44 protein-coding genes (1 of these 44 running past the window's edge) are annotated in these 57,671 nt (G+C 72.3%); 21 read left to right on the top strand and 23 right to left on the bottom strand.

Annotated elements, in window-relative coordinates:
* The 3 genes in view from AB0L75_RS34485 to AB0L75_RS34475 are tightly spaced (at most 56 nt apart) and all read right to left on the bottom strand, a layout consistent with a single transcriptional unit that may run on beyond the window.
* Nucleotides 1–1,153, bottom strand: the 5' portion of a protein-coding gene (locus tag AB0L75_RS34485) for an MFS transporter (RefSeq protein WP_365189156.1). The gene continues 194 nt to the left of window position 1, outside the view; the window shows 1,153 of its 1,347 coding nt (coding positions 1–1,153); it begins with the start codon at nucleotides 1,151–1,153; its stop codon lies beyond the left edge, outside the window.
* Between the two features lie 56 nt (nucleotides 1,154–1,209).
* Nucleotides 1,210–1,986, bottom strand: a complete 777-nt coding sequence (locus tag AB0L75_RS34480; RefSeq protein ID WP_365189154.1) for a glycerophosphodiester phosphodiesterase — start codon at nucleotides 1,984–1,986, stop codon at nucleotides 1,210–1,212.
* A complete protein-coding gene (locus AB0L75_RS34475; protein WP_365189151.1) occupies nucleotides 1,983–2,651 on the bottom strand; it encodes a hypothetical protein in 669 nt (222 codons plus the stop codon). The genes AB0L75_RS34480 and AB0L75_RS34475 overlap by 4 nt, the downstream gene beginning before the upstream one ends.
* A 102-nt stretch (nucleotides 2,652–2,753) precedes the next feature.
* On the opposite strand from AB0L75_RS34475, the gene AB0L75_RS34470 reads away from it, so the two are divergent.
* On the top strand, nucleotides 2,754–4,262 hold the full coding sequence (locus AB0L75_RS34470; protein ID WP_365189149.1) for a PLP-dependent aminotransferase family protein: 1,509 nt from the start codon (nucleotides 2,754–2,756) through the stop codon (nucleotides 4,260–4,262).
* Nucleotides 4,263–4,282: 20 nt separating this feature from the next.
* Here the strand turns inward: AB0L75_RS34470 and AB0L75_RS34465 are convergent, their stop codons facing one another.
* Both AB0L75_RS34465 and AB0L75_RS34460 read right to left on the bottom strand, forming a co-directional pair.
* On the bottom strand, nucleotides 4,283–5,899 hold the full coding sequence (locus AB0L75_RS34465; RefSeq protein WP_365189146.1) for a hypothetical protein: 1,617 nt from the start codon (nucleotides 5,897–5,899) through the stop codon (nucleotides 4,283–4,285).
* Between the two features lie 31 nt (nucleotides 5,900–5,930).
* Nucleotides 5,931–6,125 carry a hypothetical protein gene (locus AB0L75_RS34460; RefSeq protein ID WP_020938770.1) on the bottom strand — a complete coding sequence of 65 codons (195 nt, stop codon included), beginning with the start codon at nucleotides 6,123–6,125 and terminating at the stop codon, nucleotides 5,931–5,933.
* Nucleotides 6,126–6,433: 308 nt separating this feature from the next.
* On the opposite strand from AB0L75_RS34460, the gene AB0L75_RS34455 reads away from it, so the two are divergent.
* From AB0L75_RS34455 to AB0L75_RS34415, 9 genes are all read left to right on the top strand, one after another.
* Nucleotides 6,434–6,826: an ankyrin repeat domain-containing protein gene (locus AB0L75_RS34455; RefSeq protein ID WP_365189144.1), complete on the top strand. Its 393-nt coding sequence runs from the start codon at nucleotides 6,434–6,436 to the stop codon at nucleotides 6,824–6,826.
* Nucleotides 6,827–7,126: 300 nt separating this feature from the next.
* The gene (locus AB0L75_RS34450) at nucleotides 7,127–8,545 is read left to right on the top strand and encodes a HEAT repeat domain-containing protein (protein ID WP_365189142.1); all 1,419 of its coding nucleotides are present in this window, start codon (nucleotides 7,127–7,129) and stop codon (nucleotides 8,543–8,545) included.
* 183 nt (nucleotides 8,546–8,728) lie between these two features.
* A complete protein-coding gene (locus tag AB0L75_RS34445) occupies nucleotides 8,729–9,856 on the top strand; it encodes a glycosyltransferase family 1 protein (protein WP_365189139.1) in 1,128 nt (375 codons plus the stop codon).
* Nucleotides 9,853–11,049 carry a glycosyltransferase gene (locus tag AB0L75_RS34440; RefSeq protein ID WP_365189136.1) on the top strand — a complete coding sequence of 399 codons (1,197 nt, stop codon included), beginning with the start codon at nucleotides 9,853–9,855 and terminating at the stop codon, nucleotides 11,047–11,049. Before AB0L75_RS34445 ends, AB0L75_RS34440 begins: the two co-directional genes overlap by 4 nt.
* Nucleotides 11,046–11,957: an SGNH/GDSL hydrolase family protein gene (locus tag AB0L75_RS34435; protein WP_365189133.1), complete on the top strand. Its 912-nt coding sequence runs from the start codon at nucleotides 11,046–11,048 to the stop codon at nucleotides 11,955–11,957. Before AB0L75_RS34440 ends, AB0L75_RS34435 begins: the two co-directional genes overlap by 4 nt.
* Before the next feature lie 65 nt (nucleotides 11,958–12,022).
* A complete protein-coding gene (locus AB0L75_RS34430; RefSeq protein ID WP_365189131.1) occupies nucleotides 12,023–12,730 on the top strand; it encodes a GntR family transcriptional regulator in 708 nt (235 codons plus the stop codon).
* Between the two features lie 135 nt (nucleotides 12,731–12,865).
* Nucleotides 12,866–14,395 (top strand): hypothetical protein, encoded by a 1,530-nt coding sequence (locus AB0L75_RS34425; protein WP_365189129.1) that lies wholly within the window; start codon nucleotides 12,866–12,868, stop codon nucleotides 14,393–14,395.
* Between the two features lie 31 nt (nucleotides 14,396–14,426).
* On the top strand, nucleotides 14,427–15,317 hold the full coding sequence (locus AB0L75_RS34420) for a hypothetical protein (protein WP_365189126.1): 891 nt from the start codon (nucleotides 14,427–14,429) through the stop codon (nucleotides 15,315–15,317).
* A 57-nt stretch (nucleotides 15,318–15,374) separates the two neighbouring features.
* Nucleotides 15,375–20,114: a hypothetical protein gene (locus AB0L75_RS34415; protein WP_365189123.1), complete on the top strand. Its 4,740-nt coding sequence runs from the start codon at nucleotides 15,375–15,377 to the stop codon at nucleotides 20,112–20,114.
* Nucleotides 20,115–20,117: 3 nt separating this feature from the next.
* Here the strand turns inward: AB0L75_RS34415 and AB0L75_RS34410 are convergent, their stop codons facing one another.
* The 8 genes from AB0L75_RS34410 to AB0L75_RS34375 form a co-directional block, all read right to left on the bottom strand.
* A complete protein-coding gene (locus tag AB0L75_RS34410; protein WP_365189120.1) occupies nucleotides 20,118–21,668 on the bottom strand; it encodes a GMC family oxidoreductase N-terminal domain-containing protein in 1,551 nt (516 codons plus the stop codon).
* Nucleotides 21,669–21,694: 26 nt separating this feature from the next.
* Nucleotides 21,695–23,263, bottom strand: a complete 1,569-nt coding sequence (locus AB0L75_RS34405) for an amino acid permease (protein WP_365189118.1) — start codon at nucleotides 23,261–23,263, stop codon at nucleotides 21,695–21,697.
* 19 nt (nucleotides 23,264–23,282) lie between these two features.
* Entirely contained in the window at nucleotides 23,283–24,749 is a 1,467-nt protein-coding gene (locus AB0L75_RS34400; protein ID WP_365189115.1) for an aldehyde dehydrogenase family protein, read from the bottom strand.
* On the bottom strand, nucleotides 24,742–25,872 hold the full coding sequence (locus tag AB0L75_RS34395; protein WP_365189114.1) for an aromatic ring-hydroxylating dioxygenase subunit alpha: 1,131 nt from the start codon (nucleotides 25,870–25,872) through the stop codon (nucleotides 24,742–24,744). Before AB0L75_RS34395 ends, AB0L75_RS34400 begins: the two co-directional genes overlap by 8 nt.
* Before the next feature lie 114 nt (nucleotides 25,873–25,986).
* Nucleotides 25,987–28,449, bottom strand: coding sequence for an FAD-dependent oxidoreductase (locus tag AB0L75_RS34390; protein WP_365189111.1), 2,463 nt, complete (start codon nucleotides 28,447–28,449; stop codon nucleotides 25,987–25,989).
* Nucleotides 28,450–28,493: 44 nt separating this feature from the next.
* Complete coding sequence (locus AB0L75_RS34385; RefSeq protein WP_365189108.1) at nucleotides 28,494–29,114, bottom strand: MBL fold metallo-hydrolase; 621 nt, start codon at nucleotides 29,112–29,114, stop codon at nucleotides 28,494–28,496.
* Entirely contained in the window at nucleotides 29,111–30,196 is a 1,086-nt protein-coding gene (locus tag AB0L75_RS34380) for an S-(hydroxymethyl)mycothiol dehydrogenase (RefSeq protein ID WP_365189106.1), read from the bottom strand. Before AB0L75_RS34380 ends, AB0L75_RS34385 begins: the two co-directional genes overlap by 4 nt.
* 237 nt (nucleotides 30,197–30,433) lie before the next feature.
* Nucleotides 30,434–31,273, bottom strand: coding sequence for an IclR family transcriptional regulator (locus AB0L75_RS34375; protein ID WP_365189103.1), 840 nt, complete (start codon nucleotides 31,271–31,273; stop codon nucleotides 30,434–30,436).
* 313 nt (nucleotides 31,274–31,586) lie between these two features.
* On the opposite strand from AB0L75_RS34375, the gene AB0L75_RS34370 reads away from it, so the two are divergent.
* Together AB0L75_RS34370 and AB0L75_RS34365 are read left to right on the top strand one after the other, a co-directional pair.
* The gene (locus AB0L75_RS34370; RefSeq protein ID WP_365189101.1) at nucleotides 31,587–31,910 is read left to right on the top strand and encodes a bifunctional 3-phenylpropionate/cinnamic acid dioxygenase ferredoxin subunit; all 324 of its coding nucleotides are present in this window, start codon (nucleotides 31,587–31,589) and stop codon (nucleotides 31,908–31,910) included.
* 211 nt (nucleotides 31,911–32,121) lie between these two features.
* Nucleotides 32,122–33,321 carry an FAD-dependent oxidoreductase gene (locus AB0L75_RS34365; RefSeq protein WP_365189099.1) on the top strand — a complete coding sequence of 400 codons (1,200 nt, stop codon included), beginning with the start codon at nucleotides 32,122–32,124 and terminating at the stop codon, nucleotides 33,319–33,321.
* Nucleotides 33,322–33,421: 100 nt separating this feature from the next.
* Here the strand turns inward: AB0L75_RS34365 and AB0L75_RS34360 are convergent, their stop codons facing one another.
* The gene (locus AB0L75_RS34360) at nucleotides 33,422–33,952 is read right to left on the bottom strand and encodes a hypothetical protein (protein ID WP_365189096.1); all 531 of its coding nucleotides are present in this window, start codon (nucleotides 33,950–33,952) and stop codon (nucleotides 33,422–33,424) included.
* Nucleotides 33,953–34,371: 419 nt separating this feature from the next.
* On the opposite strand from AB0L75_RS34360, the gene AB0L75_RS34355 reads away from it, so the two are divergent.
* From AB0L75_RS34355 to AB0L75_RS34340, 4 genes are all read left to right on the top strand, one after another.
* Nucleotides 34,372–37,401, top strand: a complete 3,030-nt coding sequence (locus tag AB0L75_RS34355; RefSeq protein WP_365189094.1) for a nitrate- and nitrite sensing domain-containing protein — start codon at nucleotides 34,372–34,374, stop codon at nucleotides 37,399–37,401.
* Nucleotides 37,398–37,832, top strand: coding sequence for a roadblock/LC7 domain-containing protein (locus AB0L75_RS34350; RefSeq protein ID WP_365189091.1), 435 nt, complete (start codon nucleotides 37,398–37,400; stop codon nucleotides 37,830–37,832). The genes AB0L75_RS34355 and AB0L75_RS34350 overlap by 4 nt, the downstream gene beginning before the upstream one ends.
* Before the next feature lie 9 nt (nucleotides 37,833–37,841).
* Nucleotides 37,842–38,237: a DUF742 domain-containing protein gene (locus tag AB0L75_RS34345; protein WP_365189088.1), complete on the top strand. Its 396-nt coding sequence runs from the start codon at nucleotides 37,842–37,844 to the stop codon at nucleotides 38,235–38,237.
* A 251-nt stretch (nucleotides 38,238–38,488) separates the two neighbouring features.
* Complete coding sequence (locus AB0L75_RS34340; protein WP_365189086.1) at nucleotides 38,489–39,094, top strand: ATP/GTP-binding protein; 606 nt, start codon at nucleotides 38,489–38,491, stop codon at nucleotides 39,092–39,094.
* A 111-nt stretch (nucleotides 39,095–39,205) separates the two neighbouring features.
* Here the strand turns inward: AB0L75_RS34340 and glpK are convergent, their stop codons facing one another.
* The 5 genes from glpK to AB0L75_RS34315 all read right to left on the bottom strand — a co-directional run bounded on the left by glpK (nucleotide 39,206) and on the right by AB0L75_RS34315 (nucleotide 45,342).
* Nucleotides 39,206–40,723, bottom strand: a complete 1,518-nt coding sequence (gene glpK / locus AB0L75_RS34335) for a glycerol kinase GlpK (protein WP_365189083.1) — start codon at nucleotides 40,721–40,723, stop codon at nucleotides 39,206–39,208.
* 94 nt (nucleotides 40,724–40,817) lie between these two features.
* The gene (locus AB0L75_RS34330) at nucleotides 40,818–41,567 is read right to left on the bottom strand and encodes an MIP/aquaporin family protein (protein ID WP_365189080.1); all 750 of its coding nucleotides are present in this window, start codon (nucleotides 41,565–41,567) and stop codon (nucleotides 40,818–40,820) included.
* 346 nt (nucleotides 41,568–41,913) lie between these two features.
* Nucleotides 41,914–43,563, bottom strand: coding sequence for a GGDEF domain-containing protein (locus AB0L75_RS34325; RefSeq protein ID WP_365189077.1), 1,650 nt, complete (start codon nucleotides 43,561–43,563; stop codon nucleotides 41,914–41,916).
* 145 nt (nucleotides 43,564–43,708) lie between these two features.
* Nucleotides 43,709–44,899 carry a lipid-transfer protein gene (locus tag AB0L75_RS34320; protein WP_365189074.1) on the bottom strand — a complete coding sequence of 397 codons (1,191 nt, stop codon included), beginning with the start codon at nucleotides 44,897–44,899 and terminating at the stop codon, nucleotides 43,709–43,711.
* Nucleotides 44,896–45,342, bottom strand: a complete 447-nt coding sequence (locus tag AB0L75_RS34315) for a zinc ribbon domain-containing protein (protein ID WP_365189072.1) — start codon at nucleotides 45,340–45,342, stop codon at nucleotides 44,896–44,898. Before AB0L75_RS34315 ends, AB0L75_RS34320 begins: the two co-directional genes overlap by 4 nt.
* Before the next feature lie 76 nt (nucleotides 45,343–45,418).
* Here AB0L75_RS34315 and AB0L75_RS34310 point away from each other — a divergent pair, with 76 nt between their 5' ends.
* Both AB0L75_RS34310 and AB0L75_RS34305 read left to right on the top strand, forming a co-directional pair.
* Entirely contained in the window at nucleotides 45,419–46,228 is an 810-nt protein-coding gene (locus AB0L75_RS34310) for a M15 family metallopeptidase (RefSeq protein WP_365189070.1), read from the top strand.
* A gap of 46 nt (nucleotides 46,229–46,274) precedes the next feature.
* Entirely contained in the window at nucleotides 46,275–46,811 is a 537-nt protein-coding gene (locus AB0L75_RS34305) for an NUDIX domain-containing protein (protein ID WP_365189068.1), read from the top strand.
* A gap of 9 nt (nucleotides 46,812–46,820) precedes the next feature.
* Here AB0L75_RS34305 and AB0L75_RS34300 read toward each other — a convergent pair whose 3' ends face one another.
* A complete protein-coding gene (locus AB0L75_RS34300; RefSeq protein ID WP_365189066.1) occupies nucleotides 46,821–49,181 on the bottom strand; it encodes a glycoside hydrolase family 31 protein in 2,361 nt (786 codons plus the stop codon).
* Nucleotides 49,182–49,396: 215 nt separating this feature from the next.
* Between AB0L75_RS34300 and AB0L75_RS34295 the strand changes: the two genes are divergently transcribed.
* A complete protein-coding gene (locus tag AB0L75_RS34295; RefSeq protein WP_365189064.1) occupies nucleotides 49,397–51,364 on the top strand; it encodes an acetoacetate--CoA ligase in 1,968 nt (655 codons plus the stop codon).
* Between the two features lie 11 nt (nucleotides 51,365–51,375).
* Here the strand turns inward: AB0L75_RS34295 and AB0L75_RS34290 are convergent, their stop codons facing one another.
* Nucleotides 51,376–52,695 (bottom strand): aminotransferase class I/II-fold pyridoxal phosphate-dependent enzyme, encoded by a 1,320-nt coding sequence (locus tag AB0L75_RS34290; protein WP_365189061.1) that lies wholly within the window; start codon nucleotides 52,693–52,695, stop codon nucleotides 51,376–51,378.
* A 122-nt stretch (nucleotides 52,696–52,817) separates the two neighbouring features.
* Here AB0L75_RS34290 and AB0L75_RS34285 point away from each other — a divergent pair, with 122 nt between their 5' ends.
* Together AB0L75_RS34285 and AB0L75_RS34280 are read left to right on the top strand one after the other, a co-directional pair.
* A complete protein-coding gene (locus AB0L75_RS34285) occupies nucleotides 52,818–54,026 on the top strand; it encodes an MFS transporter (RefSeq protein WP_365189059.1) in 1,209 nt (402 codons plus the stop codon).
* Nucleotides 54,027–54,050: 24 nt separating this feature from the next.
* On the top strand, nucleotides 54,051–54,944 hold the full coding sequence (locus AB0L75_RS34280; RefSeq protein ID WP_365189056.1) for a hypothetical protein: 894 nt from the start codon (nucleotides 54,051–54,053) through the stop codon (nucleotides 54,942–54,944).
* Nucleotides 54,945–55,058: 114 nt separating this feature from the next.
* Here the strand turns inward: AB0L75_RS34280 and ptsP are convergent, their stop codons facing one another.
* Both ptsP and AB0L75_RS34270 read right to left on the bottom strand, forming a co-directional pair.
* A complete protein-coding gene (ptsP, locus tag AB0L75_RS34275; RefSeq protein WP_365189053.1) occupies nucleotides 55,059–56,729 on the bottom strand; it encodes a phosphoenolpyruvate--protein phosphotransferase in 1,671 nt (556 codons plus the stop codon).
* A gap of 78 nt (nucleotides 56,730–56,807) precedes the next feature.
* On the bottom strand, nucleotides 56,808–57,257 hold the full coding sequence (locus AB0L75_RS34270; RefSeq protein WP_365189050.1) for a PTS glucose transporter subunit IIA: 450 nt from the start codon (nucleotides 57,255–57,257) through the stop codon (nucleotides 56,808–56,810).
* Nucleotides 57,258–57,671: the final 414 nt, after the last annotated feature.

Below are 57,671 nucleotides of genomic sequence, written 5' to 3'. Positions count from 1 at the left end.
ACGCCGAGAAGTACTCGGCCTCCTTGCCGGGCGGCACGAGATGCGAGAAGAGCGAGCGGGACAGCGCCTGGCTGCCGCCGAGGACCAGACCGATCCCCCCGGCCAGCACGAAGAAGAACACCGGCGCCTTCGCGGGCAGGAAGTAGCCGACCGCCAGGGTGACCGTCCAGGCCACCAGCGAGCCCAGGATCGTGCGCTGGGCGCCGTGCGTCCGGGCCAGCCGGCCCATCGCCAGCGCGCCGGCCACGGCCAGCACCTGCACCAGCAGCACGGCCACGATGAGCGTCGACTGGCTGAGCCCCAGCTCCTGCGAGCCGTAGACGGAGGCCTGGGTGATCACCGTCTGGATGCCGTCGTTGTAGATGAGGTACGCCAGCAGGAAGGCGAGCGTCAGCGGGTACCGACGCATGTCCCGGGCCGTCGCCGCGAGCTGCCTGAGCCCGGGCGCCGCGGCGCGCTCCACGCGCGCGTGCCGGTCGCGCAGCCTGCGCAGCGGCACGAGCGTGAACGCACCCCACCACAGGCCCGCCGAGGCCAGGCAGATACGGACCGCGGCCGTCTCGGTCAGGCCGAAGGAGGCGTGCGCCGAGTACAGGACCAGGTTGGCGACCAGGACCGTGGAGCCCGCCGCGTAGCCGAAGGCCCAGCCCCGCGAGGAGACCGCGTCGCGCTCCTCGGGCGGGGCGATCTGCGGCAGATAGGAGTTGTAGAGCATCATCCCGACGGACTGCGCGGCATTGGCCACCAGCAGCAGCGCCCCGCCGAGCAGATACCGGTCGCCGTCCAGGAAGAACATGCCCGTGGTCGCCGCGGCCCCGGTGTACGCCGCCGCCGCGAGCAGCGGCTTCTTGCGGCCCGTCCGATCGGCCGCGCTGCCCACGATCGGCATCACCACGACCGCCACGATCACGGACAGGGACACCGAGTAGGCGAAGAAGGAACCCGCCCGGACTGGGATGCCCAGCGGATGCACATAGCCGTCGGCGTCCGCGGCCCGCTTGGCGACCGCGGTGAGGTACGGCCCGAGGAAGACCGTCACCACGCTCGTCGAATAGACCGAGCAGGCCCAGTCGTAGAAGTACCAGCCGCGCTGCTCGCGCCGCAGACCGGCGGTCTCGTCCGCCGCCCCCGTCCGCACGGTGTCGGTTGTCACCCGTGCCCTCGCTTCCCCGTTCAACTGCGAAGGCGCGAGCCGTGGCGGCCGGGCTGTCAGACCCAGACGCCGCGGTCCTCCATGACCTTGCGCAACGTGTCGATGTGATCGGTCATGATGCCATCGACTCCGAGGTCCAGGAGCCGGTGCATGCGCTCCGGTTCGTTGACGGTCCACACGTGCACCTGCAGCCCGCGCGCATGGGCGGCGCGGACGAAGCGGTGGTCGACCACCGGGACGCCCGACTGGGCCTCGGGCACCTGGGCGGCGACGGCGGACCGGCGTACGGCGGCCGGCAGTCCCCACGAGCACAGGCGCAGACTCAGCACTCCGCGCGTGCCGAACGAGGTGGCCAGCCGCGGCCCGGCCAGCCGCTGGGCGCGCAGCACACGGGCCTCGGAGAACGAGCCGACGCAGACCCGGTCCCAGGCGCCCGTGCGCTCGATGAGGTCGAGCATGGGGCGCAGGGCGGGCTCGGCCTTGATGTCGACGTTCCAGCGGACTTCGGGGAAGGTCTCCAGCAACTCCTCGAACAGCGGCACCGGTTCACGGCCGCCCACGCGCGCCTGCCGTACGTCCTCCCACGGCAGGTCCGCGATCCGGCCCGCCCCGTCGGTGACCCGGTCCAGCGACGAGTCGTGGAAGGCGACGAGCCGGCCGTCCGCCGTGGTGTGCACGTCGGTCTCGATGTAGCGGTAGCCCATCTCCACCGCGCGCCGGAACTGCACCACGGTGTTCTCGATGCCGTCGGCGGCTCCGCCCCGGTGGGCGAAGGCTATGGGGCCCGGGTGGTCGAGGTAGGGGTGGCGTTTGCGCGGTGTCGTGAGGGTCACGCACGCAGTATCGCCCGTTCCAGTGTCGCTTCGGCAACGACCGTGCTTCGGGTCGATGCCGCCGGGACGGCGAACACCCGCAGGAAGAACTGGGCCAGCGGTCCGATGGATACGGCGTACAGCACGGTGCCGACGCCGCTGGTGCCGCCCAGCAGGAACCCGGTGACCACCACAGTCAGCTCGATCCCGGTCCGTATCAGCCGGATCGAGCGGCCGGTACGCCGGTGCAGTCCGGTCATCAGCCCGTCGCGCGGGCCGGGGCCGAAGCGCGCGGAGATGTACAGGCCGGTCGCCACGCCGTTCAGCACGATCCCCGCGAGCAGCAGCGGTACGCGTACGGCGAAGGTGTGCGCGTCCGGAACCAGCGCCAGCGTGCCGTCCATGGCAAGGCCGACGCAGAAGACGTTGGAGACCGTGCCGAGCCCCGGGCGCTGCCGCAGCGGGATCCACAGCAGCAGCACCGCCGCCCCCACGATGATCGACACGACCCCGATGGTCAGCCCGGTCAGCTTCGCGAGCCCCTGGTGCAGGACGCCCCAGGGCTCCAGGCCCAGCCCCGACCGCACGAGCAGCGCGGCACTCGCGCCGTAGAGGGCGAGCCCGGCATAGAGCTGGACCAACCGTCGTCCGAGTCGGCGTCCTTTGGAGCGGCCGGGTGTGGACATGAGATACCCCCCTGGGTGGTGGCGGTGGCCTGACGCATGTCACTCTGTGGCTCGGGATGAAACATCATCCATGGCCAATTCGGGGAAGGTGGACTGATCTTCATGGCGCAGTGGACCTCTGCGATGGGGGCCGCGCAGCTCGCCCGGCTTCTCAACTCCCAGCAGGAGCGCCCGGCCGGCCCCGGCAGCCGGCGCCCGCCCGCCTACCGCGCCCTCGCCGACGGCATCCGGCTGCTGGTGCTCGAAGGGCGCGTCCCGGTGGCCGCCCGGCTGCCCGCCGAACGCGAACTCGCCCTCGCCCTCTCAGTGAGCCGCACCACGGTCGCCGCCGCCTACGAGGCGCTGCGCACCGAGGGCTTCCTGGAGTCCCGGCGCGGAGCCGGCAGCTGGACCGCCGTCCCGGCCGGCAACCCCCTGCCCGCGCGCGGACTGGAGCCCCTGCCGCCCGAGGCACTGGGCTCGGTGATCGACCTGGGCTGTGCCTCGCTGCCGGCCCCCGAGCCGTGGCTCACCCGCGCCGTCCAGGGCGCCCTGGAGGAACTGCCTCCGTACGCCCACACGCACGGCGACTACCCGGCCGGACTGCCCGCCCTGCGCGCCATGATCGCCGAGCGCTACACCTCGTCCGGGATCCCCACCATGCCCGAGCAGATCATGGTGACGACCGGCGCGATGGGCGCCATCGACGCGATCTGCCATCTCTTCGCGGGCCGCGGCGAGCGGATCGCCGTGGAGTCCCCGTCCTACGCCAACATCCTGCAGCTGATGCGCGAGGCCGGCGCCCGTCTGGTCCCCGTCGCGATGGCCGAGGGGCTGTCCGGCTGGGACATGGACCGCTGGCGCCAGGTCCTGCGCGAGGCCGCGCCCCGGCTCGCCTATGTGGTCGCCGACTTCCACAACCCCACCGGCGCGCTCGCCGACGAGGACCAGCGGCGCCGGCTGGTGGACGCGGCACGCTCGGCCGGCACGGTGCTCGTCGCCGACGAGACGATGACCGAGCTGTGGCTGGACGAGAAGTGCGCGGGCGGCGGCATGCCGCGCCGGGTCTGCGCGTTCGACCCGGCCGGCTCGACCGTCATCACGGTCGGCTCGGCCAGCAAGGCGTTCTGGGCGGGCATGCGCATCGGCTGGGTCCGGGCGGCTCCGGACGTCATCCGCAGCCTGGTCGCCGCGCGGGCCTACGCCGATCTCGGTACGCCGGTACTGGAGCAGCTGGCCGTCAACTGGCTGTTCAGCACGGGGGGTTGGGAGCAGGCGGTGGAGCTGCGCCGGGCTCAGGCCCGGGAGAACCGGGACGCGCTGGTGGCGGCGATCCGGCGCACACTCCCGACCTGGGAGTTCGATCTCCCGCAGGGCGGTCTGACCCTGTGGGTCCGGGCCGGCGGCCTGTCCGGTTCCCGGCTCGCCGAAGCGGGGGAGCGGACCGGCGTCCGCGTTCCCTCCGGGCCTCGCTTCGGTGTGGACGGCGCCTTCGAGGGCTATGTCCGGCTGCCCTTCACCGTCGGGGGAGCGGTGGCGGAGGAGGCCGCGGTGAGACTCGCGGCGGCGGCCCGGCTGGTGGAGACGGGGGGCACGGGGGGAACGGAGGCGCCGCGTACGTTCGTGGCTTAGGCGCACGCCCGGCAGGAGCCTCACGGGCTCTCGGCGACCGCGGCCTCCGCAGGCACCGCCGGCTTCGTGAGATCCGTCGGATTGGCAGGGGCCGCATGCTCGGCCCCCACGGCAGTGGGCCGCGCGGGCAGCAGCTCCAGCACCGCCTGCCGGTCGGCATCGCTCGTCGCGTCGTCGTACGGATCCGGTGTGCGCGGCACCTGGAGCCGGTGCACCGGACCGGCCCCCAGCCGGGCGTACCCCCGCCCCGGTGGCACATGCCCCAGCGGAGTCGTGTGCGGCGGGGCGCCCAGCACCGCCTCCACCTGGCGGGGCGTCGCGGGCCCGAGTACGACACGCGCGCGTGTGTGCTGCCGTACCGCGTCGCCGAGCGCCTCCACGCCGTCGAACTGCTCGGCGACGACGACCGTCACGTTCGCCGCGCGGCCGTGCCGCAGCGGCACCTGGAGCAGCGCCTGCGGGTCCTTGCGGCCGTCCGCCGCGGCGAGGTGGGTGAACACGGATGGCCGGTCCACCAGGATCCACAGCGCGCGCCGGGCGTCGGCCGGCGGCGGATCGCCCGCCTGCCGGGCCAGGTTGATGGCGATGAGCCGCCGCTCGGTCTCCTGCGCGGCCCACTCCAGGCTCGCCATCGCCCCGGGCAGCGCGCACTCCACGGCCAGCACCCCGTCCCGGCCGGTCAGGCACGCGTACTCGCCGGTGCCGCCGCCGTCGACGATCAGCGCGTCGCCGTACTGGAGGGCCTGCAGGGCGATGGAGCGCAGCAGGGTCGACGTGCCGGTGCCGGGGTGGCCCATGGCCAGAAGATGCGGCTCGGTGGAACGCACGCCGGTGCGCCAGACGACCGGCGGTACGTCGATCCGTTCCTCTCCGTAGGAGAGGGGAAGCGTGCGCTGGACCTCGCTCGGGTCGGTGAAGCCGAGGACGGTCTCCCCCGGCGCGGTGACGAAGTGCTGGGCCGGGATGTCGGCGGGCAGCGGGGGCAGGACGCCCATGGTCAGCTGGTTGCCCTCCTCGTCCCATGCGAAGCGGTATTCGCGGCCCCGCCCGGACTTGGCGGTGAGCAGCTGCTCGATCCGCGCGCGGGCGTCGTGCTCGCCGTCCGGGAAGTAGGCGGGATAGCGGATCACGAGATGAGTGATGCGCCCGGCGTCGTCGAACTCGTGGGCGGGGACGGCCTTCTCCCACTCCCCGCCGTGCGCGTACAGCGGCGCCGGGTCCTCGGGGGTGGAGAAGTACGGCACCAGGGCCTCGTAGAGGGACTGGAGCCGTTCGGCCTGGGAGTCGTCGGGGCCTTCGGGAGCCGGTGGGGTGCGGTCCCGGCCGTGCCAGCCCGCCGCCGCCATCAGGGCGATGACGGCGAGCAGCGGCCCGTACGGCACCAGTGTCACGGCGAGGGCCACGGAAGCCACCAGGAACAGCAGCGGGCCGCGCCTGTCCTTGGGGGTGTCCGCCCATCTGCGCCGCCCGGCCGAGGCCAGCCGGCGCAGCCCGCGCGTGACGGTGATCAGCGGATGGAGCACGTCGGTGGCGCTGTCCGCCGCCGTCCGGGCCAGCTCCCGGCTCCGGGCGATCTGCGTCCGGGCGATCTGGGCGCTGTCCTTGCTCAGAATGCGGGGGAGAGGGCGCCGGGCCACTGCTGTCTCCTGGTGGTGCGTACGGGCGGGGTCAGAACTTGATGCCGCCGAGGAGGCTCGCCAGACTCTCGCCGCCGGCCTTGATGCTGGGCGCGATGCCCGTGCTGGCCAGGTAGAAGCCGAACAGGGCCGACGTGCACGCGTGCGAGCCCTTGAGGCCGTCCTTGCGGAAGAAGAGGAAGACGACGACGCCGAGCAGCATCACGCCTGAGATGGAGAGGATCATTTGGGGTCTCCTGGTGTTGAGAGGGGACAGTCACCATGAGTGCTTCCAGGATCACAGGATGTGTCTATACGATAAAAGGTGCAAACGGGTGAATTTCTGATCATTTCCCCCGTGTGGTGGAGCCGTCCATGGTCCGGTTGGGCAGGGCACTTGCGTCCCGCGGGCTCCGCAGTGATCTTTACCTCGGTCGCAACGGGTCATGTGCGGCGCGAGCCAGTACCCTGGCGATTCACTCGTACGGCCGTGTTCCGCTCGCTGCCGTACGCTCCCCGAAGTCCCCGAAGTTTTCAGGAGAGGCGGTCCGGCCGATGAGCGAAGCCCCCGACCCCGAGGTCGTGGAGCTGGCGACCAAGATCTTCGATCTGGCCCGGCAGGGGCAGACCGAGGCGCTGGTGGCGTACGTCGACGCCGGCGTTCCGGCCAACCTCACCAACGACCGCGGCGACTCCCTGGTGATGCTCGCCGCCTACCACGGCCACGCCGACGCGGTGCGCGCCCTGCTCACCCGGGGTGCGGAGGCGGACCGCATCAACGACCGAGGCCAGACGCCGCTCGCGGGGGCGGTCTTCAAGGGCGAGACGGAAGTGATCAAGGCTCTCCTGGAGGGCGGAGCCGACCCCGAGGCGGGCACGCCCTCGGCCGTCGACACCGCCCGCATGTTCGGCAAGACGGAACTCCTGGAGCTGTTCGGCGCGTACTGACGCGCATGTCCTGACCAGGTACGACAGAGAAAACGGGGGAGGCGGTAAAGGGCCGCCGGAAATACGGTCGCGGCAGCACACACCGCGGGCCATCATGACGTCGTGATTCACGGACGCGATGGCTGGGCAGGTGATGCCGCACCGCGCGGGCCGTGATGCGGTCCGCATGGGCCACAGACGAGAGGCAGAGAGAGATGGTCTACAGCAAGCAAGAGACGGCGGGCGCTCCGACGTTGTGTCACGCGGCCAGGTAGTGCGTGTTCCCCGGTTGCGTCGACGCTTGATGTGAGGCTGTTTCCCATGTTCGATCCGGTCATAGCGCCCAGCGGTACGCTGCTCGGCCTGCTCCAGCGGGGCCGCGGCGACGGCACGCTGCACGCGCTCACCGCCCCGCGCGCCGAAGCGCTCGCGGCCCTGAACCACTGTGTGCTGCGCGATCCCCGCCACGACTGGCAGGTGGAGAACCGCTCCCTCTACTACGCCCGGCTCTACCTCGACCTGAACGGCGAGCTGGACGCGATCGAGGCACACCTCTTCGACCCTGAGGACGTCCTCGACGACGACGAGTCCCGCACCGGCCTCGCCCTGGCCGTGCTCGGACACCTCGCCTCCTACGGCAGGCGGGACGCGCTCGAACTGCTGCGCAGGTACGCCGCCTACGGCTCCAACTGGGCCTGGGCCCTGGACGAGCTGGCCCTCAGGGACGACGACGCGGCGCTGCGCGCCCTCGCCGCGCCCGTCCTGGCCCGCTTCGCCACCGACCCCGAGGGCGAGGCCGAGCTGGCCGCCGCCGTACGCGACGCCTTCGAACCGAGGCCCTGGCGCCTGTGGGCCGAGGATCCGCGCGAATCGATCGCCACGCGTGTGCGTGCCGCGCAGGAGACCGGCTGCTTCGACCGCTGGCAGCGCCAGATGCGGCCCACCGGCCCACGGCCCGGCTGGAGCGTGCGCGCCGTCTTCGAATGGGCCCAGCAGGGCATGGAGCGCGGCGCCGCCCTCCATGTGCCGGCCGCCCGATGTCTGGTCGCCGTCGCCGGCCCCGAGGACCGGCCGGAGATCGTCCAGGCCGCCCGCAACGGCATCGACGGGGCGCGCTGCACCGCGCTGCGCTATCTCGCCGACAGCAACGACTCCCACGCGCTCGACCTGATCGAGGCCGCCGTCGCCGACGGCACGACCGTCGTCGTGGAGGCCGCCGTCGACGCCTTCGAACGGATGCGCAGCGTCGCCGCCGTCGACCGCGCGCGCCGCTGGGCCCAGCGCCCCGACGTGCTCGGGGCCGCCGCCGGTCGCATGCTCGCCTGCCGTGGCGGCGTCCAGGACCGCGACCTCGTCCTCGGCGCCCTGCGCGAGGCCGTACGCGGCGAAGGCCCCGACGCGCCCACGCTGTGGACCCTCGTCGACGGCACCGGACGCCTCGGTATCGCCTGCGCCGCCCCCGTTCTGCGCCATATCTACCGGGAGACGGCCTCCTCCCATCTGCGCGGCCGCGCCGCCCGCGCCCTGGCCGCCACCGACCCCTCCTTCGCCACCGGCTTCGCCGTCGAATGCCTGTGGGACTGCGAGGAGACCACCCGCGAACTCGCCGCCCGGCACGCCGAGACCGGCGACACCCGGGTCGTGGAACGCCTGCGCCGCCTCGCCGCCGATCCGGCCGAGGAGGCGGAAGTACAGACGGCGGTCCGCAGCCGCTTCGGACCCGACGCCGCCCTCGGCTGACCTCACGCACGCACCCGGCGGGCGGACGACCGCCCGCCGGGTGAACACCGGGTGTCCCGCAGGTCAGGCGGTCATGACGACCGTCTGGCCTGCTCGGGTGTGCAGCCCAACGCTCATGGGACGTTCCCCGGGCGGAAAGATCGAAGTCGACGCGGCCACGTCCTGCGCGGCGACAACACCCGTATGCGTGTCGTCATCGTGACCGAATCCTTTCCCCCCGATGTGAACGGCGTGGCCCACTGCGCGCTCCAGACCGCCCGGCACCTCGTAGATCGCGGTCACCACCCGCTCGTCGTCGCCCCCGCCCCCGCTCCGGGCAGCGGACCGGACACGGACGCCCCGTGCCCGGTCGTCCGGATCCCCTCCCTCCCGCTCCCCGGCTACCCCCAGGTCCGCGTCGCCCTCCCCAGCCGGCGCCTCGCCGCGGCGCTCGTCGAGCACCGCGCCGACGTGGTCCATCTCGCCAGCCCCTTCGTCCTCGGCGTCCGCGGCATGGCCGCCGCCGCCCGGCTCGGCATCCCCGCCGTCGCCGTCTACCAGACCGACCTGGCCGGCTACGCCCGCACCTACATGGGTGCGGGCGAGGCGGCCGCCTGGCGGCGCATCCGCTCCGTGCACGCCGCCGCCGACCGCACCCTGGCCCCCTCCAGCGCCGCCCTCGGCGACCTGGAGGCGCACGGGGTACCCAGAGTCCGGCTGTGGCCGCGCGGCGTGGACACCGTACGTTTCCGGCCAGATCTGCGCGATGAGGCGCTGCGCCGCGAACTCGCCCCGAACGGCGAGCTGATCGTCGGTTACGTCGGCCGGCTCGCCCCCGAGAAGCACGTCGAACTCCTCGCCGGCGTCTGCGGCCTGCCGGGCGTCAAGGTCGTGGTCGTCGGCGACGGGCCCAGCCACGCCCACCTCACCGAGGCCCTGCCCGGCGCCGTCTTCCTCGGCCGCCGCACCGGCGGCGACCTCGCCCGGATCTTCGCCTCACTGGACCTGTTCGCGCACACCGGCCCCTTCGAGACGTTCTGCCAGACCGTCCAGGAAGCCATGGCCAGCGGGGTCCCGGTCGTCGCACCCGCCGCCGGCGGCCCCCTCGATCTGGTCGCCCACGGCCGCACCGGACTCCTCGTCCCGCCGCGCGACGCCGCCGCCGTCCAGGAGGCCGTCCGCGAACTGGCCGCCGACCCGGCGCGGCGGGCCGCGTTCGGCGCCGCCGCGCGCACGATGGTCGAGGGCCGCACCTGGGCCGCCGTCGGCGACCGGCTGATCGCCCACTACGACGACGTCCTCGCGGCACGCAAGACGGCGGTGGCGGCATGACCGGCCAGTCACAGCCCCTGCGCATCGTCCGGCTCGCCAACTTCGTCGCCCCGGCCTCCGGCGGCCTGCGCACCGCCCTGCGCGAGCTGGGCAAGGGCTTCCAGGCCGCGGGCCACGAACCCGTGCTCGTCGTGCCCGGCGAACGGCACACCGACCGTGACACCGAACAGGGCCGGGTCATCACCCTGCCCGGCCCGCTCCTGCCCGGCACCGGCGGCTACCGCGTCCTCACCGACAAGCGGCGCGTGGCCGCCCTCCTGGAGGAGCTGGCGCCGGACCGTCTGGAGGTCTCCGACCGTACGACCCTGCGCTGGACCGGCCGCTGGGCCCGCCGCGCGCGCGTGCCCGCCGTGATGGTCTCCCACGAGACCGCCGACGGCGTGCTGCGCACCTGGGGCCTGTCCGAGAGCCTCTCCCGCCGGGCGGCCGACGCCCTCAACACCCGCACCGCGCACGTCTACTCGCGGGTGGTGTGCACGACCGAGTTCGCCGAGCGCGAGTTCGTGCGTATCGGCGCACGCAACGTCGTACGCGCCCCCCTCGGTGTCGACCTGATGGAACGCCACCCCGCGCTGCGCGATCCGGGCCTGCACACCCGCCACGCGCGCGGGGGCGAGGCACTGCTCGTCATATGCTCGCGGCTCTCCGTGGAGAAGCGGCCCGGAACGGCCCTGGACGCCCTGGAGTCGCTGCTGCGGCGCGGGCGGCGCGCCGTGCTGGTGGTGGCCGGGGACGGGCCGCTCAAGCCCCGGCTGGAGCAGCGCGCGCGGGAGCACGGGCTGCCGGTGACGTTCCTCGGGCATGTCTCCGACCGGGACGCGCTCGGCGCCCTCCAGGCCACCGCGGACGTCGCCCTCGCACCCGGGCCCGCCGAGACCTTCGGGCTCGCCGCCCTGGAGGCCATGGCGTGCGGTACGCCCGTCGTGGCGAGCGCGTCGTCCGCGCTGCCCGAGGTCATCGGCTCCGCCGGGGCCACCGCCGCCGACCGCGGCGAGGCGTTCGCCGACGCCGTAGAGCTGCTCCTGGACCGCGGCGAACCCGAGCGGCGCGAGGCGGCACGCGCGCGTGCCGAATGCTTCGGCTGGGGTACGGCCGTGGAGGCGTTCCTCGCGGCCCACGACGCCGAGGTGCTCCGGCCCACCGGCGTTCGCCCCGGCGGCGCCCGTCGCACCGTGCCGGAGGGCGTGGCATGAGATCCGTCCGCTTCGTCGCCCTGGGGGACTCGCTGACCCAGGGCGTGGGCGACCCCGCCGGGGACGGCTGGAGGGGCTGGGCCGCGCTGCTGGCGCCCTCCCTCGCCGAGACCCCCGACGGCGTGCGGTTCACCAACCTCGCGGTCAGCGGCGCACAGACCCGGGACGTCGTGGAGCGGCAGACTCCGGCCGCCCTCGAACTCCGTCCCGACCTTGTGTCGGTGGTGATCGGCGTCAACGACACACTGCGCCGCACCTTCGACATTCAGGCGGTGGCCGCCCACCTCGACGAGGTCTACGCGAGCTTCACGCGCGCGGGGGCCACCGTGCTCACCGCCTGCCTGCCCGACCCCGGCGCGATGCTGGGGCTGCCGGGCGCCCTGGCCCGCCCGCTGGCCCGCCGGCAACGGGCCGTCAACACGGTCGTCCACGCGCTGTCCGAACGCTACGGGGCCGTCCATCTGCATGCCGCGGACGGCGCCTGGATCACCGACCGGACGCTGTGGAGCGCGGACCGGTTGCACCCGGGCGAGCGCGGCCACCGGCAACTCGCCCTCCGCTTCCACGCCCTGCTCGCCGAGGCGGGCCGCGCGACGGGTCAACCGCCCTCCGCCGAACCGGAGTTCCCCGCACCGACCCGCGCGGCGAGCCTGCTATGGCTGGCCACGGCCGGTACCGCCTGGGTCGCCCGGCGCTCCAGGGACCTGCTGCCGCAGCTGCTCCGCCTGGCGGCCGACGAACTGCGCCACCGGGCCCGGGGCACCAGCACCCGCCTCGACCTGAGCGCCTCGGCGGCGACGTCCGCGGCCCTGTCCGCCCTGCCCGAGGGCAGGGCCGAGAAGACCGAGGCCGTCCGCGAGGTGGTGGTGCCCGGCGAGGTCGCGGTGCCGGATACGGCTCGCGTATAGAATCGTTGAACGATCCTACGATACCCATGTTGTTTGGTTCCGGTGCGTGCGATTGAATTCCGGGCATGGCAGAGCAGCTGACGGCACTGGCCGACGACCGTGCGCTCCTGGGGCGCACGAGCACGGCGGAGCGGGTTTCGGACATCCTCCGGACCCGTATCGCCGACGGGTACTTCCCCCCCGGCACCCGGCTGTCGGAGGACGGCATCGGCGGCGCCCTCGGGGTGTCCCGCAACACCCTGCGCGAGGCGTTCCGGCTGCTCACGCACGAACGCCTGCTGGTCCACGAACTCAACCGCGGGGTGTTCGTGCGGGTCCTGACCGTCGAGGACGTCGAGGACATCTACCGCACGCGCTCCCTGGTCGAGTGCGCCGTCGTCCGCGGGCTCGGCGAGCCGCCGTACCGGCTGGAGGGGGTCGCCGCGGCGGTCGCGGAGGGCGAGTCGGCGACCGCCGGGAACGACTGGAAGGCGCTGGGCACCGCCAACATCCACTTCCACCGGGAACTGGTGGCCCTCGCCGGCAGTGAACGCACCGACGAACTGATGCGCAGCGTCTTCGCCGAGCTGCGGCTCGCCTTCCATGTCGTCGACGATCCGCGCCGGCTCCACGAGCCCTACCTCGCCCGCAACCGCGAGATCCTGCGGGCACTGCAGGACGGCGACAGGCGCGAGGCCGAGCGGCTGCTGCAGACCTACCTCACCGCTTCGCTGGAGCGGGTCGTCGAGGTGTACAGGCGGCGCGTCGGGGAGGAGTCGGCCCGAACCTCCTGAGTGTCCGTGACACACGCCTCGTCTGTGCGTGACACCCGTCCCGGCTGTCCGTGACGCCCGTCCCGAGATGCTGTGACGTCCGTCGCTTCTGGGTCGTTTGGGTCGATGTCAGACCGAGGACCTAGTCTGTGCACCGTGACTTCGCCTGCATCGACGGACAGCGTTCCGCCCCAGCTCAGCGCGGGGCCGCGCCCGGCTCCGGGCCCGGCCGCCGACGAGGGGCTGGCGCGTCGGCTGCGTGCGCTCGCCTGCACCGCGCCGCTGCACGACCTCGACGCGCGCAAGGCCAACCTGGCCGGCGAGTACTCGGTGTACGGCATGGCCGAGGTGGCCCTCGCCGCCATCGACCTGGTCACGCTCAACATGGACTTCGACACCGGCGCCGACCACGAGCAGATCGTGGCCCGGCTCGTCCCGCGCATCGCCGCCCAGGCCCCGCACCGGCCGGCCGCCGAGCACGAGCGCGTGGCCCGCTGGGTCCTGGAGAACCTGATCAACGTGGGCAGCGTGGACCGCGGCTTCCGCGCCGTCTACGGCACCTTCGCCCCGGACGGCACATACGTCCGCCGTGACTACGACTTCAAGCTGATCGAAGAGGTCCCCGGCCCCGGTGGCACGGTCTATCTGCGCACCACGGACGAGGCGGTCAACGTCCTGGTCGGCGCCCTCGACACCGACGTCACCAGCGCGCAGATCGCCGCCGAGGTCAAGCTGGAGGTGCTGATCAGCCGCGGCCGGCTCGCCGACGCCCAGCTCGCCGCCGAGCAGGCCCGCTACCGCACGGTGCAGTACTCGGAGACCCTGCGCCGCGCCCTGGAGGCCACCCGGCGCAACGTCCGCGCGGTCGACTGGCTGGGTGCCGTGCCCGACATGATCGCCGAGGCCCTGGACCACGTGGCCGACCGCTACCGCCACGAGAACGCGATCCTCACCAACATCCGCAAGGCCCGCGACGAGACCGAGGAGCCCGAGCACAAGCGGCGCGCCGCCGAGCTGGTCGACATCGTCAAGGACTGCATCCGGCGCCACACGCAGTTGCAGTCGCGGCTGCTGGAGGCGGGCCCGCTGTTCCGCGCCGAGCAGGACCGGCAGGCCTTCGCCACGCCGGCCACGACCTCCGGGACGGACCTGTACGGCCATCTCGTCGCCCCCGTCCTGCCCTTGCCCCTGGAGCAGGCGATCCGGGTCACGGACGCGTTCTTCGCGCAGGGCACGGGTCTGCGCACGCCGGTGTCGGTGCGGGTCGGCGATCTCGTCGAGATACTGCTGACGCCACCGGTGGAGCGGGAGCACCTGGGCGCCGAGATGCCCGAGCCGGACCTGATCGCGACGCCGGACGACAGCCGGTTCAGCGAGGAGCAACTGGCCGCCGCGACCGAGCTGTTGGACCTTCCGGCCGACGCGCCGCGCAGGCTGTCGGGCCTGCTGGCCGAGGCCCGGCGGACCGGTGACCCCGATCTGGCGTACCTGGTGGCTCTGCTGGCCGTCCACGCGGCCAGCCCGGCCGTCGGCACGGCCTACCGGCAGGGCGAGGAGAAACTGCTGTTCGCCGTGGACGACGGGACAGAGCTGGACGACCCCGAGTTCGGCGGGGCGGACCTGATCGTGGGCACCGCGCTGCTGGATGCGGCGGGGATGGCCGCGGACCGGACGGAAGCAGCATGACCGAGCGAGAACGCGACAAGGAGCCGAAGCCGTGACCGAGCACGTCGACTGGAGTGAGCCCGAGCCTGCCGCCGCGCCGGCCGGCTCCGCCGTCACCCCCGCCGACGCCGCCGACGCGGCGCGGCTCGTCGCCTTCGGGCTGCAGCCCAAGCTGCAGCCCGCGCGCGACCAGGAGTACACCGAGCTGCTGCGCCGGTACCGGGACGACTCCGCGTTCGCGCGGCTCGCCGACGCCGTCGCCGCCGGCCTGGGGCTCGTGGTGCTGGAGGTGTCCCCGCGCGCGGGTATGGCCGTGACGGCCGCCGAGGACTCGGTGTTCGCCGTCCGCATGGGTGACTACGCGCGTCGCACCGCCGCCGACTCCGGCGACCGCTTCCTGCACGGCCTGGCCCATCTCGCCGCCGCCGCACTGGCGTTCCCGCGCCCGGAGGACCTGGCCGACGACACCTACATCGGCCGCGTCACCGTCAACGGCGTCGACGCGTTCGTACGGCAGGCCTGCCGGCGCCTGGAGGAGCGCGCCGAGGAACTGGGCGAGAACACCGACCCGGCGACCGACGCGCCCGGCCTCGAAGCCGCCTGGCGCATCTGGACCAGACGCAGCGCCACCGGGGCCACCAAGGACGCCCGCCGGCCGGCCGCCTCCACCACCGGCATCGTGGCCAAGGCCCTGGCCTTCCTCACCGACTCGGGCTTTCTGCAGCGTACCGGCGACGACAGCGGCGGCACGTACCGCACCACGGCCCGCTACCAGCTCCAGGTCCGTGACATGGCCGGCAGCGCCGCCATGGCCGAACTGCTCGAACTGGGCGTCGTACCGGTGACCGACGGCACGGCCAGCCTGCTGCCCGCCGACGACACCGAGGACCTGGAGCTGGTGGCCGACGCCGGCCTGCCCTTCCACACGCCGTCGCACTCCTGAACACCTCCCGATCCGCACCTCCGCCCCGATCTGCCAGAAAACTGACGAGAGTCCGCCATGTACGAGCTGTCCCGGGTCCGCCTCTACTCCATCGGTCCCGCCGGTGCGCGCTATGCCGACACCGTGCTTGACCTGCGGGGTGTCGGCGAGCCCGTGCCCGACCCGGCGCCCACGCAGGCGGAGTTCTTCGAGGAGGAGCCGTCCGGTCCGCCGCGTCGGCCCGCGCCGGCCGGCGTGCTCTTCCTGGAGAACGGCGGCGGCAAGTCCGTCCTGCTCAAGCTGATCTTCTCGGTGATGCTGCCGGGCCACCGGAACACCCTCGGCGGCGCCAGCTCCGGTGTGCTGCGCAAGTTCCTGCTCGCCGACGACTGCGGCCACGTGGCGCTGGAGTGGCAGCATGTGCAGACAGGCGAGTGCGTCGTCGTCGGCAAGGTGAGCGAGTGGCGCGGGCGACAGGTCTCCAACGACCCGCGGAAGTTCGCCGAGGCCTGGTACTCGTTCCGGCCCGGGCCCGGCCTGAGCCTGGACAACCTGCCGGTCGCCGAGGCCACCGCCGTACGCCCGCCCGTCGAGGGCACCTCGGGCGCCCAGGGCCGGCGCCGCACCATGAAGGGCTTCCGCGACGCCCTCATGGAGGCCGGCAAGGCCTACCCGCACCTGGAGGTGCACTGGGAGGAGATCCACGACCGCTGGATCGAGCACCTCGGCGACCTCGGCCTCGACCCCGAACTCTTCCGCTACCAGCGGGAGATGAACGCCGACGAGGGCGAGGCGGCCGGTCTCTTCGCGGTGAAGAAGGACTCCGACTTCACCGACCTGCTGCTGCGCGCCGTCACCGACACCCGCGACACCGACGGACTCGCCGACCTCGTCAGCGGCTTCGGCAACAAGCTGGGCCGGCGCGCCGAGCTGATCGCCGAACGGGACTTCACCGCCGGCTCGGCCGACCTGCTCGGGCGGATCGTCGAGGCCGCCGACGCCCGTGCACGCGCGCGTGACATCCACGCCGGAGCCGAGCGCCGTACCCGCACCCTCGCCCGGCGGCTGTCCGCGCGGGCGGTGCGGGAGCGGGTGCGGGCCGCGGACCTCGCCCAGCGGGTCACGGCCGCTGCCTACGCCGTCACCCACTCCGAGGGCGCCCGGGAGCGCAGCGCCCTGACCGCCGCCGAACTCGCCTACCGGCACGCTTCTCTCGCACTCGCCGCCGCCGAGAAGTCCGCCGCCGCGCAGAAGCGCGAGCTGGCCGACGCGCGCACCCTGCACTCCGCCTGGCAGGCCGCCGAGGCCGTGCTGCGGCACCGGGCCGCCGCCGACCGCGTCGCGCGCGTGTCCGCCGCCATCCACGAGGCCGAGCGGGACGCCGCGCCCGCGCTCGCCGCCCGCGCCAAGGCCGCCGTGGACCTCGTACGGGCCCTGCACGCGGCCGCCGAGAGCGCCGAGGCCCTCGCGAACGAGGAGGAGGAGCGCTCCGCCGCGCTCCAGGAGGTCAGCGACTGCGCCTACCGCGACTCCACCGCCGCCGCGACCGAGGCACAGCGTGCCCGCAGCGAGACCGGGCATCTGCGGCAGCGGCTCGCCGAGGTCGAGCAGGAGACCGCCGAGGCCGTCCGCGCGGGCTGGCTCGACGACAGCGCCCCGGACGCCGACCCGGCGCGTGCCGCGCTCGCCGCCAGCGATGCCGAGAAGACCGCCGTCGCCGCCTGGGACACGGCCCGCGAGGCCGCCCGGAAGGTCACCGAGCACGCGCGCGAGGCGGCCTCCGCCGAGTCCCGGGCGGAACTGACCGCGGCCCGCGCGGCGGACGCGGCGACGGCGGCCGAGCGCGCCTTCGAGGCCGAGCGGCGCCTCGCCGAGTCCCTGGCCGCCGAGGAGCGCCTCGCGGAACTGCTCAGCCTGCCGGGTGCACCCGCGGCCGGGCAGCCCGGAGTGCCCGCGCCCCGCTCCGGGGCCGATGACGCGATGGGCGCCCGGGGCGGCGCGCGCGCCGAGGCGGATGCCGACCGGGGGCCGGACGGCCCCGCAGGCGGACGTGACGGCGCCACGGGGCCGACGGCACCGGGCGCGCACGACACCCCTCGTCCCCTCGCCGAATTCCCGCTCACCTCCGAGGAACTCGACGGCTTCGCCGACGAGTTGCGCGAGCTGCTGGACGACGCCGTGTCGAGTGCCGAACGGCACCTCTTCGACCTGCGCACCGCCGCCGCCGACGACTCCCGGATCCTCGGCGCCCTCGGTGACGGCGGACTGCTGCCGCCCGGCCCGGACGTCCTGGCCACGGTGGAGTTCCTCGGCGAGCACGGCATCCCGGCGCTGCCCGGCTGGCGCTATCTCGCCCAGGCCGTCGACCCCGCCGACCACGCGCGCGTGCTCGCCGTCCGTCCGGAACTGGTCGACGGTGTGATCATCACCGACCCGGACACGCACGCGCGTGCCCGCGAGGCGCTCGGTGACGCCGCCCTGCTGCCCCGCTCCGCCGTCGCCGTCGGCACGGCCGCCGCCCTGCTCGCTCCGCCCCCCGCCGCCGACGCCACCCCGGGTGATGTGTTCCTCGTGCCGCCGAACCCGGCCATGCACGACGAGCACGCCGCCGACGAGGAACGGCAGGCGCTGCGCGCGCGGGCCACCGCGCGCGACGAGGAGATCCGCACCCTCGCCGCCCGCCTCGGCAAGGACCGCGAACTGGCCGCCCGGCTCGCCTCCTGGCGCACCGGCTGCCCCGCCGGCCGCCTCACCGAGCTGGCGCGGACCGCCGAGGAGGCCCGGGCGTTCGCCGGGGAGACCGAGGCCGAGCTGGCCGAGGCGCGCACCCTGCGTGCGGAGGCCGACGAGGTCGCCGCCGAGGCCGCACAGGTCCGCGACGAGCGGCAGGAGGCCGCGCAGAAGGCTCGCCGGGCCGCCGACGCCCTCGCCGGACTCGCCTACCGGCTGCGCGAGCGCGCCGGCTGGCAGGCCCGCCTGCGCGAACTCGCCGACGAGGGGGCGGAGTCCGAGGCCCGCGCGCAGACGTGCCTGGAGCGCGCCCGCGCCGCCGACGAGGACCGCCGCGCCGCCCAGCGCGCCGCCGACGACGCCCGCCGCACCGCACGCGCGCTGCGCGCCGAGCGCTCCGAGATCGCCGGCGCCCCGGACGACGTACCGGTCGAGGACGCGGACGCCCCCAAGGCGTCCCTGCCCGCACTCCGCGAGTCCTACCGGGCCGCCTCCCAGGTGTACGAGAAGGTCGGCGTCGGTGCCGACCTGCGCGCCGAGCAGGCCCGCGCGGAGAGCGACGAGAGCGCCGCCCGCGCCGAGCTGGACCGGCTCAGCAACAAGGTCCGCACCCGCGCCGAGCAGCTGCTGCAGTCGCCCGACGGCTCGGACGGGCCCTCCCGGCAGGCCGCCGCCGCACGCGCGGAGGAGCTGGTGCAGCTCCTGGAGACCCGCATGTCGAGTGCGAGCGAGCAGCTCGGCCGGCTGCGCGGCGAGGCCGAACGGCACGCCCCCGAGGACGGCGAGGCGCACACCGAGCTGCCTGGGGAACTGCTCCCGCGCGACGCCGAGCACGCCCAGGCGCTGCTGCGCACCGCGACGGGCGAACTCGCCTCCCGTACCGAGGCGCTGGCCGAGGCCCGCGAGGCGCACGCCGAGCTGCTGGAGGCCCACCGGGCCGCCGAGGACGCGGCCGGTGGCTTCGACGAGATCGCCGCGATGCTCCGCGACCTGCTGCGCGAGCACGCCCCCGAGGAGGACCAGGACGAGCCGGAGCCCTACCCCGGCAGCCTGGAGGAGGCCCGGCACTCCGCGGCCGAGGCCCGCCGCTCGCTGCGCGGCTGCGCCGCAGACCTGTCCACCGCCGAGGCGACCGTCCGCGAGGCGAGCGACGTCCTCGTCCGGCACGCCAACTCCACGCGCTACGAACAGGTCCGTACCCCCGCCCGGCAGCAGATCCGCGAACTGCCCGCGTCCGCGCTGCCGGAGCACGCGCAGAAGTGGGCCGACGCCTTCGCGCCCCGACTGCGCGTCCTCACCGACGAGTTGGCCCAGCTGGAGCGCAACCGCGACTCGATCGTGGACCGGCTGCGCGGCCTCGTGGAGTCCGCCCTCGCCACCCTGCGCTCCGCCCAGCGGCTCTCCCGTCTCCCCGAGGGCCTCGGCGAATGGTCCGGGCAGGAGTTCCTGCGCATCCGCTTCGAGGAGCCCGACCAGGCCACCCTCACCGAGCGGCTCGGCGAGGTCATCGACGACGCCACGCGCGCGGCCGTGAAGAAGAACTCCGACCTGCGCCGCGACGGCATGTCGCTGCTGCTGCGGGGCGTCGCGGCGGCGCTGCAGCCGAAGGGCGTGGCCGTCGAGATCCTCAAGCCCGACGCCGTACTGCGCGCCGAGCGCGTCCCCGTCGGCCAGATGGGCGACGTCTTCTCCGGCGGCCAGCTGCTCACCGCCGCGATCGCCCTGTACTGCACGATGGCGGCCCTGCGTTCGAACGACCGCGGGCGGGAGAAGCACCGGCACGCCGGCACGCTGTTCCTGGACAACCCGATCGGCCGCGCCAACGCCACGTACCTGCTGGAGCTGCAACGGGCCGTCTCCGACGCGCTCGGTGTGCAGCTGCTGTACACCACCGGCCTCTTCGACACCACCGCACTCGCCGAGTTCCCGCTGGTCATCCGCCTGCGCAACGACGCGGACCTCCGGGCGGGCCTGAAGTACATCAGCGTGGAGGAACACCTCCGGCCCGGTCTGCCGCAGCAGCCCCAGGCCGGAGAAGCGGTGCACAGCGAGATCACGGCGACGCGGATGTTCAAGAAGCCGGCATAGCCGTCAGGCGTCCTCCTTCAAGAGGTCCGCGCACTTCTCGCCGATCATCATCGTCGTGATGCACGGATTGACCGCGATCAGGTCCGGCATCACCGAACCGTCGGCGACCCGCAGCCCCTCGACCCCCTTGACCCGCAGCCGCGCGTCGAGCGGGGCCGAGGGGTCGTCGTCGGCGCCCATCTTCACCGTGCAGGACGGGTGGTAGACGGTGTTGTGCGTCTTGTGGATGTAGTCCAGCAGCTCGTCGTCCGTCCGGACATCGGGCCCCGGAGCCAGCTCCGCGCCCGCCCAGCCGCTCAGCGCCGGCTGTGCGACGATGCGACGCGCCAGCCTCAGCCCGTACGTCATGACCCGCACATCGTGCTCGTGCGTGAAGTACCGCGGATCCACCTTCGGCTTGTCCCGGAAGTCGCGGGTGCGCAGCCGTACCGTGCCGCGTGACTTCGCCTTCGTGACATTGGGCGTCAGACAGAACGCGTTCTCCGAGGTGGGGTAGCCCCAGCGGGCGGTGTTCATGTCGAACGGCACCGAGCCGTAGTGGAACATCAGGTCGGGCCGGTCCAGGCCCGGTTCGGTGTCGTAGAAGATGCCCGCCTCCCACCACTGGCTCGACGCGGTGGGCATGGGCTGCTTCGCCTCCCACATGATCACGCCCTCGGGGTGGTCCTGGAGGTTCTCGCCGACGCCGGGGGAGTCGACGACGACGTCCACGCCGACCTCGCGCAACGGGCCGGCCGGGCCGATGCCGGACAGCATCAGCAGCTTCGGGGAGTCGATCGAGCCGCACGAGACGATCACCTCACGCCGGGCCCGTACCGTGCGGGTGTGCACCAGGTCGGGGTCCAGATACTCGGCGCCCACACACCGGCGGCCGTCCAGCACCAGCTTCTTGGCCCGAACTCCGGTACGGACGTCCAGATTTGGACGTTTGCCCAGTACTGGGTGCAGATAGGCGACCGACGACGACTGGCGGATGTTGTTCTCGTCGGAGTTGATCTGGAACCAGTTGGCCCCGCGCACCACCGTCTTCCCGGTGTTGAACGGGACCGTGGGTATCCCGGCCTGCGCGCACGCCTGCAGCAGGGCCGCACCACACGGGTCGCCGCCCTTCAGCGTGCGCAGCTTCACCGGGCCGGTGCGGCCGTGGTGGTCGCCGGGCGCGTCGTTGTTCTCCAGCCGCCGGTACAGCGGGAACAGGTCGGCCGCGCTCCAGCCCGTACAGCCCCCGGCCGCCCAGTCGTCCAGGTCCTCCGCCGGCGCCCAGAAGGCGATGCAGGAGTTGTGCGAGGAACAGCCGCCCAGCACTCTCGCGCGCGCGTGCCGCATGAAGCTGTTGCCGGTGGCCTGTGGTTCCACCGGGTAGTCCCAGTCGTAGCCGGATTCCAGCAGGCCCATCCAGCGCTCCAGCCTGAGGACGTCGTCGTCGCCGACGTCGCTCGGACCCGCCTCCAGCACGCACACCGTCACGGACGGGTCCTCGGAGAGCCGGGCCGCCACCGCGTTGCCCGCGGTGCCGCCGCCGACCACCACGTAGTCGAACTCATCGATGCTCATGAGCAGTGACCTCCTTGGAGCCGGAATCAGTCGGCCGCCGGGGCGGCGAGGGGAGCGGTCGGGGCGGGCTCGGACTCAAGGCGGTGCTCGGCGAGCACGCCGGTGCGGTGACGCTGGACGAACCAGTAGTAGGCGAAGCCGCCGCCCGCGATGACCGCGACGAACAGCACCGCGCCCCAGCGCAGATACCAGTGGTACGGAGCGCTCGCGTTGTAGACCGCGGCCCGCGGCCAGATCAGGTTGACCGTCATGGCCGCGCCCCACACGACCGCGCCGATGTTGACGAGCAGTCCCCAGCGGCCCAGCGAGAACCTGCCCCCGCCCGCCGGCTGCCACTTGCCGCGCAGCCGGGCGACCAGCATCGGAGCGGTGACGCCCAGGTAGGCGAGGTAGATCATGACGATGCCGATGCTGGTGACGACCGTGAAGATCTGCGGCTGGCGGATGTTGACCACGAGGATCGCCAGCGCCAGCACGCCGATGATCACGGCCGGCAGGACGGGGGTCTTGAAGCGCGGACTGACCCGGGCCAGCAGCGAGGAAGCGGGCAGGTTGTTGTCCCGGGCCATGGCGAACGCGAGCCGGATCGCCGCCGTGTGCACGGCCAGCGCGCACACCGTGACCGCGATCAGCACGCACCACAGCATCGCCTTGCCGGCGGTCGGACCGAGCACGTCGAGCACGATGTACTGCAGGCCGTCCGTGGACAGCTTGTCGCCCTTGAGGCTGGAGACGCTCATCAGCGCCAGCAGCAGCACCAGGCCGCCCAGCACGAAGGAGGCGACGATCGCGCGGATGATGGCGCGCGGGGCGTTCCGGGACGGGTCCAGGGACTCCTCGCCGAGCGAGGCGGCGGTGTCGAAGCCGTACATGACGTATGCCGAGGCCAGCGAGGCCACCAGGAACGCACCGAGATAGCCGGCCGAATAGCCCGCACCGGTGTGGTTCGTCTGCATGACGACCTGCGGACCGCGGGTGATGTGGACGGCGAAGAGGATGATCAGTACAACGGTGGCGATCAACTCGATGAAGACACCCGCCGTGTTGATCGTGGCCATCAACTTGACGCCGAACGCATTGACCAGCGTGGTGAACAGAATCAACACGGTCGCCAGGATGACCGCGTTGGTCGCGACGTCGTACTTGCCGGTGCCGTCCCCGACGAACTGGAACGCGGACGAGATCTGCGGCAGCGTCAACTGGTAGGCCAGCGCGACCGCCGCGATGGACACGATGGACGCTATCAACATCATCCACCCGGCCATCCAGCCCAGATGCGGATTGCCGATCTTCTTCGACCAGTTGTAGACCGAGCCGGCCACCGGGTAGCGGGCGGCGAGTTCGGCAAAGCACAGGGCGACCATGAACTGGCCGACGAACACCATCGGCCACGACCACCAGTAGGCCGGACCGCCGCTGCCGTAGCCGAAGTAGAACAACTGAAAGGTGCCGGTGAGGATCGAGATGTAGCTGATCCCGGCGGCGAAGGTGTGGAAGTTGCCGAGCGTGCGCTTGAGTTCGGGTTTGTAGCCGAACTCGGCGAGTTCGGCGTCGTCGTGGTGGTGGGGGCCTGGTGGTTGCTCCGTGGTGGTCATCAGTGGACTCCTCTGGCTGTCAGTCGAACCAGCCCTGCGGTGCCGGCGCGGTGGTGCGCCAGATGTGTTTCGTCTCGCGGTACTCGGCGAGCCCCGCGGGTCCGAGTTCACGCCCGAACCCGGACTGCTTGTAACCACCCCATTCGGCCTGGGGCACGTAGGGGTGGTAGTCGTTGATCCAGACCGTGCCGAGGCGCAGCTCAGCCGCGACCCGGGCCGCCCTGGCCTCGTCGCCCGTCCACACGGCGCCCGCGAGGCCGTAGATCGTGTCGTTGGCGAGCCGTACGGCCTCCCCTTCGCCGGTGAACCGCTCGACGGTCAGCACCGGTCCGAAGGACTCCTCCCGGACCACCGACATCCCGCTCGTGCACGCGTCCAGGACGGTCGGGAGGTAGTAGAAGCCCTCGTCGTAGCCGGATCCGGTGGGCCGGGCGCCGCCGCAGCGCAGCACCGCGCCCTCCTCGACGCCCCGGGCCACATAGGCCTCGACCTTCGCCCGGTGGGCCGCCGAGATCAGCGGCCCGGTCTGCGCGCGCTCGTCGAACGGGCCGCCCAGCCGGATCAGCCGGGCCCGGCGTACCACCTCGGCCACGAACCGGTCGTGCAGCGCGTCCTCGACCAGCAGCCGGGCCCCGGCCGAGCAGACCTGCCCGGAGTGCAGGAACACCGCTGTCAGCGCCATGTCGACGGCCGCGTCGAAGTCGGCGTCCGCGAAGACGATGTTGGGGTTCTTACCGCCGAGTTCGAGTGCGACCTTCTTCACCGTGCCGGCCGCCGCCGCCATCAGCCGGCGTCCGGTCTGCAGACCGCCGGTGAAGGAGACCAGATCGACGTCCGGATGGTCGCCGAGCGGGGCGCCCGCCTCCGGTCCGGCGCCCAGCACCAGGTTGGCCACGCCCGGCGGCAGCCCCGCCTCCGCCAGCAGCCGCACCAGATGGATCGCGGTGTGCGGGGTCAGCTCGCTCGGCTTCAGCACGAAGGTGTTGCCTGCCGCGAGGGCCGGGGCGACCTTCCACGCGGTCTGCAGCAGCGGATAGTTCCACGGGGTGATCAGGGCGCAGACGCCGACCGGTTCGTACACCACCCGGCTGTCGACGCCCTCCCGGCCGGTGTCGACCACCCGTCCGGTCTCGGTCGCCACCAGCCGGCCGAAGTAGCGGAAACAGTTGACGACATCATCAATGTCGTACACGCTCTCCACCAGTCGCTTGCCGGTGTCAAGAGATTCGGCGCGGGCCAGGGCGTCCCGGTCGCGGACGAGGAGGTCCGCGACCCGCAGCAGCAGGTCACCGCGCTCCTGCGCCGGGGTGCGCGGCCAGGGGCCGGTGTCGAAGGCGCGCCGGGCCGCCGCGATCGCCTCCACGGTGTCCTTGCCGCCGGCCTCGTCGACGACGCCGACCAGGCTGCCGTCGGCGGGACAGCGGATCTCCCGGGTGCGCCCGTCCAGGGCGCCCCGCCACGCGCCGTCGATGAAGAGATCAGGCATCGGCCTCTCCCAGCCGGCTCAGCAGCCACTCGTGGAAGATCCCGATGTGGTGCTCGTTCGGGACCAGGACTCCGCCGGCGCGGTACGCGCGCGAGGACATCGCCGGCTGGGTGCGCTCGCACGCCTCGAAGTCCTGCGCATTGACCCGGTGGAACAGCTCCACGGACTTCGACACATCCGCCCCGGACGCCACCACGTCCGGCGCGTACAGCCAGTCGCACTCCACGACCGTGCGGTCCTCGGCCAGCGGGAACATCCGGTGCAGGATGACGTGGTCGGGCACGAGGTTGATGAACACGGTCGGCTTGACGGTGATGGCGTAGTAGCGGCGGTCCTGATCGGCGTCGACCTCGGGCAGTTTGCCGAAGCCCTCGCTGCCGTCGACCGTGAACCCCTTGATCTGCGCGCCGAACTCCGCGCCGTGGCCGACGTAGTACTGGGCGGCGTACCCGTCGGCGAACTCGGGGAGTACTTCGACGAGTTCGGGGTGGATCGTCGCGCAGTGGTAGCACTCCATGAAGTTCTCGACGATCAGCTTCCAGTTGGCCTTCACGTCGTAGGTGATGCGCCGGCCGAGAGCCAGTTGCTCGGTGCCGTAGTGCTCGATGGCGGCTGCGTCACCGAGCCGTTCCACGGCCGCCTCCATCACGGTGTCCTCGAAGGAGGGCGGTTCGTCGGCGAGGCACACCCAGGCGTAGCCGAGCCATTCACGCAAGGACACCTTGATCAACCCGTAGGCGACCCGATCAATGTCCGGCATCTTGATCAAGTTGGGCGCGGCGATCAACTTGCCGTCAAGGTCGTACGTCCATGCGTGGTACGGGCACTGGAGATTGCGGCGCACCTCGCCGGACTCCTCCGTGCACAGCCGTGCGCCCCGGTGCCGGCACACGTTCAGGAAGGCGCGCAGCTCACCCGTGCGCGTTCGGGTGATGATGACGCTCTCGCGGCCCACCTGGACCGTCCGGAAGGCGCCCGGTCTGTCCAGGTCGGCGCTGCGGACCGCGCAGAACCACAGGGACTCGAAGAGTTTCTCCTGCTCCTGCCGGAAGACGTCCGGGTCGGTGTAGTAGCGGCCCGGAAGCGTCGCGATGAGGCTCGGGGAGATCGGTGTCGTCGTCACGGGCGTGCTCCTCAGGCGGGCGCGGCGGCGGTGGGGCGGGCGGGGTGCCGGGCGATCACGAAGTGTGCGTCGGGGGTGCTGGAGTACATGCGGGTGGCGGCCTTCAGGAGGGTGCTAACGGCGGATCCGGGTCATCTTCGGGTCGAACAGCGGCTCGTCGGCGACCGTGGCCGGCACCTTCTCGCCGAAGTACTCGATGTGTACGCCGGTGCCGGTGGCGAGTCCCGCGGGGAGCCAGGCGTAGGCGACACAGCGGCCGAGCGTGTAGCCGTACGACGCGCTGGTCACATAACCGGCCGGGGCGCAGCCGACCAGGACCGGCTCCTTGCCGAGGACCACGGCGGCGGGGTCGTCGAGGAGGAGCGGGGTGAGCCGGCGGGAGGGCTCTGCGGCACGTTCGAGCGCCGCCTTGCCGACGAAGTCCTCCTTGTCCATGCGGACCGCGAAGCCGAGGCCCGCCTCGAACGGGTCGTGCTCGTCGGTCATGTCGGTGCCCCAGGCGCGGTAACCCTTCTCCAGGCGCAGCGAGTTGAAGGCGGACCGCCCCGCGGCGACCACTCCGTGCTCCTGCCCGGCCTCCCACAGCGTGTCCCACAGCCGCAGGCCCACATCGGCGGTGGTGTACAGCTCCCAGCCCAGTTCGCCGACGTAGGACAGCCGCATGGCGGTGACCGGCACGTGCCCGATGTACGTCTCCTTCGCGCGGAAGTAGCCGAAGCCCTCGTGCGAGAAGTCGTCGCGGGTCAGCGGCTGGACGAGGGCGCGGGCGAAAGGCCCCCACACGCCGATGCAGCAGGTGCCGGAGGTGATGTCGCGGATCTGCACCCCGGCCGGCGCGTGGCGCAGCAACCAGTCCAGGTCGGCCGGGGAGTTGGCGCCGACCTGGAAGCGATCGGGCGCGAGACGGGCGACGGTGAGGTCGGAGCGGATGCCTCCGGTCTCGTCCAGCAGCAGGGTGTACGTGACCGCGCCGGGCTTCTTGCGGAGGTTGTTGCTGGTCATGCGGTCCAGGAAGGAGAGCGCGCCGGGGCCGGACACCTCCAGGCGGCGCAGCGGGGTCATGTCGTACAGGGCGACCTTCTCGCGGGTCGCCCGCGCCTCGGCGGCGGCGATGGGGGACCAGTAGCGGGCCGACCAGGCGTCGCGCTCGGGCAGGTCGCCGAGGGCGTCGACGAGCGGGGCGTTCGCCTCGTACCAGTGCGGGCGCTCCCAGCCGGTGCCTTCCAGGAAGAAGGCGCCGAGCTGCTGCTGACGGGCGTGGAAGGGGCTGACCCGGAGGGGGCGCGGCTGTTCCATCGGCTGGAGGGGGTGCAAGACGTCGTACACCTCGGCGAACTGCTGTGAACCGCGCTCACGGAGGTACGCCGGTGAACGCTGCGCTTCCTCGAACCGGGTGAGGTCGCACTCGTGCACGTCGAGGGAGGGCTGCCCGTCGACCATCCACTCGGCCACCGCCTTCGCCACCCCGGCGGAGTGCGTCACCCAGACCGCCTCGGCCAGCCAGAAGCCCCGCAGTTGCCGGGCCTCTCCGAGGACCGGCATGCCGTCCGGAGTGAAGGAGAACACCCCGTTGAAACCGGTCTCGATCTCCGTCTCGCGCAGAGCGGGCAGCAGTCGGCGGCAGTCCTCCCAGCTCGGCGCCCAGTCCGCGACGGTGAACGGGTACGAGGACGGCATCTCCCTGCCCTGCGCACGCGCCTCGTCGTAGGCGAGCACGGCGAACGGGTCCACCGGCAGCGGCCGGTGCGCGTAGGAGCCGATGCCGATGCGGTCGGTGTGCTCACGGAAGTACAGGTCCCGGTCCTGGAAGCGGAGGATCGGTTTCGAGGCCTCGGCCGCGGCGCCGCTCAGCTCGGGCAGCGGTCCGGTCTTCGCGTACTGGTGCGCGAGCGGTTGCAGCGGTACGTCGATCCCGGCCATACGGCCGATGACCGGCCCCCAGAATCCGGCCGCGGAGACCACCCGGTCGGCGGGGAAGCCGCCGCGGTCGGTGAGCACGGCGGTGACATGGCCGTTCTCCTGCTCGATGCCCGTGACCGTGTGGCGGTCCAGGAATCGGGCGCCGCGCGCGACGGCCCGCTCCATCTGGGCACGGGCCGCGAGCAGGGCGCGGGCCAGGCCGTCGTCGGGGGTGTGGAATCCGCCGAGGACGACCGACTCGTCCAGCAGCGGCCAGAGTTCCTTGCAGCGGGCGGTGCTCACGATCTCGCCGCGGATGCCCCAGGAGGCGGCGTAACCGGCCCGGCGGTGCAGGTCGGCCAGCCGCTCGGGGGTGGTGGCGAGTTCCAGGCCGCCGACCTGCTGGAAACAGGAGACACCGTCGGCCCGGAGTGAACAGAACTTCTCGACGGTGTACTTGGCGAACTCGGCGAGCGTCTTGGAGGGGCTGGTCTGGAAGACGAGCCCGGGGGCGTGCGAGGTGGAGCCGCCGGGGGCGGGCAGCGGGCCCTGTTCGAGGACGGTGACATCGGTCCAGCCGCGGGCGGTCAGCTCGTCGGCGAGGGAGCAGCCGACGATGCCGGCGCCGATGACGACGACGCGCGGGCCACGGTCCTGGGGTGCGGAATTGCTGGTCATGCCCCTCCTTGTGGTGGCGGGGATGGCAGGTGCGGGAGAGTCGCTCAGGCGAAGGGGACGTTCGGCCGCTCGGCGGCGATCGTCGTGTCCTGGCCGTGCCCGGTGTGGACGACGGTGCCGCCCGGCAGGGTGAGCAGCCGGGCGCGGATGGACGCCTCGATGGTCGGGTGGTCGGAGTACGAGCGCCCGGTGGCGCCGGGACCGCCGTGGAAGAGGGTGTCGCCGGTGAAGACGGCGTCGAGGAACGGGACGTACAGGCAGCAGCTGCCCCAGGTGTGGCCGGGGGTGTGGATCACCTGGAGTTCGATGCCGGCGACCGTGAGGACACGGCCGTCGGTCAGCTCACCGTCCGGCTTGCGGCCGGGGTGGGTGCGGGACCACAGCTCGTGGTCGTGCGGGTGGAGCAGGACGGGCGCCCCGGTGCGGGTGGAGAGCGCGGCCGCCGCGTCGATGTGGTCGTCGTGGGCGTGGGTGCAGACGACGGAGGTGACCCGGCGGCCCGCGACGGCGTGCTCGATCGCCTCGGCGTCATGCGCGGCGTCCACGACCAGCACCTCCTCGTCGTCACCGAGCAGCCAGACATTGTTGTCGACCTCGAAGGTGTCGCCGTCGAGGCTGAACGTGCCGTGGGTGACAAGGCGTTCGATGCGTACGGCGCCCTTCACAGCACCACCACCGAGCGCAGCACCTCGCCCCGGTGCATCTTGCCGAACGCTTCCTCCACCTGGTCCAGGGCGATCGTCTCGGACACGAACGCGTTGAGGTCGAGCAGGCCGTACAGGTACTGGTCGATCAGGAAGGGGAAGTCCCGGCTCGGCAGACAGTCGCCGTACCAGGAGGACTTGATCGCTCCGCCGCGCGAGAAGACGTCGATCAGCGGGAGTTCGACCGTCATCTCGGGCGAGGGCACACCGACCTGGACCAGCAGACCGGCGTGATCGCGCATGTAGAAGGCCTGCTTGAAGGTCTCGGGCCGGCCCACCGCGTCGATGGCGATGTCCACGCCGTGGCCGTCGGTGAGTTCCCGGACGGCCTCGATCGGGTCGGTGCCACGGGAGTTGACGGTGTGGGTGGCGCCGAACCTCTCCGCCTGGTCGAGCTTCTTGTCGTCGATGTCCACGGCGATGACCTTCATGGCGCCGTTCAGACAGGCGCCCGCGATGGCCGCGTTGCCGACGCCGCCGCAGCCGATGACGGCGACCGAGTCACCCCGGCCGACGTTGCCGGTGTTGACGGCGGCGCCGTAACCGGCCATCACCCCGCAGCCGATGAGACCGGCCGCCTCGGGGCGCGCGGCCGGGTCGATCTTCACCGCCTGACCGGCCGCGACCAGCGTCTTCTCGGCGAAGGCGCCGATGCCGAGGGCGTTGCTGAGCGGGGTGCCGTCCAGCAGGGTCATCGGCTGCGCGGCATTGCGGGAGTCGAAGCAGTACCAGGGCCGGCCGCGGCGACAGGAACGGCAGCTGCCGCAGGGCGCCCGCCAGGCCAGCACCACATAGTCGCCGGGCTTCAGGTCGGTGACACCCGGGCCGACCGAGGCGATCGTGCCGGCCGCCTCATGGCCCAGCAGGAACGGGAAGTCGTCGTTGATCGCGCCCTCCCGGTAGTGGAGATCCGTGTGGCACACCCCGCAGGCCTGCACATCGACCAGGACCTCACCGGGGCCCGGATCGGGGACGACGATCGTCCGCACCTGAACGGGTGCGCCCTTCTTCTCAGCGACTACGGCACGGACCTCGTGTGGCACGACAAGCTCCTCTGCTGTTGCGCATTGCACGATGGGTTGCGCGATGAGGAACATATTGAGAACGGCGTCACGGGGCCGTCAAGGGGTGCGCGTTAACCCCTGGAAAAAGGGAACCCGCGGGGCGAAACCTCTGGGACACACGGGCGGACACCCGACCGCGCGGGACCAGGAACGTCCCGGTCCCGCGCGGCGGTTCGTGCGGTGTGAACGCGGTGCGCGTGTCTGTCGCCGGCCCAGTCAGAAGCCGTAGCCCATCCGGCGCGACAGCTCGGCGCCGGCCGCCACCGTCCGCTTCGCCACCTCCGGCAGCCGGTCCGGATTCAGCCGGTACACCGGACCCGAGACGCTGATCGCGGCGATCACCTTGCCGTCGTGCGCCCGCACCGGGGCCGCGACGGCCGCGAGTCCCAGCTCCAGCTCCTCGATGGTGACGCCGTAGCCCTGCTCGACCACGGCCTCCAGCTCCGCGCGCAGCATCGCCGCGCCGGTGATCGTACGGTCGGTGAACCGCGGCAGCGTCCGCGCCAGCAGACCCTCGCGCAGGGTGGGCGACATGTGCGCGAGCAGCACCTTGCCGCTGGAGGTGGCGTGCAGCGGGGTGCGCCTGCCCAGCCAGTTCTGCGCGGTGACCGAGGCGGTGCCGCGGGCCTGCATGATGTTGACCGCCGCGTCTTCGTCGAGCACGGCGACGTTCACCGTCTCGCCCAGCTCGTCGGCGACCTCCCGGCAGACCGGGACGCCCTCCTGGGAGATGTCGAGCCGTACCGCCGCCGCTCCCGCGAGGCGGAGCACGCCGGCCCCCAGGTAGTACTTGCCGCGGTCCTTCGCCTGGGCCACCAGGCCGCGGTTCTCCAGTACGCCGAGCAGCCGGAACGCCGTGGACTTGTGCACGTCCAGCTCCTCGGCGATCTCGGTGACGCCCGCCTCGCCGTGCCGGGCGAGGATCTCCAGCACGCTCACGGCGCGGTCCACCGACTGCACCGCGCTGGCCGCGCCGCGGCCGTTCTGCCTCTCCGGGGTCCTTGGGTTCTCCGTGGTCTCCTCGTTGCGGTCAGACTTCTTCTGCGTGCGGGTCATGGCTCAACTCTCACCACCTGTGGGCCCGGTTCGGGCCGCATCTGCGGGAAGCCCTTGACGCGACGGTCGTCCCGCCCGGATTCTGTTGCGCATAGCGCTTGCTCGTGCGCCATACGAAACACCATGTTACCGAAGCGTCCGGATCCCGGAAGGGTGCCGGACCACCCGGACCGATGAGGTCCGCCATTCCCTTGCCTGTGCACCGGGGCCGGACCACCGCAGGTCCGGACTCCCGTCAGCCATACCTGTGTCATCCCTGACGCCTGCATCGAGCAGGTCCCGGACCGAGTGTCCCGGACCGAGAGGGGGGCCCGTGATTCCCGTCTGCCGCCTCGACGACCTCCCCGAGGGCGAGTCCGCCCGCGTCGAGACCACGCCGCCCATCGCCGTGTTCCGCACCGAGGACGGCGGGCTGTACGCCATCGACGACACCTGTACGCACCAGGACGCATCCCTCTCAGAGGGCTGGCTGGAGGGCTGCCTGATCGAATGCCCGCTGCACGCCGCGTCCTTCGACCTGCGCACCGGCGAGCCGACCTGCCTGCCGGCCCGGCGCCCCGTTCGCACCCACCGCGTCACCGTCGAGGACGGTGTCATCCACGTCCACCTCAACGCGGAGAAGGGCACAGCCGCATGAACCCCACACCCGGCTCCTACGGCCGCCCGGCCCCCGTCCCCGGACGTCGCGGCCATGTGAGCACGGTTTCCGGCTGTCGCGGTGGCGTGAGCACGGCCCCCGGGGCATCCGCCACCCCCCGGCCCGCCAGCACAACACCGTTGTGCCGTCCGGTCCGTGACACATCGATCCACCCTCTCCTTCCCGCCGCCCACGTGAGGAGCCATGTCGCATGAGGACCGTCACCATCGTCGGTGCCTCCCTCTCCGGGCTCTACGCCGCCCGGGAACTGCGGGCCCAGGGCTTCGACGGCCGGCTGGTGATCATCGGCGAGGAACCCCACCGTCCCTACGACCGGCCTCCCCTCTCCAAGGACTTCCTCACCGGCCGCACCGACGAGGACCGGCTCGCCCTCGCCGACGCCGACGACAGCGCCGGACTCGACGCCGAGTGGCTGCTCGGCATCCGCGCCCGCGGGCTCGACGCCCGCGGCCGCACGGTCCTCCTCGACGACGGCCGTACCATCTCCACCGACGGTGTCGTCATCGCCACCGGCGCCGCCGCCCGCAGGCTCCCCGGCAACGGCCTCGCCGGCGTCCACACCCTGCGCACCCTGGACGACGCCCGGGCCCTGCGCGCCGACCTCGGCCGGGAACCCCGCCGGGTCGTCGTCATCGGCGGCGGATTCATCGGAGCCGAGACCGCGTCCTCGTGCGCCGGACTCGGCCACGCGGTCACGGTCGTCGAGGCCGCACCGATTCCGCTGGTGCCCCAACTCGGTGCCGGAATGGCCGCCGTGTGCGCCGCCCTGCACCGGCGCGGCGGGGTGGAGCTGATCACCGGAACCGGCGTGGCCGGCCTGCGCGGCACCGCCTCCGTCACCGGTGTCGACCTCACCGACGGCCGTACGCTTCCCGCCGACACCGTGATCGTCGGTATCGGCGCCACTCCCAACACCTCGTGGCTGGTGGGCTCGACGCTCGCCCTGCACGACGGCGTTCTGTGCGACGACGGCTGCGCGACGGCCCTGCCCCAGGTGGTCGCCGTCGGCGACGTCGCCCGCGTCGGCGGCAACCGGGCCGAGCACTGGACGTCCGCCACCGAGCAACCCCGCGTCGCCGTGACCAACCTCCTCGCCGGCCGCACCCTTGAGACGGTCCGCACGGTGCCGTACTTCTGGTCCGACCAGTACGGCTCCCGCATCCAGTTCGCCGGCCGGCACCGCGAGGGCGACACGGTCCGCCTCGCCGAGGGCGAGATCACCGACGCGGGCGGTCACCCGGGGCCCGGCGAGGCCGGCTTCCTCGCCCACTACGAGCGGAACGGCCGTACCGTCGCCGTACTCGGAGTCGACCGGCCCCGCGCCTTCATGCGGGCCCGGCGCGCACTCCAGCGGGAGGAGCGGGAACGGGCCGTACCGGCCGTGCTGTGACGGCGGAACCGGCGAGCAGCGGCGGGCCCAGGACGTCGAGCGATGACGGGCCGGGGACGGCGTGACCGAGTGGGGTCACGCCCGACCCGCCCGTACCGGCTCAGAGATGGGACAGCTGCCCGGCGCCGCCCCGCCGGCGTATCCGCTCCTGCTCGCGCAGGGCCGCCCGCTCCTCGCGTCGGCGGGCCCGGCGCTCGCGGCGCAGCGCCCGGGCCGTGCTGCTGGGCTCGGAGACCACGCCGTACCGCTGGTTCCACACCTGGCGGGTCACCCATACGTCGACCACGGACCAGGTGGCCACCACCGTGCTCGCCACACTGCTGATCACCATCGGGAACGCCAGCCAGGACCCGGCCAGCGTGCACAGGAACGCCACCATCGCCTGGATCAGCGTGACCGAGATGATCAGGACAGCGCGCACCGCCGCCGTACGCACCGGGTCCGGCATCGGGTGCCGCTTCGCGGGCTCCTCCACCCACAACGGCCGGTAGTCCTGCCGCTGTTCTCCCATGGACTCCCCGGCGTGCCCGCGCACCGGAATGTCGCGATCCGACGCCCTGAGGCCCTGCCGCGCCGCCGAGCGCCCCGCCACGCTCTCCTCGGGCGCTTCGCGCCGCTCCGCCGTGCCCATCACCTTGTCACTCCCCACCGCCAGCAGACCGCTCGCCCCGGTGTCACAAGACGCCGACTCCCCAGTGGCTGCCCGGCTTGCGCTGTATTACGCCGCCGGGGTGCGGGATGCGGCTCCTGTGGCCCATTCCGCCCCCATTTCCCATAGAGAAGGACGCACGACACCGCGTGAAGATTCCCCGTCTGCGAAAAAATCCAGCCAACCGTCCGGCCGCGGCATCCCGGCCCGACCGGGTGTGAGTGCCGGATCGCGGTGGCAATCTCCCCCCATGCCCGGACAACTCGCCATGTCTCGCCGCCGGAGCGGAAGTTCATCCTCCGGACATGTCTTCGAGTTAACTGTGAGGCGGTAGTAGGCTCGCGCCGTTTGTTGACGGACATGTGCACCCCCGGCCGGCGGGGGACGAGCTGGGGGAGGCCATGCGCTTTCGCGGGAAGTCGATCCGCCGGAAGATCGTGGCGCTGCTTCTCGTGCCGCTGGTGTCCCTGACCGCCATCTGGGGCTTCGCAACGGTACTGACAGGGCGCGAAGTCGCCCGGCTGTTCCATGCGTCGGACGTCAAGCAGGACATCGGCTACCCCACCGAGGACACCGTCCGGGTGCTGCAGCAGGAGCGCCGACAGACCCTCGTCTACCTCGCCGACCCGCGGGCCGCCGACGCCCTCTCCGCGCTGCAGCGCACCCGCACCGCCACCGACGGGGCGCTGGCCAAGATCCGGAAGAACGCCGGCGACCACGACGTCCTCGACGCCATGGACGCGAACGGCGGCAAACGCCTCACCGCCGTCCTGGACGCCTTCGACGGCCTTGAGGCCCTGCGCCGCAGCGTCGAGCAGGGCACCGTCACCCGGGTTCAGGCCTTCGGCCTCTACAACCGCCTGGTCGACCCCTGCTTCACGCTGCTCGCCGCCCTCGAAGGCATCGACGACGTCGAACTGGACGCGCAGGCCCGCGCGATGGTCAACGTCAGCCGCGCCCGCGAGCTGCTCTCCCGCGAGGACGCCCTGCTCGGCTCCTCCCTCGTCGTCGGCACGCTCACCCGCGCCGAGACCCGCGACCTCTCCGACCTCGTCGCCCAGCGCACCGTCCTGTACGACGTCAGCCTGCCGCTGCTGCCCTCCTCCGAGCGCGGTCGCTACGAACGCCTGTGGAAGGACGCCGACACCGCTCCGCTGCGCACGGCCGAGCAGACCGTCATCGACACGGACTCCGGCACTCCGCACGGCGTCACCGCGAAGAGCTGGGACTCCGCGGCCGCGAGCGTCCTGGACGCACTCGGCACCCTGGACGACCAGGCGGGCGACCGCTTCCAGGACCGTGCGCACCCCGTGGCCGTCGGCGTGATCGTGCAGGCGGCCGTCGCGGGACTCCTCGGTCTCGTCGCGCTCGTGCTCTCCCTCGTCCTGTCCGTCCGGATCGGCCGCACCCTCGTCCGCGACCTGCGCCAGCTGCGCCTGGAGGCGCACGAGGCCTCCGGTGTCCGGCTGCCGAGCGTGATGCGCCGCCTGTCCGCCGGCGAACACGTCGACGTCGAGACCGAGGTGCCGCGCCTGGAGTACGACAAGAACGAGATGGGCGAGGTCGGCCAGGCCCTCAACACCCTCCAGCGCGCCGCCGTCGAGGCCGCCGTCAAACAGTCCGAGCTGCGGTCCGGTGTCGCCGAGGTCTTCGTCAACCTCGCCCGGCGCAGCCAGGTGCTGCTGCACAAGCAGCTCACGCTGCTCGACACCATGGAACGCCGCACCGAGGACACCGACGAACTCGCCGACCTGTTCCGCCTGGACCACCTCACCACCCGTATGCGCCGGCACGCCGAGGGCCTGGTGATCCTCTCCGGCGCCGCACCCTCCCGGCAGTGGCGCCGCCCGGTGCAGCTGATGGACATCGTGCGTGCCTCCGTCGCCGAGGTCGAGGACTACGAACGCATCGAGGTCCGGCGCCTGCCCCGGGTCGCACTCACCGGACCGGCCGTCGCCGACCTCACCCACCTGCTGGCCGAACTCCTGGAGAACGCCACGGTCTTCTCGCCTCCGCACACCGCCGTCCAGGTGATCGGGGAACGGGTCGCCAACGGCTTCACGCTGGAGATCCACGACCGCGGTCTCGGTATGGCGGCCGAGGCGCTGCTGGACGCCAACCTGCGGCTCGCCGAGACCCCCGAGTTCGAACTGTCCGACACCGACCGGCTCGGCCTGTTCGTGGTCAGCCGTCTCGCCCAGCGCCAGAACGTCCGGGTCTCCCTCCAGCCGTCGCCCTACGGCGGCACCACGGCCATCGTCTTCATCCCCGACGCGCTGCTCAGCGACGACATACCCGACACCAACGGTCTCGGCTTCCGCCTCGACCGGGACCGCGGCGGGAAGGGGACCGGGCAGGTGGCGGGCCGTGCCGGCGGGCGGTCCGCGGGGCCGGTGCAGCTGCCCGGCCTGCCGACCTCGCTGCTGGACGGGCCCGTCGAGCTGGAGGCGCCGGTGGACCTCGACGCCATCGACGACTTCCCCGGCGTCCTGGGGGACGACGACAGCGAGCGCGGCGGACTGTTCCGGCCCCGCCGCTCCCTGTCCCGCACCGACGACCCGGCGCCCTCCGTGTCCGCCGACCGCGAGGCACGCGAAGAGGGCGGCGACCGCGGGCCGGTACCGCTGCCGCGCCGGCAGACCCCCAAACTGGTCAGCTCGCACGGCAAGCCCGTCACCGACCAGCGCCCCCGCGGTGACGAACCCGACGAGCAGCCCTCCGCCGACGCGCGCCGCCCCGACAGCACCGGCGGACTGGCCCCGCTGCCCGCCCGCCGGCGCACCACGGCCTCCCACCGCCCCGCGGAACCCGCCGACCGGCCCGAGGAACGCGGGGGGGCTCCCGCCGACGGCACCGAAGCCCTGTCCGAGGTCCCCGCCCTGCCCCGACGCAGGCGAGCCACGACACCGGCGGACGAGAGCCCGGGCCCCTTGTGGCAGGCCCGCGACGGCAAGGCAGGGTCGGCCGGGGTGGAGTCCGGTTCCGGGACGGGCGTGCGGCCCCGCTCCGAAGGAGGGGGGGCCGAGCCGACCGGTGAGCGGGCCCCTTCCGATGAGGGCACGGCTCAGGCCACCGGCGACCTGCATCGGCGCACGGGCGGCCTGGCTCGACCCACCGGCGACCTGCCACAGCCCACCGGCCTGGCGGCGCAGCCCACCCCCGACGGGGCCCTGTCCGGCGGTGAGGTCGAGGCGGCCGGCGGCCCGCTGCCCCGGCGGGTGCGGCAGGCCAGCCTGGCTCCCCAGCTCAGGCAGGACACCGCGCGGCCCGCCGAACGTGCCGCGCAACCTGCCGAGCGCGACGCCGACGAGGTCCGTAGCAGGATGGCCTCGCTCCAGCGCGGCTGGCAGCGCGGCCGCGAGGAGAACGCCGCGGGCGAGGGCGTCCAGAACGGCACAGCACAAGGAACGACTAAGGGGGACGGTCGATGACCGCACCGAAGGCGACCGGCCACACGGAGACGAACAAGGGGGAGCTGAACTGGCTCCTCGACGATCTGGTCGACCGGGTCGCCAGCATCCGCAAGGCCGTCGTTCTGTCCGGCGACGGCCTGCCAACGGGTGTGTCCAAGGATCTGACCAGGGAGGACAGCGAGCATCTGGCCGCCGTAGCATCCGGCTTCCACAGCCTCGCCAAGGGCGTGGGCCGTCACTTCGACGCGGGCGGCGTACGGCAGACGGTGGTCGAGCTGGACGACGCCTTCCTGTTCGTCACCGCCGCAGGGGACGGCAGCTGCCTCGCCGTGCTCTCCGACGCCGACTCCGATGTCGGCCAGGTCGCCTACGAGATGACGCTCCTGGTCAAGCGGGTCGGTGTGCATCTGGGCACCGTCCCGCGCACCGATCTGCCCGCAGGCGGGTAGTGGGATGACATGAGCACAGACGGTCAGGTGAGAAACCACTGGTTCGACGACGAGGCCGGACCGGTCGTGCGTCCGTACGCCATGACGCGCGGCCGGACCACGAGCCCGGCCCAGCACCGGCTCGATCTGATCGCGGTGGTCGTCACGGAACCGCACGTGGGCGACCCGGAGGCGGATCCGACGCTGTCGCCCGAGCACGTGGAGATCGTCGGACTCTGCCGCGACGCACCGCAGTCGGTCGCCGAACTCGCCGCCGAACTCGCCCTGCCGATCGGCGTGGTGCGGGTCCTCATCGGCGATCTCGTGCACGCGGAACTCGTTCATGTCACGCGCCCGGTGCCCCCGGCCGAACTGCCGGACGAGAGCATTCTGCGTGACGTGATCAACGGCCTCCGGGCGCTGTGACGGGCCCGGGAACGGAGTGCTGACGTGACAGACCGGCATCCGCCGCACGGACTCGGAGTCCTGGCACGGCACCTGCCGGTCCGTCCCGAGGACACCGCCGTCCAACGGGGCGGCGCCACCGCCGACCCGTCGGGCCGAGCCGGCTGCTCGGTCACCGGTCTCGGCCCGGGCGGCCTACGCGGCATCGAAAACCCCTGGCGGCGGCCACGGCCGGCCGTCGCCCGACCCCGATCAAGCAGGAGAAGAGACCGATGATCCTCGGGCGTTCTGAGCGCGGCAAGCCCCCGGTCGAGCCCGTCACGCTCAAGATCCTGGTGGCCGGCGGCTTCGGCGTGGGCAAGACGACCCTGGTCGGGGCGGTCAGCGAGATCAGGCCGCTGCGCACCGAGGAACAGCTCTCCGAGGCCGGCCGCCCGGTCGACGACACCAACGGCGTGGAGGCGAAGCACACCACCACCGTGGCCATGGACTTCGGCCGTATCACCCTGCGCGAGGACCTGGTGCTCTACCTCTTCGGCACACCGGGGCAGGAACGGTTCTGGTTCATGTGGGACGAAATGTCCGAGGGTGCGCTCGGCGCCGTCGTCCTCGCCGACACCCGCCGACTGGAGGACTGCTTCGCCGCCGTCGACTACTTCGAGCGGCGCTCCATACCCTTCCTCGTCGGTGTCAACTGCTTCGAGGGAGCGGACCGTTACCCGGCCGAGACCGTACGGCAGGCCCTCGACCTGGACGACGACGTACCTGTCCTGCTGACCGACGCCCGTGATCGGGGGTCGGTCAAGGAGGTGCTCATCGGAGTCGTCCAGCACGCGATGGACCACGCGACGGACCGCCGCCAGGCCGCGCTCGGCTGACCGGGGCGCGCGGTCCCCTCGGCCGCCCCACGGGCACGGCCCGTACCCCCGCCGACCGGGGTACGGGCCGTGGTCCGTCGAGGAGCCCTCACGCGCGCGTGCCACGAACTGCTACGCGTCCTCCTCCAGCCAGCCGAAGCTCTTCTCCACGGCCTTGCGCCAGTTGCGGTACTCGCGCTCGCGCGCCGACGACTCCATCGCCGGCGTCCACTCCGCGTCCCGCTGCCAGTGCGACTTCAGCTCGTCCAGGTCGTTCCACACTCCCGTCGCCAGACCGGCCGCGTAGGCGGCACCCAGACAGGTCGTCTCCGACACCCGGGGCCGGATCACCGGCACGCCGAGGACATCCGCCTGGTGCTGCATGAGCAGGTTGTTCTTCGTCATTCCGCCGTCGACCTTCAAGGTGGAGATCCGGACCCCGGAGTCCTGATACATCGCGTCCACGACCTCCCGGGTCTGCCAGCTCGTCGCCTCCAGCACGGCGCGCGCGAGATGTGCCTTGGTGACGTACCGGGTGAGGCCGGTGACCACACCGCGCGCGTCGGAGCGCCAGTAGGGCGCGAACAGGCCCGAGAACGCGGGCACGATGTAGGCGCCGCCGTTGTCCTCGACGCTCGCCGCCAGCGTCTCGATCTCGTCGGCGTCGCGGATGATCCCGAGCTGATCGCGGAACCACTGGACCAGCGCGCCCGTTATCGCTATGGAACCCTCCAGGCAGTACACCGGCGCCTCCGCGCCGATCTTGTAGCCCATCGTCGTCAGCAGCCCGCTCTTGGACGGCACCGGCCGGTTGCCGGTGTTCAGCAGCAGGAAACTGCCGGTGCCGTAGGTGTTCTTCGCGGTGCCCACGTCGTAGCAGGCCTGCCCGAAGACGGCGGCCTGCTGGTCGCCCAGCGCGGAGGCGACGGGCACCCCGGCGAGCTGCCCGACCGCCGTGCCGTACACCTCGGCGGAGGACCGGATCTCGGGCAGGACCGCCTGGGGCACGTTCATGGCGGACAGAATGGCCGGATCCCACTGGAGCGTCTCCAGGTTCATGAGCATGGTGCGGCCGGCGTTCGTGACGTCGGTGACATGCCGGCCGCCGTCGGGGCCGCCGGTGAGATTCCAGATCAGCCAGGAGTCGATGGTGCCGAAGGCGATCTCCCCGCGTTCGGCCCGCTCCCGCAGACCGGGCACATGGTCGAGCAGCCAGGCCGCCTTGGGCCCGGAGAAGTAGCTCGCGAGCGGCAGCCCGGTCTGCTCGCGGAAGCGGTCCTGGCCGTCCGCGCCGCCCAGTTCGGAGCAGAGCGCGGCGGTACGGGTGTCCTGCCAGACGATCGCGTTGTGCACGGGCTTGCCCGTGGCACGGTCCCACAGGACCGTCGTCTCCCGCTGGTTGGTGATGCCGAGCGCGCTGAGCTGGCCGGCGCGCAGCCCGGCCTTGGCGAGCGCTCCGGCCACCACGGCCTGCACCTTGGACCAGATCTCGGTGGCGTCGTGCTCCACCCAGCCGGGTTTGGGAAAGATCTGGCGGTGCTCGCGCTGGTCGACGGCGACGATCGCGCCGCTGTGGTCGAAGACGATGCAGCGGCTGGACGTGGTGCCCTGGTCGATGGCGGCGACGTAGGTGTCGGCGGTGTCCGTCATGGCTGTCCCTGGGTCGCTGGGTCGGGTCGCTGGTCAGAGGGGCACGTGCGAGTGGCAAGGCGGCGTCCGGGGCCGGAGAGCGGCGTACGGGCCGTCAGAAGGCCGCGTGGTAGACGAGGCCCGCGAGCGCCCCGCCGATCAGCGGTCCGACCACCGGGATCCAGGAGTAACCCCAGTCGGAGGTGCCCTTGTTCGGGATCGGCAGGAAGGTGTGCACGATGCGCGGGCCGAGGTCACGGGCCGGGTTGATGGCATAGCCGGTGGGCCCGCCGAGGGAGAGGCCGATACCCACGACGAGCAGCGAGACGATCAGCACCGTGGTGCCGGACTCGCCGAGCCCCTTCGTCAGCCCGAAGGCGAGGATGGGCAGCACGAGGGCCATCGTCGCGATGATCTCGGTGATGAGGTTGGCGACCGGGTTCCGGATCTCCGGGATGGTCGAGAAGATGCCGAGGGTCGGCAGCGGCTCGTCGTCGGGGTCCCCGCTCGTGCCCTCCTTGCGGACGTTGGCCTGGAACTGCGCGAGATACACCAGGTAGGCGAGGACGGCGCCCAGCATCGCGCCGACCATCTCGCCCAGCAGATAGACCCAGACCTTGCCCCATTTCCCGGTGTCCACGGCGATGCCGATGGTGACCGCGGGATTGAGCTGGCCACCGGAGAGGGGGGCCGCGGTGTACGCGCCCGCGAGGACGCCGAAGCCCCACCCGAACGCGATGACGACCCAGCCCGAGGCCCGCGCCTTGGAGTGTCTGAGGGTGACGGCGGCGCAGACACCGGCACCGAACAGGATGAGGATCGCGGTGCCGATGACTTCGCCGACGAAGATGTCTCCGTTGCTCATGGCGGCTCCCTTGGCGCCGGTCGGGGGCGCTCGGCCCCGGCTCTCCGTGCAGGAACGTTCCCTTGCTGACGTCAGCCGAAGGCAGGGAGCCCCGCGCCCCGTCCGGCGTCCGTGACGAGCGTGCCGTCGCAGCCGCATCACCGGGGAGGGACGGGCCGTCGAACAGGACAGACCCGTGGCACAGTGCCTGATAACGCCGAGAATGTACGGCGATGTCGGCTGACACCGGGAAGTGTTCACCGGTGTCACGGGGGCGTCAAGGTTGCCGACGGCGACGGTGACAGCGACTCGCCCGGCGGCCGTGCCGCCGCTGCCCGGCCTCAACGGGCATGTACAGGAAGGACGTTCACCACCGTGGCTCGGCGGCCGCGCATCCGGCCTGCGCCGGCGCTGCCCCCGGACCCCGCCGCACCTCGTGACCGGGCAGCCCGGCGCGTCCGAGCACCCAGCTCGCCCCGCGCAGCGCCTTGGCCGCCCGCTTCAGCGGAGCGAGCTGGGCGGCGGCCTGGCGGTGGTCGCCCACGCTTCCCGGTGCGCACACGACGGTCGCGAGGGAGAGCGTGACCGCCCGGTCTCCCGCGGTCCAGGGCAGGTCGAGCACCGAGCCCACCAGCGGATCCAGCGCCGCCTCCTCGGCCAGCACCAGGAAGTCGTCCCCGCCGATGTGCCCCACGCGCGCGTGCCCCGAGACCGCCTGCTGCAGCGCCCGCCCCACCGACCGGATCAGCTCGTCGCCGGCGGCGAACCCGGCACCGTCGTTGACCTGCTTGAAGTGATCGATGTCCAGCCAGCTGAGCGCAAAGGTCCGGCCGTCCGCGATCCAGCGGTCCACCTCGCTCGTGATCGCGTCCGAACCCGGCAGCCGGGTCAGCGGATTGAGCCCGGCGGCCTCCTCCACCCGGCTCTCGGCCAGCGCCCGCACCAGGTCCGCGAGCCGTACGACACCCACGCATCGCCCGCGCCCGTCGACCACCGCGACATCGTCGGAGGTCCGGTCCCGGCCGCCGATCGCGACGACGTCCAGCACCTGCCAGGCGGTGGCGTCGACGCCGACCATGCGGGGCGCGTCCCCCAGCTTGAAGGCCGGCCGGTCGGCGTACAGGGCATGCCCGTACCGGCCGGACAGCGACAGCAGGAAGCGCGAGCGGTGCACCGACCGCACGGGCCTGCCGGCCTGGTCCACCAGCAGCACACCGGAGACGTCCGGCGATCCGGTCAGCAGCGCCCGCACCTGCCCCGCCGAGGCGGTCACCGGCAGTACGGCGGCCGGACGCACGAACTCCCGCACCGACGGCCCCGACCGGGGCATGGCGACAGCGCCGGGGGAGCGGGGCGGAACGTATACGTCCGCGGCGGGAATCCGGGCCGGCGGCGCGAACAGCTCGCCCTGGGCCAGCTGCGCCCCGGCCGACAGCGCGGCCGCGTACTGCAGTTCGGTCTCGACCCCCTCCACCGCGACCAGGGCTCCCAGCTCCTCGCAGAGTGTCCGCATCGCCCGCACCGCGGCCGGCCGGGACAGCAGCGAGGCGTCGAGCTTGACGAGGTCGGGGGAGAGGTCGGTGAGCAGCCGGAGCGGTACGTCGCCGTCCCCGATGCCGTCCGCGCTGATCCGGAACCCCTGCTCGCGCAGTGCCGCCACCGCCTCCAGCAGTGCCTGTTGCGGCACGTGCGTATAGGGCGGGACGACGTCCAGCGTCACCTCCCAGGGCAGCCGCCCGGCCGCGCGCACGGCGTCGTGCAGCGGGGTGAGGCCGCCGAGGTCGGCGAGCGTGGCTGCGAACACGTTGAGATGCAGCGGCAGCAGGGTCTCCTTGTGGGTCGCGGTGCGAAGCGCCAACACCGTGAGTTTCGAGTCGAGTTCGGGGTCACGGCGGGCCTCGGCCAGGACGTCGCCGGTCTCCGGGCGGGCGAGTGTCTCCAGTGCGGCGACCGCGCCCGTACTCAGGTTGACCACCGGTTGGAAGGCGAAGCGGAGAGTGTCCGTCCAGGAGTGCACGGGAGCATGATGGCGCTGCCCGGATGCGCCCAGGCCCAGTTCATGAGACGTTCACGCAGGATTCCGGGGTGGTCACGCAGCGTGGGCAACCTCTGTAGTCGCTGCCGTCACACGATGCTCTCCCCCTCTTCTCCGTCGGTCTGCGTCACCGCACCGCGACCACCGATGATCCATGCCCGAACAGCCCCTGGTTGGCGGAGATCCCCACGCGTGCCCCGGCGATCTGCCGCTCGCCCGCCGTGCCTCTCAACTGCCAGGTCAGCTCACATACCTGGGCGATGGCCTGGGCCGGCACCGCCTCCCCGAAGGAGGCCAGTCCGCCACTGGCGTTGACGGGTATGCGGCCGCCCGGGGCCGTCGCGCCCTCCCGCAGCAGCTTCGCCCCCTCGCCCTCGCCACACAGCCCCAGATCCTCGTACCACTGCAACTCCAGCGCGGTGGACAGGTCGTACACCTCGGCCAGGGACAGGTCCCGGGGGCCGATGCCCGCCTCCTCGTAGGCCGCCCGGGCGATGGACGCTCTGAAGGTCTTACCCGCGGGCTCCACGGCGGCCGCGCAGTCCGTGGCGATGTCCGGCAGGTCCAGCAGCGTGTTCGGGAAGCGTGGGGTCACGGTCGACACCGCGCGGATCCGCACCGGCCGGGGCGCGCCGTGCCGGTGTGCGAAGTCCATGCTGGAGAGCACCAGGGCCGCGCCGCCGTCGGAGGTGGCGCAGATGTCGAGCAGCCGCAGCGGATCGGCGACCACCGCGGAGGCGGCGACCTCCTCGGCGGTGACCCGCTTGCGGTAGCGGGCGTACGGGTTGAGCGCGCCCATCGCGGCGTTCTTCACCTTGACCAGCGCGAAGTCCCGCGGTGTGTCCCCGTGCACCGCCATCCGGCGCCGCGCGTACAGCCCGAAGTACGTCGGATTCGTCGCGCCCAGCAGGTGAAAGCGCAGCCAGTCCGGATCGTCGGGACGCTCTCCGCCCGCCGGCCGGAAGAAGCCCTTGGGTGCCGCGTCCGCCCCCACCACGAGGACGACGTCCGCGAGCCCGGCCAGGATCTGCGCCCGCGCCGTGGCGATCGCCTGCGCCCCGGAGGCGCATGCCGCGTACACACTGGCGACTCTGGCCCCCTGCCAGCCGAGGGCCTTGGCGAACGTCGCGCCCGCCACATACCCGGGATAGCCACCGCGCACCGTGTCCGCGCCCACGACCGAGCCGACGTCGCTCCAGTCGACGCCGGCGTCCGCGAGCGCGGCGCGGGCCGCCGCCGTCCCGTACTCCACGAAGGAGCGGCCCCACTTGCCCCATGGGTGCATGCCGGCGCCGAGCACCGCCACGTCCGTCGTCATGCCCTCACCTCCGTCGGCCGCCAGTGCCAGGTCGTCCAGGTCGTCTCCGCGTCCTCGTGCAGCACTCCGGGGACGACCTCCACCTCCATGCCCACCGTCAGATCGGCGACGGTGACCCCGGGAGCCGCCTGCCCCAGCACCACGATCCGCTCGGCCACCAGCTCCACCGCGATCAACGCGTACGGCTCCCACGGAAGTTCCGGACTACTCACATAGGGTGACGGCGGACGGTATCGGGCGTCCGTGTACGACCAGATTCGCCCCCTTCGTGAGAGAGGTACCTCCTCCACTGGGCCCCCTGTGCAGTACGGATTGCGACAGTGGACGTCCTCGCGCGGGAAGAACACCGTGGCGCATGCCGAGCAGCGGGTGCCCAGGAGCCGGAAGTCGTCTCCGTCTCCGGTGAACCAGCCGGCGACCGCCGGCGTGCGTGTCCGAGGCAAAGTCCCTCCCTGGCGGATAATCTGACGGAGCGTCAGAAGTGTGTCACGGGCATCCGGAAATGGGCAGGGCGCAGACATGACCCGACTCACCCGCGCAGTGCGCGGTCTCGTCACCGCCCTCGCCGCCGCGCTGGCCGTGACCGCCGCCTCCGCCACCGCTCAGGCGAAGCCGGAGCCCAAGGCCCCGAAGGACTTCGTGGCCCTGAGATCCGTGGACCCGACGATCCTCCAGGAGATGCGCTACTTCACCCCGCACAACTTCGTCGGCCGGCGCATCGACGGCTACGAGCAGCCGATCTGCATCCTCACCCGCCCCGCCGCCGAAGCGCTCCACAAGGCGCAGTTCACACTGCTGCGCAAGGGCTACACCCTCAAGGTGTACGACTGCTACCGGCCCCAGCGCGCCGTGAACCACTTCGTCCGCTGGGCCGAGGACCTCGACGACCAGGCGATGAAGGGCGAGTTCTACCCGAACGTCGACAAGACCCGCCTCTTCGAGGACGGCTACATCGCCGAGAAGTCCGGCCACAGCCGCGGCTCGACCATGGACCTCACGATGGTGAGACTCCCCGCGAGGCCGACCCGGCCGTACCACCCGGGAGAGCCGCTGATGCCGTGCTACGCGCCCAAAGGTGATCGATTCCCCGACAACTCCATCGACATGGGCACCGGATTCGACTGCTTCGACACCCTCGCGCACACGCTCGACCCGCGCATCCAGGGCGAACAGCGCACCAACCGCCTGCTGCTCAAGGACACCCTGGAGAGCCTCGGATTCGTGAACCTCGCCGAGGAGTGGTGGCACTACACATACAAGCCCGAGCCCTATCCGGACACCTATTTCGACTTCCCCGTGTCCCGGAAGTCGCTCATCGGCGCGGACTGAGCCGCCTGCGGAAGACGCCCTTCTTCTGATCGGATACAGTCCGCGCGTGTCCGAAACTCATCATCCAACTGCCAACTCCGTACCGAACTCGCACTGTTCGGGTTGCGGAGCGCCCTACGGAGAGGGCATTTCCGGCTGGCCGCGCACCTGCACGTCCTGCGGGACCGTCGCCTACCGCAATCCGCTGCCGGTCGCGATCGCGCTCCAGCCCGTGTACGACACCAAGGGCACCGCCCTCGTCGTCATCACCCGCACCATCGCTCCCGCGCGCGGAGGCACGGCCCTGCCCGGCGGCTACATCGACGACCGGGAGGAGTGGAAGCAGGCCGTCGTACGCGAACTCAAGGAGGAGACCGGCATCGACGCGGCCCCGCGCGACGTACGGCTCGTGGACGCGATGAGTTCGCCCGACGGCCACCTGCTGCTGTTCGGACTCCTCCCGGAGCGCCCGGCGGACGGACTCCCGCCCGCCCACCCCACGGACGAGACCGAGGGCTGGCGGCTGCTGCGCCGGCCCGAGGAACTCGCCTTCCCGCTGCACACCGTGGCCGTACGGGCCTGGTTCGAGGGCCGGTACGGCTGAGCCGCGCGCTCAGTCCAGCCCGCGCACCCGCACCGGACAGGGCGGCTCTACGGAACCGCCCTCCCGTTCCCGGGTGACCACCACCGCGCGGCCCTGCCGGCGGGCGACATAGCGTTCGATCTCCGGTTCGTCCCACCCGTCGCCCGCGTCCGGCACCACCAGACCGCCTCCCGTCCGGCCACGCGCCGGTGCCCACACCTCCAGCTCCAGGCCGCCGTCGGCACCGCGCACGGGGATGACCGCACCCGCACGCGCGAACACCGGTATCCGCGACAGCGGCGCGTCCACGAGAACCTGCGCCGGCCCCTCGTACGCCTTCTCCGTCGCCGTGTCGTACCAGCGCCCCCGCGGCAGCTGCACCGCACGCCGGTCGGCACCCGGGTCCAGCACCGGAGCCACCAGCAGACCGTCCCCGAGCAGAAACGTGTCCTCGCAGTCACGCAGCGCCCGGTCCTCCGGCGCCCCCCACCACAGCGGCCGCACATAGGGCGCGCCGGTGCGCCGGGCCAGATGCGCCAGCGTCATGAAGTAGGGCAGCAGCCGCCGCCGTTCGAGCAGCGCCACGCGCGCGTGCTCCAGCGCCTCGGCGCCGAACTCCCAGGGCTCCCTGCGCCCCGCCCGCAGACTCGCGTGGGTGCGGAACAGCGGCAGATACGCGCCGAGCTGGAACCACCTCAGATACAGCTCCGGTGACGGGCTGCCGTCGAAACCGCCCACGTCCGGCCCCGAGTACGGCACCCCGCACAGCCCGAGCCCCAGCACCAGCGACAGCGACGCCCGCAGCCCCGGCCAGCCCGTCGCCACGTCCCCGGACCAGGTGCCCCCGTACCGCTGCAGCCCCGCCCAGCCGGACCGGGAGAACAGGAACGGCCGCTGCCGGGGCGCCAGCTCGCGCAGCCCCTCGTAGCCGGCCCGGGCCATGCACAGCGCGTACACGTTGTGCGCTTCCCGGTGGTCGCCCCCGCGCCCCTCCAGGGCGTGCCGGGCCGAACGCGGCAGGGTCGGCTCACCGAAGGCGTTGAACGACGTCGGCTCGTTCATGTCGTGCCAGAACCCCGCGAAACCCTGCCCCAGCCGCTCCTCGTACAGCCCGCCCCACCACTTGCGCACGCCCGCGCGCGTGAAGTCCGGAAAGGCCGACTCGCCGGCCCACACCACCCCGCGCACCGTGCGCCCCGAGGAGTCCCGCACGAACGCGTCCACGGCCCTACCGCTGTCGTACACGGCATTGCCCGGGGCAGCCTTCACGGCCGGATCGACGATCGACACCAGCCGGATCCCGTCCCGCCGCAGCTCCTCGGCGAGTCGCGGCAGCTTCGGAAAACGCTCCTGGTCGACCGTGAACACCTGGTGGTCGTCGTAGTGGTCGATGTCCAGGTGCACGGCGTCCAGCGGCAGCCCGTGCCGCTGATAGTCCGCGACGATCCGGCGTACCTCCTGCTCGCTGCCGAAGCCCCACCGCGCGTGATGGTGCCCGAGCGCCCACGCGGGCGGCAGCGCCGGCGCACCGGTCAGCGAGGCCCAGGCGTGCAGCACGCGCGCGGGAGTGCCCACGATCACCCAGCAGCGCAGCGGACCGCCGTCCATCCGCACCTCGCAGCGCCCCGCCCGGTCGTGCCCGGACCCGGCGCCCTCCTCGCCCTCCCACAGCACCACCGAGCCGTCCCACGTGGTGTCGTGGAACACCAGATGCGTGCCCGCGTCAGCCACCACGAGCTGCACCGGCATCGTCAGATACAGCGGATCGTCGCCGGGACGGAACGCCCGGCCGGGATCGGTGTTCCACAGCCGGTACGTGCCGTCCCGCAGCCGGGGCCCGGACGCCCGGCCGCCCAGACCGAAGAAGCGGGCATCGGCCGCCACCTCCGACCGCTGCATCCAGCGCGCCGTACCCCCGCCGACCGGCTCCCACCAGCGCGGCGGCAGATCCCGCCGCAGCGTCACACCGCCGGGCGTGCACACCTCCACCGCACCGTGCCGCGAGACGGTGACCGTGACCCGCTCGGCGACCACCCGCCAGCCACCGTCCTTGTCCGGCTCCAGCACCGCCCGCGGATCCGGCTCAGGACAGGTCTCCGCGAGCGCGTACGACGGCTGGGGGCCCGCCCCGTCCCACCCCCAGAACACCGCCCCGTTCACCGCGACGGTGATCCGCAGCTCGGACCGGCCGAACCGGATCAGCCCGCCGCCCGGCCCCGGCTCCGCGCCCTGGACCCGCCCCGGCACCCGCGCCCGCTCGGCACCCCGCGGCGGCAACCCGACGGCGTCGATCCGCCGCCTGCGCCACGCCGCCCGTACGGTACGCAACCCCCGAGCCGCCCTCCCCGAACCCACCACACTCACCGAACGCACCAGGTCACGACCGTCCATGCTGCTCACCCTGCCACTGAGCGCCCCACGCGTGCGTGTCGTTCAACTGCCGTTCACCCGTGCCGGGACCACATCTTCACGACACGGACTATGTGGGGCGCGCCCTGGTGTAGAAGTCGATCACATGGCATCGTCCCTGTCAGCCGCGTCACGCGCACACCCCAGCCCGTGCGCGGACCGACGCCCACGACGCGCACAGCCCGGGAGCCGCCCCCATGTCGACCGCCACCCCCCAGCCGCTCTGGCAGCCCGATCCCGAGCGGATCGCCCAGGCTCGCATCACCCGGTTCCAGGCATGGGCCGCCGAGCGCCACGGCGCCCCGGCCGAAGGCGGCTACCCCGCCCTGCACCAGTGGTCCGTCGACCAGCTGGACACCTTCTGGAAAGCCGTCACGGAGTACTTCGACGTGCGGTTCTCGACGCCCTACGCGCGCGTGCTCGGCGACCGCTCGATGCCGGGCGCCCAGTGGTTCCCCGGAGCCACCCTCAACTACGCCGAGCACGCCCTGCGCGCAGCGGCGGACCGGGCCGACCAGCCCGCCCTGCTCCACGTCGACGAGACCCACGAACCGCGCCCGGTGACCTGGGCCGAACTGCGCCGCCAGGTCGGCTCCCTCGCGGCCGAACTCCGCGCCCTCGGCGTGACTCCCGGCGACCGCGTCAGCGGCTACCTGCCCAACATCCCGCAGGCCGTCGTCGCCCTGCTGGCCACGGCCGCCGTCGGCGCCGTCTGGACCTCCTGCGCCCCCGACTTCGGCGCCCGCAGCGTCCTCGACCGCTTCCAGCAGGTCGAGCCCGTCGTCCTGTTCACCGTCGACGGCTACCGCTACGGCGGCAAGGAGCACGACCGCCGCGAGACCGTCGCCGAGCTGCGCCGCGAGCTGCCCACCCTGCGCGCCGTCGTCCACATCCCGCTGCTCGGCACACCGGCACCCGAGGGCGCCCTGGAGTGGTCGGCGCTGACGTCGGGGGACACCGAGCCGGTCTTCGAGCAGGTGACCTTCGACCACCCGCTGTGGGTGCTGTACTCGTCCGGTACGACCGGCCTGCCCAAGGCCATCGTCCAGTCCCAGGGCGGCATCCTCGTCGAGCACCTCAAGCAGCTCGGCCTGCACTGCGACCTCGGTCCCGAGGATCGTTTCTTCTGGTACACCTCGACCGGCTGGATGATGTGGAACTTCCTCGTCTCCGGCCTGCTCACGGGCACGACGATCGTCCTGTACGACGGCAGCCCCGGCTACCCGGACACGGGCGCCCAGTGGCGGGTCGCCGAACGCACCGGGGCCACCCTCTACGGCACCTCGGCCGCCTATGTCATGGCCTGCCGCAAGGCCGGCGTCCGTCCTGCGCGCGACTTCGACCTGTCCGCGGTGAAGTGCGTCGCCACCACCGGCTCCCCCCTGCCGCCCGACGGCTTCCGCTGGCTGCACGACGAGGTCCGCGACGACCTGTGGATCGCCTCCGTCAGCGGCGGCACCGACGTCTGCTCCTGCTTCGCCGGCGGCGTACCCACGCTCCCGGTGTACACCGGCGAGCTGCAGGCACCCGGCCTCGGCACCGACCTGCAGGCCTGGGACCCCAGCGGCCGTCCCGTCATCGACGAGGTCGGCGAGCTGGTCGTCACCAACCCCATGCCCTCGATGCCGATCCGCTTCTGGAACGACCCCGACGGCAGCCGCTACCACGACAGCTACTTCGACACCTACCCCGGCGTCTGGCGGCACGGCGACTGGATCACGCTCACCTCACGCGGCACCGTGATCATCCACGGCCGCTCCGACTCCACCCTCAACCGGCAGGGCGTGCGGATGGGCTCGGCCGACATCTACGAGGTCGTCGAACGGCTCCCCGAGATCAAGGAATCCCTCGTCATCGGTGTCGAGCAGCCCGACGGCGGCTACTGGATGCCGCTGTTCGTGCACCTCGCCCCGGGCGCCGTCCTCGACGAGGCACTCCTGAACCGCATCAAGCAGGCCATCCGCGAACAGCTCTCGCCGCGGCACGTACCCGACGAGATCATCGAGGTGCCCGGCGTCCCGCACACCCTCACCGGCAAGCGCATCGAGGTCCCCGTCAAGCGCCTCCTGCAGGGCACGCCCCTGGAGAAGGCGGTCAACCCCGGCTCCATCGACAACCTCGCCCTGCTCGACTTCTACGAGGAACTCGCCCGCAAGCGCGGCTGACCCCGTGCAAGTCACCCGCCATAGGTGGCCTCGGACTCGCCCAGCACGGCGGCGAAGTCCGAGGCCAGCCGCGCGGCGTCGGCCGGCTCCAGCCCGGCGGTGGTGATCCGGACGCCCGGCCCGGACGACACACGGAACCTGGCGCCTGCCGCGACCCACCAGCCGTACGACCGCAGCCCGTTCACCACGGCCGATTCGTCGCGCACGGGCACCCACACATTCATTCCGCTCGCGGCGTGCGAGGCGATGCCCCGTGCCGCCAGTTCACCGGCCAGCGCGGTACGACGCAGCGCGTACGTCTCACGCGCGCGTGCCACCAACGCGCGCGTGCCGTCGTCCGTCATCAGCCCGTGCACCGTCTCCTGCAGCAGGTGGCTGACCCAGCCCGACGTCAGCAGCAGCCGGCCGTCGTGCCGGGCGAGCGTGACCGGGTCGCAGGCCGCGGCCGCCCAGCGCAGATCGGTCCCGAGGAACTTGCTCACGGACCGCACATGCACCCAGCGGGCCGGCCCCGCGGCGGACACGGTATGCAGGTCGGCGCCGGCCACCTCGGACGCATGGTCGTTCTCCACCACCAGCGCATCGGGCGCTTCACGCAGCACCCCGGCCAGCGCATCCCGACGGGCGGCGGAGAACCATCCGCCGTACGGATTCTGCCCCCGCGGGCTGAGCACCACGGCCCGCACCCCGGCGCGCAGCGCCGCCCGCAGGGCCTCCGGACGCATCCCCTCGTCGTCCACGGCGACCGGGACGTTGCGCAGCCCCAGCGCCGCGACCAGATCCAGCAGATGGTGATAGCCCGGGTCCTCCATGGCCACGCCGTCCCCAGGGAGCAACTCGACGGACAGCACCCGGTTGATGAGATCCAGCGCGCCGTGCGCGAACGTCACGTGATCCACGGGGACGCCGTCCGCCCCCATCCAGTCTCGCACCGCCTCCTCCAGCCGCGCGAGCCGGGGCGCGGAGCGATGGGAACGGACACCCGGGGAGAGGCGTGACGGCGGCAGCAGATCGGGCAGCAGCGCCGGATCGGGATGTCCGCCGGCCAAGTCCCGCAGCCCCTCGGGCACCTTGGGCGGCCGCCGCGACGCGACCGCGGGCGCCGGAGCGACCACTGTGCCGCCGCGACCGCGCGTGATGACGATGCCCCGCCGCCGCAACTCCTTGTAGGCCGTGGCGACCGTACCCGGACTCACCCCCAGCTCGTCCGCGAGCCGCCGCACCGGCGGCAGCGCGATCCCTGGTGCCAACGCCCCCTCCGCCACGCCCTGTTCGACCGATCCGGCAATTCCCTTGGCCGTCGTACCGGCGATCTCATATTGTGTTACCACGTTAGCAATTATGTACCAATACATAACTGGAGACAAGCTCCACCCGAGGGGGAACAGTGGAAGCCCAGCCCGAGGCCGCCCTCCGGCCACCGCGCATACCAGGCGGCCGCGACGGACGCCGGATGCTCCTCATCACCTTCACCGACCGCATCGGCAGCGGCCTTTGGGCCTCCGTCTCCGTCCTGTACTTCACCTACGTCTCCGGGCTCTCCATCGCCCAGGTCGGCACCCTCGCCGCGATCTCCGGCGCCGTCGGCATCGCGGGCGCACCCCTGGGCGGACGCATCGCCGACCGCTTCCCCCTCACCCGGATCCTGATCGCACTCCAACTCCTGCGCGCCACCGCCTCCTTCGCCCTGCTCACCACCGACCACTACCTCCCGCTGCTCGCGATCTCCGCCGTCGGCAGCCTCGGCGACCGCGCCTCCAGCGTCCTCACCAAGCTCTACGCCACCCGCATCGCCGGACCCGCCCGAGTCCGCTACCAGGCCGTCAACCGCACCGCCTCCAACGCCGGCTGGGCCCTGGGCGGCCTCGCCGCGGCGGCCGCCCTCACCCTCGGCACCACCACCGCCTACCGCTGGCTCCTCGCCGGCGACGGACTCTCCTTCCTGGCGATCGCGCTCCTCACCCTGACCTGCGCCGAACCCCCGTCCAGCAGCCGCCTCGCCGCCGACGCCCGCACCACACCGCGCAAGGTCAGGCCGGCCAGTCCCTGGCGCGACCGCATGTACCTCGCGTTCGTAGCGACCGAGACAATCCTCTTCCTGGACGACAGCGTCTTCCAGATCGGCCTGCCCCTGTGGATCGCCCACACCGAGGGCGTACCGCACGGCCTCGCACCCCTGCTGCTCGTCCTCAACAACGTGATGGTGGTAGCCCTCCAGGTGCCGCTCGCCCGCTACGGCACCACCACCGCGGCAGCCCGGAAACTGCTCGTCCCGCTGTCCGCGGCCTCCGCCGCCGGCGGCATCACCATGGCCCTGTCCGCCACCGGCGGCGCCGCCCAGGCGATCTGCCTGCTCACCGCCTCCGCGGCTCTCTTCACCTTGGCCGAGATGCTCCACGCCGTGGCGTCCTGGGAACTCTCCGTGACCCTCGCCCCCGACACCGCACAGGGCGCCTACCTCGGCGTCCACGGCCTCGCCCAGTCGGGCCAGCGCAGCCTCGGCCCACTCGCCGTCACCGCCGCCATCGCCACCGGCCCCCTCGGCTGGACCGTCTTCGGCGCCACCATCGCCGCGACCTGCGCACTCCAGCACCGCCTGGTCCGGGACCGCCTCCCGCGAAGCCCATTGTCAGTGCCGCCGGTTACGGTGAGTGAGCATTGATCGACCGCGCACTTTGGGGGAAACATGGCGCACACCGACCACCAGACCATGCGACGCGTCCTGCGCCGCGAGATCGCCGGCACCATCGGCCTGATCACCGACGAGCACGACTTCCGCGCCATGCGGCGCTACCGCAGCTTCACCTTCGACGACCACGCCGCCTACCTCCGGCAGGTCGAATCCGTCCTCAGGGCCCGCGCCGCCCAGGGCACCCACACCACACTCGCCCTGTTCGACCCCGAGGACTACGCCCACTACTGCACGGAAGCCGGACTCGACCCGGAGGCCCCGGCCAGCCGCACCCGGTTCACCGCGGAACTCGCGGCAACAGGCGCGACCATCCCCTACGACGGCCGACCGCTCGCCACCCTCGTTCCGGCCCTCGTGGACGAAGCCGTACGACAGGCCACTTGGGAGTACGCCACCACCCTGCTCGCCCGCCTCGGCCCCTGCCCCACCTGCGGAGAGGACATCGGCAGGACAGCCTTCACCCGAGCCTCCGACCTCCTGGTCCGCATCCTCGACACCGCACCACCCGGCGACCGCCACCTCGTGTGCAGCGTCTCCGGACCACCGGACACCCTCATCTCCGTCCTGCACGGCGACCGGGACAGCCACGGCGACACCCGCCTCGACGAAGCCGAAGCCCTGGAATTCACGAGCGTCCTCGCCCTCGGCCTCGCGACCCGCAGCCCCGGCGGACTCGTCCTGCGCACCAGCGCCCCGGGCACGACCGACCGCGTCTACGGCTGGCGACTGCGCACCGGCGCCCTGGAACCCCTCACCGCTTCCGAAGTGTTCGACGCCTACTGCACCGATGCCGAATGCGGAGACCTCATCTCCCCGGAGTCCGGCGTCGACTACTGCGAGCCCCCCGACCTGGGAGACGAGACCACAGCACCGGGCCACCGCCACTGAACGACCCAGGCGTCCACGGCGCCGCCCGCGCCGACAGCACGCCGAACGCACCAGGGGCGCCCCACCCGAAGGCGGGACGCCCCTGAACCCGGCACACCGGACACGCTGGTACGGCTACTCGCCGGACAGCACCGCCTGAGCCGCGCTGCGCGCCTCCTCGGCGCTGTCCGCGGCCCGCGCCGCCGCCGCGGCCCGCTCACACTGCGCCAGCGTGTACTTCGCCAGCGTCGCCCTTACATAAGGAATAGACGCCGAACCCATGGACAAGGAGGTGACACCCAGACCGGTCAGCACACAGGCAAGCAACGGATCGGACGCGGCCTCACCGCACACACCACAGCTCTTGCCCTCGGCCTTGGCCGCCTCCGCCGACAGCGTCACCAGGTCCAGCAGCGCCGGCTGCCACGGGTCCTGAAGCCGGGACACCGCGCCCACCTGCCGGTCGGCCGCGAACGTGTACTGCGCGAGGTCATTGGTCCCGAGCGAAAGGAACTCGACCTCCTGCAGGATCGAACGCGCCCGCAGTGCGGCCGACGGGATCTCGACCATCGCGCCGAACTTCGCCTGCAGCCCCGCATCACGGCAGGCGTCCGCAAAGGCCTTGGCGTCCCTGCGGTCCGCCACCATAGGGGCCATGACCTCTAGATAGACGGGCAGCCCCTCGGCGGCCTTCGCCAGCGCGGTCAGCTGCGTGCGCAGGATCTCGGGGTGGTCCAGCAGCGTCCGCAGACCCCGCACGCCCAGCGCCGGGTTCGGCTCGTCGGCCGGAGTAAGGAAGTCCAGCGGCTTGTCCGCACCGGCATCCAGCACCCGCACGACCACACGGCCCTCGGGGAACGCCTCCAGCACCTGCCGGTAGGCCTCCACCTGCTTCTCCTCGGAAGGAGCGTTCTTGCTGTCGTCCAGGAACAGGAACTCGGTACGGAACAGGCCGACGCCCTCGGCCCCGGCCGCCACGGCGGCCGGTACGTCCGCCGGCCCGCCCACGTTGGCCAGCAGCGGCACCTTGTGCCCGTCCGCCGTCGCACCCGGCCCGGTCGACGCGGCCAACGCGGCTTTGCGCGCGGCGGCCGCGGCCTCCAGCTCCGCCTTCTTCGCCTCGCTCGGGTTCACGAAGATGTCGCCTGTGCTGCCGTCGACGGCGATCACCGTGCCCTCGGCCAGCTCACCGGCACCCGGCAGCGCCACGACCGCCGGCACACCCAGGGCCCGCGCCAGGATCGCGCTGTGGCTGGTCGGCCCGCCCTCCTCGGTCACGAAGCCGAGCACCAGAGAGGGATCCAGCAGCGCGGTGTCGGCAGGAGCGAGGTCCCGCGCCACAAGCACATACGGCTCGTCGCTGTCCGGAACCCCCGGCATCGGAACGCCCAGCAGTCGGGCGACGATGCGATTCCGCACGTCGTCGAGGTCGGCCACCCGACCGGCGAGGTACTCACCGGCACCGGCCAGCAGCTCCCGGTACGCCGCGAACGCGTCGTACACCGCACGCTCGGCCGTGCTGCCGACGGCGATCCGCCGGTCCACGTCCGCCATCAGCTCGGGGTCCTGGGCCATCATGGCCTGCGCCTCGAGCACGGCCTGGGCCTCGCCCCCGGCCAGATTGCCGCGCGCCATCAGATCGGCGGCGACAGCGTCCACGGCCTGTCGAGCCCGCCCCTGCTCCCGCTCGGCCTCCTCCGCGGGGATCTGCTTGGCCGGCGGCTCCAGCACCGCCGTGCCCATGTGCCGAACCTCGCCGATGGCCACGCCATGGCTCACGCCGACGCCTCGCAGCGTTGTCTCCATCTCACCCGTCTCCGATAGTGCGGCGGACCCCGCCGCCGCGGTGGTTGTCCTGATCGCCGTCAGGTGACGGCACTGCGGTCACTGCCAGGAGAAGAGGCTGTCGCCGGCCTTCACGTCTCCGCTGTCACGGATGCCGGAGAGAACGTCGGCCGTGGCTTCGAGCGCGACGACGGGGCAGACCGCGGACTTGCCGGCGGCCTCGACGGCGGCGGGGTTCCAGCGCACGATCGCCTGCCCTCGCTGCACGGTGTCGCCCTTGTTGACGAGCAGTTCGAAGCCGTCGCCGTTGAGCTGCACGGTGTCGATGCCGAGGTGGGTGAGGACGCCATGGCCCTCCGCGTCGACCACGACGAAGGCGTGCGGGTGCAGGGAAACAATGACGCCGTCCACGGGCGACACGGCCTCGGAGGCCTCACGCACGGGGTCGATGGCGGTGCCCGGGCCGACCATGGCCCCGGAGAAGACCGGATCCGGCACTTCGGCCAGTCCGATGGCACGTCCGGCAAGAGGGGACGTCACGGTGGTCATGGGAAGCCTCCCAAGGAGTGGAGCTGCTTACGGGCCGTCACTGCCTGTCCCGGACGGCACTGAGCAGCAGGGTATGTCATATGAAGTGGCGGTTCCGTTTAGAAGCTACCAGCTAGTGGTCTAGACCACCAACCCCTTGGATTTGCACGGCCTTCAAGGCTCCGTGTACAGTCGTACTCCTGCTTGGGACGGAGCGACGCGAGAGCGTCCTCACTCGAGCAGAACCCAAACTCGTCAGATCCTATCTCTGGATCCGCTTCTGCATGCTCGCAGGAGGGTGGTCAGAGAGACGGAAAAACCCTGATAGAGTTTGAAACGCCGAAGGGAAGCCCGGAGGAAAGCCCGAGAGGGTGAGTACAAAGGAAGCGACCGTTCCTTGAGAACTCAACAGCGTGCCAAAAATCAACGCCAGAT

The sequence above is a fragment of the Streptomyces sp. NPDC052101 genome (assembly GCF_040680235.1).
Lineage (GTDB): Bacteria > Actinomycetota > Actinomycetes > Streptomycetales > Streptomycetaceae > Streptomyces.
Note: the sequence above shows the minus strand (reverse complement) of the source record. Positions and strands in the feature narration are given on the sequence as shown.

Coding starts and splice junctions, on each gene's coding strand:
- AB0L75_RS34470 (WP_365189149.1), top strand. CDS start 2,754: ATGGCGCAGTGGACCTCTGCGATGGGGGCCGCGCAGCTCGCCCGGCTT.
- AB0L75_RS34455 (WP_365189144.1), top strand. CDS start 6,434: ATGAGCGAAGCCCCCGACCCCGAGGTCGTGGAGCTGGCGACCAAGATC.
- AB0L75_RS34390 (WP_365189111.1), bottom strand. CDS start 28,449: ATGACCAGCAATTCCGCACCCCAGGACCGTGGCCCGCGCGTCGTCGTC.
- AB0L75_RS34295 (WP_365189064.1), top strand. CDS start 49,397: ATGTCGACCGCCACCCCCCAGCCGCTCTGGCAGCCCGATCCCGAGCGG.
- AB0L75_RS34435 (WP_365189133.1), top strand. CDS start 11,046: ATGAGATCCGTCCGCTTCGTCGCCCTGGGGGACTCGCTGACCCAGGGC.
- AB0L75_RS34270 (WP_365189050.1), bottom strand. CDS start 57,257: ATGACCACCGTGACGTCCCCTCTTGCCGGACGTGCCATCGGACTGGCC.
- AB0L75_RS34375 (WP_365189103.1), bottom strand. CDS start 31,273: ATGACCCGCACGCAGAAGAAGTCTGACCGCAACGAGGAGACCACGGAG.
- AB0L75_RS34345 (WP_365189088.1), top strand. CDS start 37,842: ATGAGCACAGACGGTCAGGTGAGAAACCACTGGTTCGACGACGAGGCC.
- AB0L75_RS34410 (WP_365189120.1), bottom strand. CDS start 21,668: ATGAGCATCGATGAGTTCGACTACGTGGTGGTCGGCGGCGGCACCGCG.
- AB0L75_RS34310 (WP_365189070.1), top strand. CDS start 45,419: ATGACCCGACTCACCCGCGCAGTGCGCGGTCTCGTCACCGCCCTCGCC.
- AB0L75_RS34340 (WP_365189086.1), top strand. CDS start 38,489: ATGATCCTCGGGCGTTCTGAGCGCGGCAAGCCCCCGGTCGAGCCCGTC.
- AB0L75_RS34365 (WP_365189099.1), top strand. CDS start 32,122: ATGAGGACCGTCACCATCGTCGGTGCCTCCCTCTCCGGGCTCTACGCC.
- AB0L75_RS34285 (WP_365189059.1), top strand. CDS start 52,818: ATGCTCCTCATCACCTTCACCGACCGCATCGGCAGCGGCCTTTGGGCC.
- AB0L75_RS34475 (WP_365189151.1), bottom strand. CDS start 2,651: ATGTCCACACCCGGCCGCTCCAAAGGACGCCGACTCGGACGACGGTTG.
- glpK (WP_365189083.1), bottom strand. CDS start 40,723: ATGACGGACACCGCCGACACCTACGTCGCCGCCATCGACCAGGGCACC.
- AB0L75_RS34415 (WP_365189123.1), top strand. CDS start 15,375: ATGTACGAGCTGTCCCGGGTCCGCCTCTACTCCATCGGTCCCGCCGGT.
- AB0L75_RS34355 (WP_365189094.1), top strand. CDS start 34,372: ATGCGCTTTCGCGGGAAGTCGATCCGCCGGAAGATCGTGGCGCTGCTT.
- AB0L75_RS34300 (WP_365189066.1), bottom strand. CDS start 49,181: ATGGACGGTCGTGACCTGGTGCGTTCGGTGAGTGTGGTGGGTTCGGGG.
- ptsP (WP_365189053.1), bottom strand. CDS start 56,729: ATGGAGACAACGCTGCGAGGCGTCGGCGTGAGCCATGGCGTGGCCATC.
- AB0L75_RS34450 (WP_365189142.1), top strand. CDS start 7,127: ATGTTCGATCCGGTCATAGCGCCCAGCGGTACGCTGCTCGGCCTGCTC.
- AB0L75_RS34350 (WP_365189091.1), top strand. CDS start 37,398: ATGACCGCACCGAAGGCGACCGGCCACACGGAGACGAACAAGGGGGAG.
- AB0L75_RS34320 (WP_365189074.1), bottom strand. CDS start 44,899: ATGACGACGGACGTGGCGGTGCTCGGCGCCGGCATGCACCCATGGGGC.
- AB0L75_RS34445 (WP_365189139.1), top strand. CDS start 8,729: ATGCGTGTCGTCATCGTGACCGAATCCTTTCCCCCCGATGTGAACGGC.
- AB0L75_RS34430 (WP_365189131.1), top strand. CDS start 12,023: ATGGCAGAGCAGCTGACGGCACTGGCCGACGACCGTGCGCTCCTGGGG.
- AB0L75_RS34330 (WP_365189080.1), bottom strand. CDS start 41,567: ATGAGCAACGGAGACATCTTCGTCGGCGAAGTCATCGGCACCGCGATC.
- AB0L75_RS34360 (WP_365189096.1), bottom strand. CDS start 33,952: ATGGGCACGGCGGAGCGGCGCGAAGCGCCCGAGGAGAGCGTGGCGGGG.
- AB0L75_RS34280 (WP_365189056.1), top strand. CDS start 54,051: ATGGCGCACACCGACCACCAGACCATGCGACGCGTCCTGCGCCGCGAG.
- AB0L75_RS34460 (WP_020938770.1), bottom strand. CDS start 6,125: ATGATCCTCTCCATCTCAGGCGTGATGCTGCTCGGCGTCGTCGTCTTC.
- AB0L75_RS34405 (WP_365189118.1), bottom strand. CDS start 23,263: ATGACCACCACGGAGCAACCACCAGGCCCCCACCACCACGACGACGCC.
- AB0L75_RS34400 (WP_365189115.1), bottom strand. CDS start 24,749: ATGCCTGATCTCTTCATCGACGGCGCGTGGCGGGGCGCCCTGGACGGG.
- AB0L75_RS34440 (WP_365189136.1), top strand. CDS start 9,853: ATGACCGGCCAGTCACAGCCCCTGCGCATCGTCCGGCTCGCCAACTTC.